Raw genomic sequence first — 56,702 nt, 5'->3', positions numbered from 1 at the left:
AACGGGGCGAACCCGCCGGTAACCGTATCACCTGCTTCTTCCCGCTGTACCGGAACTTCCGGCACAGCGGATTCACCGGGCGCAAACACCCTGTGCCGCTGCGCATACCGCGACCACAGTCCGCTGTCAAAGGGCTTCGGCGTGCTGAGCAACGCCCGCACCGCACCGGTGTTGGGCACCGAAAATTCATGGGCCGCAACAATGGAACGGTCATCCAGCCGCAGCACCCGCAGCGAGACAAAAACCTCTCCGCGTGCAACCACATAGTTGCCCAGCAGCACGGCCTGCGCGGCATACCGTGTTTCCAGCATTTTTGCAGTTTCACGGGTCATCATGAATTCTCCTTCATGCCGGCGCGAAACCAGTTCCGCCCCCAGCCGCACATCCATGACGCGGTATCCGTGCTGGCCCAGGCGTGATGCCACCTGCTGCGAAACCAGCCTGCCGAATGTCGATGTCTGCCCGAAGTCATTAAGCTCCACCAGCGAGGCCACCAGAACGGGACTGCGGGTACTGAGACGCCGCGCCAGCGCCGCGTGCAGTGCATCCGCTGCGGCAAAATCCGCTCTGGTCAGAAAAGATTCACTCTCTGCCTGTCCTGCGGCGCTGTCTCTGTATTCCGGCATTCTGGTGGCGGCACCGTTTACCGCCGCGCGTACCGGACTGTGCACCAGCGCGCACAGCAGCAGAGCGGTTGCCACCGCTGCCGTCAATACCTTCATGCCTTCCTGCCCGAAAACCATAGCGTGCTCACGCATTGTCTGTCGCTCCATGCGGACACCGCCGCGGTTACCGGTTCACCACACGTACCGGCAGCGCCTCGTACTCTTCCACAAAGGTGCCGCTTTCGCCGGGGGCCATATACAGCTCCCAGTCCGGGTCGTTGATGTAATAAACCGAAGAGGTGTGCACCACATACCGGTTGTTGTGCGACATGCTCACACTGATGACCACCTCGTTGTCGGAAGGACGAGCCACGGCCCCTGATGCCAGATCAGCCAGAATGCCCGCGCCTATGGCTGCGGGAATCCATTCCGATATGGATTCAAGGCCCCGCGCAGCGGAAACACCCGCCGCAATGGCTGTAAAGGTGCCCACAGGCGGACGCTGATACCGCGGCGAATGATGCACCACATACATGGCGTAATCCACGTTAACGTTATCTTTTTCCCTGTTCAGAGAAACCTGCAGGCCGCGTGAAACCAGTTCGGAAGTAAGCAGCCGGTAAAACCCCACGGCAAAAGGCCGGCTGCCGGGCGACCGCAGATACAGCGGCACCGTAAGCAGGTCGTCCCTGTCGCCCAGAGCCTTTTCAATTCTGTCGGCCACGTCTGACGCCAGCACCTGCCAGTGACCGGCAGACTGCATCTTGTACTGCGGCGTTGCCGGATACGTGGCTGCCACGGGCAGCTGAGACCGGTAGGCGGCGCAACCGGCAAGCATGAACGCGGCGAAAAATAATATAATGACATTACGCATGAAGGCACCCTGAAAGTAATCGGTGAAAACAGAGCGGAACAGAGAAAGACTCTCATACTCTGTTTCGGCACAATCAGTCCGTTACTTTAGAGACACCGGCTTCTTTACCTTGCCATCCGTCATGCATTTCCTGCGCAAAGGCTTCCAGCTCTGCCAGCAGCGCCAGACGCAATTCTTCGGTCTGCACCCTGCAGGAACCGGAAAGAATGGCACTTTCAAGTGCAAAGGCAGCCGCCCGCAGTGCCTGCGCTCCCAGATTGGCGGCTTCACCTTTCAGCCGGTGAGCCGCAGCCCGCAGCAAATCAGGCTGCACGGCCACAGTTTCCAGCGTTTCGCGCCATGCTTTCACATCCTGCAAAAACATGCCTGCCAGATAAAGCACGTCCTCACGCCGCAGCCCCAGATGCTGTGCGGCTTCGTCCGGTGCAAAAACCGGCAGTTCCATAGGTCTTGTGGCCATCAGCCCCTCCTCGGTTTCTGCGCCCCCGCCCTGCACGGCATCCGGTCGCTGCCGGAAGACGCCATGCAAGGCCATCCTTGCACAAAATGCACTGTTATCCCCCACAAATCAACAGGAAGCCCGCCTGAGGTTGCAACAAGCGGCAAAAGCGCATAATAGGCCGCTTCTGTCATGCCGCATACGGCAGCACACAAACCCACCGGAGCAGACCATGGCCGCAAAAACAGCAAACGACCGTAAACTGAAAAAACGCATCGCACAGATAAAAAGCCGCAAGGCACAGCAGATGACGCAGAAAGGTGATTTTTCCGATCTGCTGTATACATTCTGCAGACCGCTTCTGGCTGTGCAGGACGAACTGAACGGCCCGGAAAACGCCATCGGCATGGGGGTATTTGCCTGGAACGCCGCTTTTCTGGAAAAAGACCGCTGGCAGCGAAATCTTGCCAACTCGCTGGGACAGTACGGACTTTCCTCCGAAGTGCAGGATTCGCTGACCGGCATCGTTGAAGAAATGATCCGCCAGAAACACCTGATGTATCCCGGCGACCGGCGCGTCATTGTCGATTACGATGTGCGGGTGGAAAAAGGCACAGTGCATGTCACGGCAGATTACCGCGAAGCCAGCAAAACAATCATGCCTAAATTTCAGGATATTTCCGAAGACCCCTCCGCCACCTGCACCGGACGGAACGGGCAGACACAAGACAGCGGACAGGATGTTGCGCAAACCGGACAGGACGGCTGCTAAACAAAAACTCCGCCTGCACCGGAAAAAATCATCCGCGCCGCGTCACCACGCGGCGCGTTTTTTTACACCGCTACGCGCATCCCGCCTTTTCTGCAGGCACACCGGCATGCTAGGGGCAGGCAAGCCTCCGGAGCACAGCCATATTCATCATGTCTTCTTCCGGCCCTTTTCCCTTGGGGGTTTCAAGCACCTTGGGCACATGGTGCAGCCGCTCGTCACGCATCAGCAGGCGGAAAGCCGCTTCGCCCAGTTCTCCCTGCCCTATGTGGGTATGCCTGTCTCTGCGGCTGCCCAGTCCGGTCAGCGAGTCGTTGGCATGCACCAGCCGCAGCCTGTCCAGTCCCGCACAGACATCCAGTTCACGTATGGCAGCATCATATAATGCCGCGTCTCGCAGGTCATATCCGGCACCGAATGCATGCGCCGTATCAAGGCATATGCCATAGCGTTCCGGCATGCGCGAAGCTTCAATGACAGCCGCCAGTCCGGCAAATGATGCCCCCAGCATGGTGCCCTGCCCCGCCGTGTTTTCCAGCAGCACCATAACCGCGGGACTGCCGCAGCGTTCCAGCGCTTCATCCAGACGCGCCGCCGCCAGCGCGGCACCGGCTGCTTCTCCCTGTCCTTTATGCGCTCCGGGGTGCACCACAACCATTTCAATGCCCAGTCTGCCCGCACGCTGCAGTTCGTCAGCCATCAGCGCCACCGAGCGCTCAGCCCCTTCCGGCGTGTCCGCAGCGGGGTTTATCAGATACGATGCATGTGACGATACCGGATATCCGCCCCAGCGGCGCACAGCCGCCGTAAACAGCTCTGCGTCATGCTCTTCCAGCGGCGGGGCGTTCCACTGACGCTGGTTGCGTGTAAACACCTGCAGCGCTGTGGCTCCTGCTGCCTCTGCGCGCTCAACGGCCTTGTGCACGCCGCCCGCCGCGGACATATGCGCCCCGATCAACTGCTGTTGCGGCTTGTTCTGACGTGATATAGTTTCCATAATCCACCTGTGGGTATATGACTTTCCCTACCCTGTACTGAGGGAAACCCCTCATTTCCTCAAAGTATGGAACACAGTACAGTGCCAAAAATATAATTGACACGGGAGGAGGCATGAAAACCTCCGTCATTGTTTTTGTTCTGCTTCTGCTTTGCGGAGCAGGCGCATTTTTCAGCTATCTGTACCTGCCTGCATATTCGCTGCGCATACCGCAGGTGCGTATAAGCATACAGTTGCCCGACGCCGATGAAGCCCGGCCGTCCGCATACTTCACCGAAGAAGAAAGAAAAGACCTGCAGCGCATCCTTGCGCCCTACAGGGACAATATCAGCAATGTGAAGATCATGCTCGACCACTTTCACACGCCGTCGCCCGCCGACGGTATGTCCAGCTTTCAGCTGATCATCACCACGGCCGAAGGATGCATACTGCAGACCCGGCCGCAGGTCACCAGACGCATGTACCTCACATCCGACATCGACGCCAAGGTCAGACGTTCTTTTGAGCTGTTTGACAGTCTTTCACGCACCTCAACCTATCAGAAACGCAACCTTGCCCGCATTTCAGATATCTGACCAAGCCCCCCGAAGCCTCCGGCGGCATCACCTCTTGTGCTCCGTCCCCCGCGGATCGCAGGAACGCTGACGGCGTTCCGTGCTGCCGGAGGCACTTATACCGCACTATGCGGACATGCTGTACAAAAACGGCGCCTGATGGCGCCGTAATTTCATGTGGATGTTCTGCACCATCAGCTGATGTGCAGCATGGCCAGCCCGCAGGTAAGCAGGGCAATTCCGGCCCATGCACTGGGCGCCATTTTCTGCCCGAACAGCACCCAGCCGCCCAGCGAGGTACCCAGAATACCGAAACCGCCCCACATGGCGTAGGCAACGGCCAGATCCATACTGCGCACTGCAAAAGACAGGCAGACAAAAGCAAGCCCCACAGCTGCCAGCGCCATCACGCCGTACCGGCGCACGGTAAATCCCCGGGACTTTGCCAGCAGCAGGTTGGCAGCCACATCCAGTGCCGCCGCCAGCATTACCAGCAGCAGTCCTGCTGTCAGTATCGACGAAAATGTCATGACTGTTCCCCTCTGCGCGGCTGAACCGCACCGGCGGGTTCCGCCTGTTGCCGGTTGCCGGAAGAAGTGCCGTGGTGCACCAGCAGCACGCCGCCCAGCACAGCACACAGCGCAGCAAAACGCAGCAGACTCATCTGTTCGCCCAGAATGAACACACTGGCGAGCGTGATGAATGCAAGTCCGACCCCTTCCCAGAAAGCAAAAGCCACCCCCACGGGCAGCGCCGTGGTGGAAAGTGAAAGCAGATAGTACGAAACACCGATGAACAGCAGCATGATCACCACTCCGGCCTCGGCCCCGAAAGCCATGCTCCAGCTTTGTGAAGCCTTCATCAGTGTGGTACCGGCCACCTCGAAAAAGACCGCGCCGGTAAGACACAGCCAGTGATACGCACGTGGTGCGGACATGATAAAATACCCTCGTGACGCGGCGCGCAGCACCGCTTCTATGTATAATTACGAAAAAAGAAAAAGAAAAAAGGACCGGTTGCGCAACGGCAGCCGTTACAGCCCCGAACGCCAGCAGTGTTCGGAAGAGACGATGCCGGCTCCGCAGAGCGGCGTATGGCGGGTAGTGCCTGTCAGCATGGAATGCATGCTACTGCGTCGGAACAGGAAAAGCAACTCCGCCCGCGGGCAGACCTCGCCGGATATCATGCGGCCCACAAACCGGACTGAAAAGGTATGCTTTGCGGACAGGCAAAAAAAAGCTATACCGGCGGCACACCAGACGGGGAGAATATCAGATGTCCGCAACAATGCATTACACATACACACTCACCGGCACAGAGGCCACCACAGGGTATTTTTCATGCGAGCCGCCGCGCGGTCTCAGCTTTGCCGGAGGACTGGCATGGCTGGAGGAACACCCCGCCGATGACTTCATGCACCTGTGGCTGCTCCGCAGGCTTGCCACCTTTGAGCAGAAAAAAATCCGCACCATGATCACCAGAGAATGTGCCGGACGCCCTGTACTGGAAGCGCTGCTGTACGAGCTCTGCCTGCTTACGCCCCGTTTCGCCGCCCTGCGCGAACGCTTTGCCCCCGGAGCCCCCGCGCGGCTTTCAGCCTGTACCCCGCTACCCTACATCAAATGGTCACTGCAGCCAGACAGCGGCCTGCATGCCCGGTGGACAGAACTTTTCCGGGCCAACATGCACGATCACCGCATGCTGCCGCACCCCGACGATGAAGAGCTGCCCCCGCTGTTTGATCTCGGGTCGGTCTCTGCACTGTGGCTGCCCCGCAACACAGTGCCGGTGGCCGATCTGCGGCAGCAGGTTGCAGACCGGCCGCGCGATACGGGCTGGCGGCGTCCGCCTGCGCAGGAAACAGCCATGCTGGCGCTGGAACGCCTGGTCGAGCATGATGTGATCGGGGGCGTGGAAATGCGACACGTGGCTTCGCTAAGCCCCATCGCGCTGCTGCGCCAGTGGCGGCTGGACACCGGAATACAGGCGGGCCGCAACAATCACACACTATGCGGACTTGCCACCACATACGGAAGAGGGCTTTCACTGGCGGACGCCCGTGTTTCATACGCCATGGAAATGGTTGAACGGGCTTCCTCGTATGCTTCGGTGTCTGTTCAGGACGGTGTATTGCAGGTGACCGGCAGAGCCTGCCGTACACCTGTGACCGTGGCGCGCCTTTCCGAACTGCGGGCCCGCGGCATTGAAGCTGTCGACCCTGCCGATTTTCCGCTGGAAGCGCCCTATCAGGACGAGCCGCTGCACTGGATGGAAGGCCGCTCACCGCGGCCGGACGGCGAAGTGACTGTACTGGTGCCCGTACAGATGGTTTTTCTGTTCTGCAACCTTGATGAAGTGTCTTTATACACGGCTCCCGGTTCCACGGGGCTTGCCTCCGGCAATATACCGGAAGAAGCCAAAGTGGCGGCCCTGACGGAAATCATCGAACGTGATGCGGAAGCCACCATGCCGTACAGCTGGCAGCGGTGCTTCACGCTGACCACGGAAGACCCCGCCCTGAAAATGCTGCTGGACGATTACGCCGCCCGCGGTGTGCATCTGCAGTTTCAGGATATCACCACCGACTTCGGGGTGCCCTGCTACAAAGCATTCGTCACAGGCCGCGACGGCACTGTCACCCGCGCCACAGGCGCCGGACTGGACGGCCGGCGGGCCATTGTGTCATGCCTTACCGAAACGCCGTATCCGTATCCGGACAGCCCGCCTTCGGCCCCCGCACCTTCACATATTCCTGTGCGCAGGCTTGAAGAACTGCCCGATATGAGCATGGGTAACGTCCATGACAATCTGGCGCTGCTGGAAGCCATGTTCACCGCCAACGGCAGAACACCCGTTTATGTGGATATCACCCGCGATGATCTGGGCTTTCCCGTTGTCAGAGCGTTGGTGCCCGGCATGGAACTGACAGCGGACTTCACGCCGTTCACCCGTATCAATCCCCGGCTGTACCGGCGGTATCTCGACATGTTCCGCTGACCTGCAAAAACCGCGGCGCGCACTGCCGCGCACGGCACGGCAGCCCCTGTTTTCGGGCCGCCCGCCTGCCCCGCAGGCGGGCGGCCTGCATGTGTATATATTCCACCCTTAACCGGTTTCGGGCTTTTCATCCGCCGCAAAACCCAGTATTCAATCAATCATGCCTATTTTCGATCTCTTTTTCCTCGCACTGGGCGGCCTGCTGTTGTGGTTCGGCGCCGACAGACTGGTGGAAGGCGCCTCTGCGCTGGCCCGCCGCGTCGGCATCTCCGAACTGGTCATAGGCCTTACCATCGTGGCCCTCGGCACGTCTCTTCCGGAATTTCTCGTGTCTTTCACAGCCGCGGTCACCGGATATTCCTCCATCTCCGTGGCCAATGTGGTGGGGTCAAACATATTCAATCTCGGACTCATTCTGGGCGGCGTGGCCATGCTGCGTCCCGTCATGCCCGAGCGCGACATAATGCGGCGCGACGCCCCCATTCTGGTCTGCTGCACCACCTTCATACTGGTCTGCGCTTCCGTCACGGGGTCGCTGCCACGCTGGGCCGGTGCCGTGCTTACCCTGACGTTTGCGGGATACATCGCATGGCTCATCATCAAAAGCCGCATGGAATTCGCAGCAGTAAACGCTTCGCTGCAGACAGTGCTGAGCAGCCGGACAGGTTCTACTCTGAACAGTCCCGTGCTGCCCGGCGAACCGGACAGGACAGCAGCAGAACTGCCTCTCTGGCGGGCTCTTGGCGGAATAGCAGCCGGCCTCATTGCCCTTACACTGGGCAGCAGGCTGGTGGTCAACGGTGCAACCGCCATTGCCGCATGGCTGGGGGTAAGTGAATGGCTTATCGGGCTGACCATTGTGGCGGGCGGCACTTCGCTGCCCGAACTGGTCACCTGCGTCGTGGCATCGTTCAAGGGACGCAATGAAATGATGCTGGGCAACCTCATCGGCAGCGACCTGTTCAACTTTGCGGGAGTACTGGGTATAACGGCCCTGCTGCGACCGCTCAGCGTTGATGCATCGGCACTTCCCAACCTTGCGCTCAGCGTCTTTACAGTGCTGCTTATTCTGCTGCTGCTCAGACTGCGCGGCAGACTGGGCAAAGCGGAAGGCCTGCTGCTGCTCACATTCGGACTGGGACGCTGGGTGCTGGACGCATTCAGCACGCCACCGCTGTAATCGGCGGTCCGCCACCGGCAACCGGACCGGCATCCCTCTGCGGGTGCCGGTCTTTCAATACTCAGTCAGTACTGTTCCGGTCTGTCAGATGCCTTCCTCGTTTTCCCACACAATGCCCTCTTCTTCCTCTTGCGCCACCTGCAGACCGCAAAGCCCCAGCGCCTCAGCCACACATGCCGCCTGCTGCCCGGGGGTGCGTTCCGGCTGCAGCATAAAGTCCAGCGCTTCAAAACACAGCGGCTCCACAGCATGCACTCTGGTTATAAAATCCTCGCGGGCCGTTTCCGGCATATGCCGGACCAGCTCGGGAATATCAGGCATCACATAAAAGACTCTTCCCTGCTTTTTCAGCAACCGGCGCGCATCGGCATCCTGCAGGCACAGCTCGCTCACGGCCACCGCTGCTCCCTGCGCAGCAGTAATATCATTCATCAGCAGGCCGGGTTCCTGTACGGTCAAAAACTGCATCCCCAGCCTGTCTGCCACTGCAGCGGCCACCCGGTCCACTCCTGTACCGTCCAGCCCGATGCAGAAAACGCAGTCAGAGGCGGCATTGAAAACAGGGCGGAACATGCCGCGGGCAAAAGCCTTCTGCGCTCCGGCATTTTCCACGGCGACTTTGTCGCAGACAAAACCGGACGTATCAAATTTTTCTTTACTCATTACATTCTCTCAAGATTTAGGATATATTTCCGATAAACCGGATATACAGTGTTTCACAACCAGCTAATCAGGGCTTTGCCGTCCGACCGTAAAGGAGCCTGTGCATGTTTGATAAAGTGACACTCTCGACAAAATTCTACTCCGGCAGCATCGGGGTTCTGGTGCTGGCCATTACACTGCTGTGCAGTGTGACCATGTGGCTTGTGAGTGACGGCATGACGCAACTGGGCACAGCCACACTGCAGTCGACCACTGAAAATCTGGTTACCACCATAGAAATGCAGGACGCCATCACACAGGAAAAGGTAAGCTCCGACCTCAGTGTGCTTGAACGCGAAATGCAGGGCTACGGTTCGCTGATGCTGAGCGATCTGCATGCGCACCAGACCCGTATGGTCAATCAGGTCACCAAGGAAGCCGCCACCGCAACCATACCCGCACTGATGCTTACCTCAGACGAAGGTATGACCCCGTTGTATGAAAACTTTGAAATAGTGGACAGAGTGCAGAAGCTCATCGGCGGCACGGCCACCATTTTTCAGGTGCTGCCCGGCAAACTGCTGCGCATATCGACCAACGTGCTCAAACTGGACGGACAACGGGCCACCGGAACATACATACCGGAATCAAGTCCTGTATATAAAACAGTCATGCGCGGTGAAACCTACAGGGGCAAAGCCTTTGTCGTCAACGCATGGTATATCACTGCGTACAAGCCTCTGCGCGATCTGGGCGGCAATATAGTGGCTGTGGCCTATGTGGGCCGTAAAATAATGACTCCCGCCCTTACCGAAGCCCTCGCCAGCATCAGCGTGGGGGGCCTCGGTTTTGCCTTTGCCTACAACGACAAGGGCGAAATGATATACCACCCCGAGCATCAGGGCAAAACACTTTCAGACATCGGCGTGGAACAATACTTTGCCGGTGTGCAGAACGGACTGGTGACCTATATGCGCGACGGGGCGGAACAGATAGCCTATGTCAGAGATTTTGAACCATGGGGCTGGCACATCGGCGTGCAGATGAGCCGCAAAGAAGCACTGCGCGGCATGGACACCATGGTGCTTACCGGCTCGCTGGGGGTGGCAGCTCTGGCACTGGTGGCCGGCTGTATCTCCACATGGCTGCTGCTGCGCAGTATCACCGGTTCGCTGAACAAGCTGGAAAGCTTTACCGCGGCAGTGGCAACGGGCGACTACAACGCCTCGGTGGACTACAAGGCCGACGATGCCATAGGCAAAACCATTGCAGCCGTCCGGCGCATGGTGGAAGTCATCAAGGAGCGCCTCGGCTTTTCCAACGGTATCCTGCAAGGTATGGCCACACCCTGCATCGTTGTGGATACGCAGGAAAAAATATCCTACATCAACCAGCCGGCCCTCACGCTGCTGCATGCACAGGGTTCCGCAGACAGCTGGACCGGACAATCCATCGGCAAACTGTTCCACAACGACGCATCGCGCCGCACCATTCTGGGCGATACAGTGCGCGACAGGCAGTCGCAGACCAACAAAGAACTGGTGCTGCAACGCAACGGAGAAGACATTTTCCTGCGGGTGGATACCGCGCCTCTGCATGACCTTGACGGTGCCCTGCTGGGAGCTTTCGGCCTGTACACCGACATGACCGAAAACCACCGCCAGAACAAAGCCATGCAGGATAAAAACGACATCATAGCGCAGGCTGCCGAACAGGCCGACGGTGTCTCGCAGAACGTATCTGCCACGGCTGCCGAGCTGTTCGGACTCATCGAAGAGGCCAATCAGGGGGCCGAGGTACAGAAAGAGCGCACCGGCGAAGCCGCCACAGCCATGGAGGAAATGAACGCCACAGTCATGGAAGTTGCGCGCAGTGCCGCAGAGGCCGCATCGGGCGCGGATGAAGCGCGTGCCAGAGCCGAAGAAGGCGCGCGCATCGTCAGAGAAGTCATAAGCGCCAGCCGCAAAGTTTCGGATGAAGCGGAAAACCTGAGCAGCAACATGCAGCTGCTGGGCACACAGGTGGAAGGCATCAGTCAGATTATGAACATGATCAACGACATAGCCGACCAGACAAACCTGCTTGCCCTGAACGCCGCCATTGAAGCCGCACGGGCAGGCGATGCAGGACGCGGATTTGCCGTGGTAGCCGACGAAGTGCGTAAACTGGCAGAAAAAACCATGGACGCCACCAAACAGGTGACTGTGGCCATTACGGAAATTCAGGAAGGCGCCCGCCGCAACCTTGAAGCAACCCGCAAGGCCGTCAGCAGCATCGAGGAAAGTACCGACCTTGCCAACCAGTCGGGCGACGCACTGCAGCAGATTCTGAATCTTTCCGTGGAAACTGCCGATCAGGTACGCTCCATCGCCACCGCCGCAGAACAGCAGTCCGCGGCATCCGAAGAAATAAGCCATGCCACGGCAGAGGTGGACCGCATTTCAACGGAAACCCTGCAGGCAATGAACCGGTCGGCCGACGCAGTGAGCCAGCTGGCGGAAGAAGCACGCCGCCTTCAGCAGATTATTGAAATGATGACCAGCGAATAGACGGCGCGCGTAACACTGCGAGGTATCTGCAAAAGGCCGCTCCCCGCGGGGAGCGGCCTTTGATATTTACAGGCACGGCGCAAAGAACGGCTGCGCAAGCCTGCCACGCGGGGGTGCAGCGCAGGAATAGATACTTTTTCTGCACAATGCTCCCGCCAAAAGATACAGGCAGCGGGTGCCCGACTGCACCGGCTTAGGGCTGCACCGGCTTAGGACTGCGGCGGCTTAGGGCTGCGGCGGAGCGCGTTATGCACGGCGCAGAATAACGCGCGAAATTTCTGCCGGTGCGCCCAGCCGGAAAGGCGGCCCCCAGAAACCCGTGCCGCGGCTTACATAAAGCTGCATGGCACCATGGCGGTACAATCCGGCCAGATACGGCTGCACCATGCTGACAACCGCCATAAAGGGAAACACCTGCCCGCCGTGGGTATGTCCGCACAGCATGGCGTTCCATCCTGCTTTTTCCGCCGCAAAGACGCTGGCGGGCTGATGGGCCAGCAACAGTTTAAAATCCGTGTCCTCACCATGCAGCATGGCCTTGCGGCTGTCGCTGGCGTACTGCCGCCCGAAACGGTGGGCGGCATAATCGCTCACACCGCCCAGCAGCAGCGTAGCCTCACCGCGGCGGATGCGCACACTGCGGTTTTCAAGCATATTCAGCCCCAGCGACTCCAGCACAGGCAGCCAGCGGCTTATTCCCGAATAATATTCATGATTTCCGGAAACACCGAATACACCGTCAGGCGCCTGCAGGCGGCGCAGAGGCTCTACCTGTTCCCGCAGATGCCGGGGCGAACCGTCCACAATATCGCCGGTGACGGCAATCAGGTCTGCACCGGCGGCATTGGCGCGCTCCACCACACCTTCCAGCCAGTCCACTCCCAGAAAGGCACCCACATGCAGGTCAGAAAGCTGCACAACGGTGTACCCGTCCAGCGCGGGGTGCAGCCCGTGCACGGGCATCTGTATGTCCCGCACGGCGGGAACACGCATGGCGCCGTACATGGCCGTTCCGGAAAACACGCCCGCAAGCGCCATGACACCGGTACCCGAAGCCCCCTGAATAAACTGCCGCCGTGAAGCATCGTGCAGCGGACGCGGCCTGCGGCGGGGCAGCACACGCCGTGCATGCCACAGCAGAAGCAAAGAGTCGCGCGAAAGCAGCAGAACAAGCAACAGCGAAGCCACGCCGAACGCAACGGCCCCGCCGAAGGCGATTACGTCAATGGTCCGGCTTTCAACACCGGCATGACGCAGAAAACCTTCAGCGGGAATGCTGCCCCACGCATAGCACAGACAGCACCAGGCCACTATGCGGGCCCAGAACCCCAGCCGCGACGGCCTGATAAGGCGCAGACCGGTATACAGGGCAAAAAAAGCCGACAGGCCTATAAAGACGGTGTACAGCACAGGCAGCTCCTTGCGGCGCTGTTTTCCCTGCCGTGCGCCGCTGTCAGGAAATCCAGCGCACGGGCAGTTCTTTGCGCATGGGAACGCGGTGGTATCCGTAACGGGCATAGCCGAGCATCTGCGCACCGCAGATGCGCTGCCCGTCATTCAGCCCCAGCCTGACGCGCAGGGCTTCCGATTCGCGCACGGCATGAATGAAATACCCTGCCCAGCAGGCACCCACACCGTGGGCATGGGCCGCAAGCTCAAGATACGTCAAAGCGATGGAAGCATCCACATCGGACCAGCCTGTGGCGGTATCGGTGTAGGCAACAGCCAGATGCGGGGCACCGCGCAGAATGCAGTCCTGTCCCTTGCGCCATGCGGCAATAAGACCGGCCACGCCGTACTGTTTTGCCACATCGGGCTGTTCACGCCGCAATTCCGTCATCCAGTCGATGACCAGCGACGCCATGTGCTGGGTGGCGTTGGGGTCTTCCACCATCAGCCAGCGCACCGGCTGTCTGTGACTGGCAGAAGGCGCCCAGTCGGCAGTACGCACGATGCGTTCCAGCGTATCATGCGGCACGGGCCGCTGCCGGAAGCAACGTATGGATCTGCGGCTGCGCAGAAACTGCTCCGCCTGAACGCCGGATATACGCAGACCTCTGTCCAGCGGAACAAACTGCCCGTCAGGCATGGGGGCCAGTCGCACCGCCCCGAATTTGCACACGGAAACACAGTGACCGCACTGCAGACACACGTCTTCTCCGCCGGTACGCATTTTGGGCGCACCGGTTTCCTTGTCTGCAATAAGCACCAGCACGGGGCACTCTTCCATGCATCCCCCGCAACGCCTGCAGGCGTCGCCGTCAACTTCAAAAAAACTCATGGATCTGTTCCTTGGCAAAAAAACACAGCGCACCTGCGCTGTCCGGATAATAATATTATACTGTTACGTTTTCTGCCGTCCAGCCTGCAGCACCGCTCCGCTCAAGTCGGCGGCGATGCCGCCGGCCCCTCGTGGCCGGCAGAAGCGTACATGTCTGTTCGCACAATCGGCCCGCTTTGTCATCCGCTGTTTTGTACTGCCGCACTTTGTCAAGCGCGGCACTTTACGATATGAAGCGGGCACACCTTACGCAGGAGACAAAATGCCGCAGCAGCACGCCACCCCCGCGCCCGCCATTCCCGTTACACCGCCTGCCGGAAACCGCAGCAGTCGCGCCGTTTATTTACTTTTTCGCTTACTGGCCGTCTGCACTCTTCTGTATCTTGCCGGTACCTGCCTGCAGGGCTGCGCCCCCCGCACCCCGCAGGGGCAGGAGTCGGGCCTGCCGTCCAGCGACGTGCCCAGAGCAGACCCCGGCTATGTGCAGTGGCTTTCGCGCCAGTCCATGCTGAGTGAATCGCAGCGACTTGCGGATATTGTATCAGGCTCTGCACTGCAATGGCGCAAAGGAGGACTGCGCCCCGCCCCCGCCGCGCTACTGCGCGAAGCTGACACATGGCTCACCGTACGACCGGAATCAGTACTGGGCAAAAGCAGCGAGCCGGTTTTCGGCGTGCTGGCAGACAGGAGAGTGTGGCAGGCGCTGCAAAAGCTGGGCATCCGGGGCATGCTGCCCGCTCCGGTACATGTGACGGGCGGCCTGTGGGGATACGACCTTACAGCAGTCCGCGGAGACGACATCATACAGTACGGCTTTGCCGATGCCTGCGGCACACAGGAACATTTTCTGCACCTGCTCCGCATGGCCAATGCCCACGGAGCGGTGCTGGGCACCATGCTCACCCCCGCGGCCACCGGCATGGGGCCGGACTTTTTCCTCGCGGCACGGGGCAAGCCGGGCTACGCGGGAATCTACTGCATGATAGACCTGCCGCGTGACAGCTGGAAACTGCTGCCTGCCGTACAGTCGGAATGGCAGGGTACCTTTCCCGACGAAGCGGCGGTTACTGCCCTGCGCGGCAAAGGGCTGCTGCCGCCACCGCTTGCAGCCGCGCGCACAGGCAACCCGCTGCGCTGGGCGGTAACAGGCGAAGTGCGCGGCATAGACGGCGAATTACGCAGGTGGGCATATCTTGCTCATGAAGTGCCCACCCGTCCGGTGCTCAACTGGACCGATCCTTCCGCCGCGGCGCGGCGCATCATGTCCGGCTCGGTGATACGGCAGACAGGAGAACTGGGAACCGCTTTGGCGGGGCTGACCCTGCAGTCGTTCAGCGGGGCAGTCATAGACGAAAACGACCAGCGCGGCCCTGCCGCACCGCTGCTGGATGCCGCCCGCACCCTTGCCGCCGAAAACAGACGCTACGGCGGATGGTCGCTGCTGACAGATACCATGCAGCTGCCGCTGCTGACAGCGCTGCTGGACAGCGGCCCCGACATGGCCGTTGACATGTACACCCCGCCCATGGCCGCACACGCGCTGCTGACCGGCAATGCGCAGGCACTGCGTCTGTCGCTGGACATGCTGCGCACGGCCGGCATTGACCACCGCAGGCTCATGCATCCGGTCATGTGGGGACACGGCATTGACTACACGCTGGCGCATCTGGCTCCGCCCCCTTACGGGCCTGAACCTGTCGTGCAATGGCAGGGCAGCCGCATCAGAGCTTCGGCAGTGCAGCGGCACATCATGGACCAGCTGAGGGCCGCAGTGGACGAGCCGGTACTGCACCGCGCAACGGCCGGACGCGTTTACTGCACCACCCCCGCAGGCATCGCCGCGCAGGCGCTGGGACTCAAGGACCAGCGCACGGGACTGCGCGCCATAACACCGGAGATAATCCGCGGGACCCTGCTGCTGGCCTCATGGAACGCGCTGCTGCCGGGGGGCTTCATGCTCGACGGCCGCGATCTGGCCGGTGCCATGCCCCTGCCTGCCGCCAGTCTGCCGGAAGAAGATGTCGAACAGCATCCTGAACTGCTTGGCCGCGGAGCATATGCACTGGGGTCGGGCTATGATTCCGTCATGATTTCACGGCAGGGACTGCCCGCAGCCAGAACTCTGCACGACAGCCTGCCCGCCCAGATGCTGCACGACGGTTCATACGGCAGCGCCATGGCCGCGGTGCTGTCCGCCAGAAGGCGGCTGGGCGTTCCGCTGGCGGAACTTGTCGATACCCCCGCGGTTTCGGGCAGCGGCACCGCGGCCACAGTCCTTGCACTGCCGCCGGACAACGTCCGCGCCGCACCGCGCTGGCTGCTGGTGTGTGCCAACTTCAGCCGCAGGCCGCAGCACGAACGCTTTACCCTGCGCCTGCCGCCCGCCGTGATAGAAACAGCAAAAGACATACTGCCCGCAGACGGTGCGTTTGCGCCAGCAGCCGCCCCGACGCAGGAACTGCAGCGGACTCCCCCCGGCCTGCAGAACGGCCGGTTGAGCATCCGGCTGCAACCGTGGGAAATACGCGCCCTGTTGCTGGAAGCTGCGCCCGCCCCCGCGCGCTGAGCCGGAAATGCAGCGCGCAGACACGGGCACAGCTGCATCGCGCACAACAACACCGGCACGGCGTAACCGGCCATGCTCCGGCAGTCCCCGCCTGCCTTCTTTACGGTCAAAAAAACGACACCGGAGACAAAAACAGACCGCGGATACCTTGCCGGACACTGTCGGCAAGCTTTTTGCTACTACCGCGTCATGAACAGCGCACTTTTTTCCGCTCCCAACATGCAGGCTCTGGCCGCCACCTGCCGCCCAGCAGCGCAGTGGCTTTCGCACATGTCACCGGATATCTCTCCGCTGCTGGCAGCCATGGGCAAAAACAGCCATGGCATGACAGACCTGCAGTTGCCGGACGGGCGCTATCTTTTTGACGCCGCCCCTCCCGCTGTCTGCTACGGTAAATGGATTCCGGATTCCGCACACCGCAAAGACAGCGGTCCGGCAGCAGACCGGCATAATCTGGCACGCAGCGCCACTGTGGTGATAGGCTGCAACGTGGGCTACGGGCTGGTGCATCTTATCGACAACACACCGGATACACATAAGATACTGTTACTCGAACCGGATGCCGCCATGCTGGCTCTGTGCCTGTCGCAGTCCGACTTCAGCCCTTTTATCCGCTCCGGCAAGCTTACCGTGCTTCCGCCCGACCGCACCGTGGTACACGACATAATCCGCAGGCTGGATGTACAGTACCTCTTCGGCAGTATTCACCTGCGTGCCGACCTGCCCAGCCAGCAGATATCGCCGCTGTATGCCGAATGGGCGAACATAGTGCACGGCATGATGGACAGTTTCGGGCTGGAGATGCTGACACTGCGCAAGGTGCAGGACACCATGGTGTCCAACGAGCTTGCAAACTTCCGCACGGCACTGCGCAACGGCAGTCTCAATCCGCTTGAAAACATGCTCAGGGGACTGCCCGCGCTTATCGTCGGCGCCGGACCTTCGCTGGAAAGCAACGGACCGGTCATCGCCCCGCACACCGCCGACGCAGTCATCGCCACATCGCTGCAGGCGCTGCCCGCCTGCCGCAAAGCAGGTATAAAACCCCACTTCTGCCTTGCCATCGACTGGGGTGAAGTAATGACCGCAGTGTACAACCGGCTGGATAATGAATGGGCGGCCGATATCCCGCTCATCTATTCCACCAAAACGCGCCATGAAGTTGTCGCCCGCTACCCCGGCCCCGCACTGCCGCTCTGGACTGTGGGCGGTCTGGCCACCTTTATCGGAGGCAGCGGTGATCTGGTGCTGGAGGCAGGCAGTAACGTCAACGTGGCCATTGTGCGTCTGCTCTACTGGGCAGGAGTACGCAGATTCACGCTGCTGGGGCAGGATCTGGGGTGGAAAGGCGACCGCAGCCACGCCAGCGGACACCACGCCACCATGCTCAGATCGCATCAGGCAGCCAGAGACATCGACGGCAACCCCATACGCACCGACAACAAATTTCTGGCCGCAGCCCGCGAACTGGAGCAGGATTTCCGCATTCACACGGACATCGAAGCCTACAACATATATGGCGGCGGACTTCCCATACACGGAGCGGCCAACATAACGGCACAGGATGCGCTGGACAACAACCTGCTGCAGGCCCGCGGGGCAAGTCTTGACAAACTGCGTCTGGCATTGCAGCAGGCCATGATTCCCTGCAACCAGCCGGCATGGGAACCTCGCGAAGAACAATGGCGTTCAAGCCTGCGGCACGTCCAGCGCCGGCTGGAAAAACTGCTGCGCAAAGCCGCCCGCAACCACGATGACATCACAGCCACCCTGCGGCAGGTACACGCATTTCTGCGGCAGGACCCGCTTTATCTGCCGTATCTGTACAACGAAATCATGGACATAGCCGGAATGGGACTGGGCAGACTGCGGTACGGTCCCGCCGACCTTAAAGCCTTCAAGGATATCGTGCGCAGAGTGCTGCACAAAGTCCGGCATATGGACAGCGTGCTGTGCACTCCGGCCCATGACAGCTGCGTCCCGGTGTCCGCCGCCTCGTCCGCATCGGGCGGTTCTGTCCGTCCGCAAGCGCAGACACTCTGACCGCCAGCGACACAGCCAGGCCGCCGCTGCCGTAAACGCGACGGTACCGGACGGCCTGTGTCCGGCCGCGTCAAACAGCACCTGCCGCAAAAGCCCGCACCGGACCGCAGTCAGGGGGGATTGCCCGCAGGCCGTGACGCACACGCATTGCCATCTGCCGCGATCCGGCGCTATCATTCATTTTTCAATCAATCTTTGCGTGCCGTGCGCGCTCTGCCGCCGCACGGCGCCCGCACAGGAGCTGCATATGAGCGTAATGGCAGAACTGGCCATGTTTCCCATGAATCCGGCCACAGGCGGCAGCCTGAGCCCCTATGTGGCAAGGGTTCTCAATATTGTCCGCGCCAGCGGCCTCGGCCACAGTCTGGGCCCCATGGGCACAGTCATCGAAGGCGAATGGGATGAAGTGATGCAGTGCATCACAGCATGCTTCCGCGAGCTGGAAAAGGACTGCGACAGAGTCTACATGACTCTGAAGGTGGACTGGAAACGCGGAACACGCCCCCGCATGGAACAGAAAACACAATCCGTGCTGCAGAAACTGTAGCCGCGCATCAAAAAAGGCCTTCCCCGTGGAAGGCCTTTTTTACGGTATCAGCAGGGTCCGGCATCCGGACTGCGGCGAACTGTTTCAACCACTTTCATGGAACGCCATTTACCGCCCCTGTAGCGCAGCAGCGCCGAAAGACTGAGCGCCACGGCGTAACAGGTAAGCACCACCCACAATGCGATGAGACCGGCGTCGAACCACAGCCGCATGATGACAATGACCGCCACCATGCATGCACAGCCCACCACCATGGCCCACATGACAAAATAAGTGTCTCCCGCCCCTTTGACAGCGCCGAAAAACACCAGCGACAACGCGTCGAACAGACAGTAGAACGCCACAAAACGCATCAGCACCACACCGGCTTCGCGAATGGGAACATACTCCTGCACACTGACATCCTGCGGCCGGAACATATCAAGCAGCACACCCGGAAAAATGATGAACATCACACCGATGCACAGCATCCACGCCAGCGCCAGATGCAAAGTATTCATGGCGGCGGTACCTGCCGCATCGGGTTTGCCCGCGCCGATGGCCTGCCCCACCATGGTGCTGACTGCTATGTTCAGCCCCAGCATGGGCAGAAAGGCCAGCGAATCAATGGAAAACACGATATTGGTTGCCGCCAGTTCCACTCTGCCCAGACGTCCGATGACAAAAACAAAAAACGTAATGGCAAAAATCTCAAAAAAATAGTTCACACCGCTGGGCAGGCCGTAACGCATCATGCGCAAAAAAAGCGCCCGTTCAAAACGCCAGTTGCGCAGAACGCCGAACATGGCATCGTGACGGCGGGTAAACGTGGCAAGCGCCAGAAAGAAAAATGTCAGCGCCCAGCCGGCCACCGTGGCAATGCCTGCCCCGGCTATGCCCAGTTCGGGCAGCCCCCACGCACCGTAAATCAGCGCGTAATCAAGCGGGATGTTGATGATCATGGCCGCGATGTTGGCCACCATTACAGGACGGGTAAGCCCCCGACCGGAAAAAAAGCAGCTCAGCGCGCTGGAAAGCAGCATGAACACCGCTCCCACAGTCAGTACGCGAAAATAGATCACCTCCAGCCTGACCACCGGCGCAGGGTGTCCGGCAAAGGAAAACATAAACGGCGCGACAAACCACAGCAGAGCCAGCAGCACTCCGCCCATGAGACTGAAATGAATGGCCTGCCACAAGGCGGCACCCACACGGGCAGGCGCAGCCGAACCGCAGTACTGCGCTATGAAAACGTTGGCATATCCGGCAACGCCTGTAAAAAACAGCAGAAACAGCAGGTTGACAATGGCAGCAGGCAATGCGGCCGCAATGGCGTCCACGGAATAATGGCTCAGAAAAAGCCGGTCGGTGAACTGCATCACAGTGGACGAGGCCATGCTGATAACAAGGGGCAACCCCACGCCGAGCACATCGCGATAGCCGTTGGGCATGCCCCAACGTGCACGCAGGGAAGAAAAGAACATCAGGATACTCCGGAACAGAATTAGATGACTAGTGTACGGAAAGGAACTTGAATGTGTAATCACACTCACAGGGTAAGTCAATCACTCGCAACCGCAAAACCGCACCGGCTCAGGCTTCACTTATGGCGTGTTTCAGCCTATAAGGCGGCATGCGTACCAGCCATTCCGCACTTGTATACGCGCTCTGTCTGCTGCCCATGATGATCATGCTGGCAGCCGTGGCACTGTGCATCGGCACCGGCGAGACAGTGACGACGTTTTTCAGAGCTTACAGATACCAGCACCCCGATCTGACGTACTGGCTAACCATACTCACAGACTGGGGCAATCCCTTTTTATATCTGGTGTACGGCACCATCTATGCCCGTGCGGCCAAAGGCTCTGTTCTGGCCGCGCGCAATCCGCAGGAAGCCCGCAGCAGACGCAATTTCGTGCTGGCCTGGATAATAGCCCAGCTGCTGGTGGCGTTTCTGCTTGTGCGCATTTTCAAAATAACCATAGGCAGCCCCCGGCCCAATGCGGACGGCACATTTCAGCCGTTCTCCTTCAACTCCGGGCACAATTCGCTTCCCTCCGGACATACCACTGAAATCGTGGGGTCTGTACTGCCGCTGGCCTGCGCCGCAAAACGGCGCGCCGGAATATTGCTTTCCGCGCTGCTGGCAGTATACGCCGCACTGGTCGGCTTCAGCCGCATATATCTGGGACAGCACCATGCGAGCGATGTTTTTTTCGGCACGCTTACGGGTGCTTTTTCCGCTTTACTCATGCACACCGTCTGGACGCACCTGAACAGGAAAAACAATGACGCAAACTGAAAACACTCCCGATGCCGGTCAGCACGATCTGCACTCACAGACCGTCACGCCCGACGCTTCGACTGAAGCGGCACCGGCCGCACCGCAGCGTACAGTCTGCGAACGCATTCTGGATATTCTGGCTTTTCAGCCCCTTATTCCGCTCACCATTCTTCTGGCGCTGCAGACCGTGTTCATGCTTGACGCACGCGCGCTATGGTATTCCGACGAAGTCCGCTATGCCAACGTGTTCGAACACGTGGTCAATGCCGGTAAATGGATTGTGCTGCACCTGAACGGTGTGCCCTACCCCGACAAACCCCCTGTCTACTTCTGGCTGCTGGAAGGCATCAGGCAGGCTATGCAGGCTGCCGGTATCGCCGGTGACGCTCCGCAGGGCATCGGGCCGCGCCTGTTCTTCAGCGGTGCGGCTGTTTCTGCCCTTTTTTATATCTGGGCCACATATGCACTGGCCCGGCGTGTGGCAGCCGCAGACAAGCGCACGGCTCTGGGAGCCGGACTTGTACTGCTCAGCGTATTCTACTTCATCGGTGTGTCGCACTATTCGCGCATGGACCTGCTCTTCGCCGCACTGATCACGCTCAGCCACATATGTCTTTTCACCGGCTGGAAAAAAGAAAAATCCACATTCTGGATTGTCTGCGGTTTCGCCTTCGCCGCGCTGGCTACCCTGACCAAAGGCCCTCTGGGGCTTGCCTTTCCGCTTGTCACATCGGTGCTCTTTCTGCTGTGGCGCGGCAAACCGCGGCGGCTGGCAGGTGCAGATGTGGCGGCCGGTGCCGGTGTCATGCTCTTTATCCTGCTGGCCTGGGTCATGGGCGCGTATCTGACGGAACAGCCGGACTTTCTTTACAACATCTTCCATGACCAGATATACCGCAGAGCCACCCATACATGGCACCACTCGCAGCCGTGGTGGCACTATATGGCAACTCTGCCCGCCGCCTGGATGCCGTGGACCCTGCTGCTGCCCGTGCTGCCTTTCGGCTTTCTGCTGAGTAAAAAAGGGGCCCGTGCCGTGGCCGCTTCGCGCACTCCGGAAAAAGAAGGCATGGCCTATCTGTGGATAGCTTTTCTCAGCGGATTCGCCATTCTTTCGGCCGTCAGCATCAAAATCATCATCTACCTGCTGCCTCTTTTCGCTCCGCTGGCGGTGCTTACCGCAGGCGGTATACTGTCCCTTTCACGCGCACGCGCCAAATGGCTCATGCGGCTGATGGCACTGCTGCTGCTGGCGCTGGCCGCAGCGCTGGTCACCCTGCAGCTGGGGCAGATGTTCGGCTGGGAATGGCTGACCAAAGCCGTCCGCTGGCCGCTGGCTCTGGAAGGATTGTGGATTCTTGCCGCAGTCAGTGCAGCAGGAGCGGCAATCATGTGGGTTGCGGCGCCTGCCGCCGGCGGGGCCGGTGCGCTGCTGCTGGCAGTGCTGTTCACCACCGTATGGATTCAGCCGCTGGGACTTATCACTGCTCCCTCCATGGATAACGTGATGAGCCCGCGCATGCAGGGTGAGCTTATCGGCAGCTACATAGAAAAAGGCTACACCCCCGTGACGTATAAAGTCTATTCGGGCACTTATACGTTCTACGCCGGTGCCGACCTGCTGGAACTGGACGAATGGGCCGATGTGGATGCCGCCGTGTCAGCCCACCGGAAAACCGTGGTCGCCATGCGCACCAAACACTGGGACACATGGGAAAACAAACCCGCAGACATGCGGGAGGTAAGCCGGCAGTGGATTGTGGATCAGGAATATGTCGTTGCCGTGCGCGAGACATCCTCCCCCGACCAAACAGAGGTCTCTGCCCAAACAGAGGTCCCTGCGAAGTCCGGTCAAACCGGTGAGCCTGCTGACCTGCCCGCAGATTCAGCCACCGCGCCGGTTCAGCTTCCCGCTGCCAATGCCACCAACAGTACGGCAACACAGCAATCAGCCATAACGCCCTCTGCCGACATACCTGCGGACGACGCTCCCCAAGCGGACAGCGCCGCAGAAGAGGGGCATGAGACATCCCCTGCAGATGCTCCCGCGCAGGGCAATGCCACCACCATCTGACAGACGGTGTACAATCCATGAAAAAACACGGCGGCGGAACACAGGTTCCGCCGCCGTTCTGCTGTGCGCGACTGCCGCACAAAAAATTCCGGCATATAATGCAACATACTGCCGGTACAGATGAAAGATAAAACCACAGCCGCTACATATACACAGCCAGAGCGCAGCCCCAGGCGGCGCCTGTCAGCAGCACTGCGGCCAGTCCGCAGCATGTCTGCATCCACCTGCGGCTGACAACGGCGGCCCCCCCGGGATGCAGCAGGCCTCCGCTCAGCCTGCCCGCGGCAAAACCGCACACAAGTCCGGCCACATGTGCTGTAATGTCGGTACGTTCTCCCTCCATGCCCAGCATGGCAAGCAGCCCCAGTCCTGCAGCAATGACCGCAAAAGCCTTCACACGGCCCTGCCTGCCCTCCAGAGCCAGCGTTATGCCGCACAAAGCCCCCACAGCGCCGAAGACACCTGTGGAGGCCCCCATACTCAGATAGTCATAGCCGGAAAACAGAACACTGCAGACATTGCCGGCGGCACCGGCCAGCAGCACAAGCAGCCAGCCCGCACCGGCACCGGTGCGACGGCAGAGCAAAGGCATAAACACACCGCCGGAAACAACATTGCCCAGCAGATGGCCGCTGTCGGCGTGCAGAGTAAGCGCGGTCACAACGCGGAACCACTCGCGGTCCACCAGCACACGCATGCCGTCCATACGTCCGGCTTCGGCCCATTGTTCCGCAGCAAGCCCGCCAACAGCTGGTAAAAAATGATTGAGCCACGGCCACCAGTGCATACGCACGCCGTGCCAGACGGCCAGACAGAGCAGCACCCAGTAAGTGACTGCCGCAGTTGGAAAAACCGGTGCGGGAAGCGGCACCGCTGCGGCGGGGGTATTTTCATGTTCGGCGCGGAGTATTTCCGCGGCAGCCAGACGCTCATAAAGCAGCGGCACATACAACGCCGCCCCCCATGAACGGTGCTGCAGCCGGTAGGGAATACCCCGCGATGCCAGCACCAGCGGCCATGCCGGAGCTACTCCGGCCCGCACACGCAGTCCGGAAGCCGCCAGCAGAGGCACCACATCGCACCACCAGCGCGAAGCTCCGCGCCGGACCATGCGGTGTCTGCCTGTCCCGGTCGTCCCGCCCCGCAGAATGGTACCTGAACGTCCGGCAGAAATGGCCACAGGCTATTTCCGCCGCGGACCATCCGCATCGCAATCGATGACGCGGGGGTCATCCTGCGAACCGTCTTCCGCGGCTTCACAGTCTATGACAACAGTCCTGCGCGGCTCTTCCTGTGCTTCGGGACCGAACCCGCCGGAATAGTAGGTACGGGAATAAAATGTTCCGCCGCTGCCGAACCCGCCGGAAAACTGCGAGGAGCGGGCTGCCCCGTGCACCTGCACCGAGCTGGCGAAACTCCGCCGCAACCGGCGTGCCAGCGGCGCTCTGGTAAGCGGGAAAAGCAATACAAGTCCCAGCGCATCGGTCATGAGACCCGGTGTTATCAGCAGAATACCGGCCACAAGAATCATCAGGCCCTCAACCATCTCATCAGCAGGCATGACACCTTTATCCAGCGACTGACGCACCTTGAACATGGTGCTCAGCCCTTCCGTGCGGGCCAGCCATGCACCGGCTATGCCCGTAAGTATGACCAGCAGTATGGTTGAACCGGCACCGATGGCGCTGCCGACCTGAATGAGCAGATACAGCTCGATGAAAGGGATTATGGTAAACAGCAGTAAAAGGCGTAGCAGCATGGTGACCCCTGTTATGGCCTGTTATGGATTGATTGCCGGTTTTCCGGCCATGCACTGGTACTAAGCATTCCGCGACAGTTGTAAAGCGCAGTCATGCTGCGACCGGCAACAGCACGGCAGACCGCACATTGAGTCAAAGTACCGCCCATGGCAAGCGGCCGGTGCGGCACGGCACGGCAGGAACATACAGGGACAAACGGGCACAAAACGAATCACACAGGCCGGACATCACCCCGCAAGGGCTATCATCGCAGCACCGGCCCCCATGACACAGGCACCGGCAGTTCGCCACAGCGTTACCCGCTCGCCGAAAACCAGACGGCCGAAGACAACGGAAATGATCCCGTTGAGCCGCTTGACCGCTATCATATACGCGGCCGCCACCAGCGTGATAGCAAGATAGTGAAAGACAATCTGGCCGAACATGCATACCCCCAGCGCGGCACCGGCAAGAGGCCGTTCACGCAGACAACGCGGACTGACGCGGGTAAAACCGAAGATAAGCAGAAGCATCAAGGTGTTATGAATGGCGAAAAACATGGCCGCGGTGTACATGGGGGTTCCCAGCAGGGCCAGTTTTTTAGATAAGACAGCGGTCAGGCTCCAGATGAAAGCCGCCAGCAGCATAAGCATGCTGCCTTTTTCGCGGTATACCGCGCGGAACGGTTCCAGCAGGGCCGCACCGGCGCCGCAGGTTCTGCCTGAAGCGGCAGGAGCGCGGTTAAGCAGCCAGCTGCCGGCCACAATGCATGCAATACCCGCCACGCCCTGCGCCGGTATCGCTTCACCCAGAATAACGTAGCCGGTGCCCAGCATGAACGCCGGTGTAAATGAAAGAAAAGGAACGGTGAGCGAGATGGGGGACAGCCTGATGGCCCATGTCTGTATAAGAAACGCCGCCATATTGAGGGGCAGCATGACAGCCATGACGCTCCAGAACCCCTGCTGCACCTCGGGTGCATCGGACAGCAGCAGATATCCTGCAAACAGGGGCAGGCTCCAGGCCATGGGCCAGACAATCATCTCGTACGGCGGCCTGTCGCCGAAAAAGCGCTTGAAGAGCACAGCTTCACCCGCAGAAAAAAAGGCAGTGGCCAGAGCCAGAACAAACCACAGCATGACAGGCACCCCCGTTGACTCGGTTCAGTTACACCTTACTTCTTTACGGGCTGACCCGTCCTAAAATGAGTTGACGTTTTTTAGATTGTTCAAGTTTGGGCTGTGAGGGCAACCTCACAGCCCATTTTATGTACATACTCCGGCGTCTTCATATTCAGGCTAAGATGAGGACGCTCCGTATTATAGATTCCGATCGACTCGTCCACAACTGCCTTCAACTCATCGTAACTTTTGCATGGCACAAATAGAAACTCTTGCTTCAGGATGCCATTCACCCGTTCAGCCAAAGCGTTCTGATAGCAATCGTATCCATCAGTCATGGAACAAAGCATCCCTGCCTTACTCAACTTGTCTTGGTAGATGGTCGATGCGTACTGAAGCCCCCTGTCAGAGTGGTGGATTGCCTCTTTGGTAGTCAAACGGTTCCTGGCAGCTTTTTCCAGTGCCTTGGACACCCCTTCAGCTCCAAGATCCCGATTGAGGCTATGTCCCATGATCTTTCTACTATAAGCATCCGTCACCAAGGTGAGGTAGTAGGTCTGCTCTCTTGTCGAAAGATATGTGATGTCACTAACAAAAACCTGCTCCGGACTTGATGGTCGGATATCTTTAAACAAGTTCGGGTGCTTCTTGAGCCAATGCTTTGAATTTGTTGTTTTTGTGTAGTTTCGTTTGCGCCTTATGAGCATGTGCTCCTTTCGTAACAACGCGAACAAAGCATCGCGACCAAGCTTGATTCCCTTTGCGCTGATAGCATCGCACAGCAGCGAATACAGCTTTCTGGTTCCAAGCCGAGGCATTCTGGCTCTGACGGCAAGCACCAGCTCTTTCACAACTTGAAGCTGGATAGCTCGGAATTCAAAACGCTTTTCGGCCTGATAAACAGATTGGCGGCTCACCCCGAGCTGCCTGCAACAAGCCGCCAAGCTTACTTTGGCTTTTTGTTGAAGATTTCGTGCAGCTCGGGGGTAAACTTTTTTCTTATGGCAGTCCCGTATTCGCGGTCTGAAATGTCAATCATTTCGTTGAGAAGCATGTTCTTCAGCCTCTCGTCCCTCAGCTCCCGTTCCAATCTTCTGATTTGCTGCGCGGGAGTCTCTTTAGCTTTTGGCGATTTACTCGAATGTACCACAGGCTTGCTCCAATCAAGAGTTCCGTGCTTTCTAAGCCAGATAAGCACAGTGCTGCGCCCTTGAATACCATACATCTTCTGAGCCTGCTTGTATGTCATTTCGCCTTGTTCCACTTGAGTCACGACGGATATTTTAAAGGCCATCGTGTAGTCTCGTTGGGTGCGCTTTACATGCTGATTCTTTTCACTTTCCATGAAATAGGCTCCTTACTTGTCAACCTATTTCAGGACGGGACAGGCAACGAAAAAAGGCCCGGACAGTATTCTGCCGGGCCTTTTGCGGTCGTATGCGAAACCAACCTTATGCGGTCTTCTTTACCACAGGCTTTACCACAGCACCGGAGCGCAGGCAGCGGGTGCACACGCTGACGGTCTTAATCTGACCGGTAGGCAGCTGATGGCGGGCGCTCTGCAGGTTGGGCATGAAGCGGCGCTTGGTCTTGATGTTGGAGTGGCTCACATTATTGCCGGTCTGGGGCTTTTTGCCGCAGAATTCACATTGCTTTCCCATGACGACTATCCTCCATATATGAAAAACAGAATACGTTTCGCGAGTTTTGGACCCCTCCCGGCGATCCGCTGCTTGCACGCGAGGACGGAACGGCCAAGGAAGGAGGGTTTCTTATAACGACACTTAAAAAAAGGCAACCCTTTTCTTGACAAACAAAGAGATACACATGTAGAAATCGCCTTCCGCGAGGACAATTATGCCTGAATTTTGGATCCTGATAAAAGACATTCCCGCCGGGGGCAAGGAATTTTCCTTCGACGAACCGGCCATCTGGGAAAATCCCATAGCGGAATTTTCCCTGCCCTATGCAATCCGGCGTCCCCTGACTGCGCAGGTCTTTCTGCTTGCCCAGCAGGACGGTGTTCTTGTAAGAGGACGCATCACCGGCCAGATAGCGGTACCCTGTGACCGCTGTGCCGAAGATGCCGTCATCGACATCGACCACCAGTTTGATTCTTTTGAACTGCTGCCCGGCGATGACACAGAAGACACCGGCGACGACGAAACCATTATCGGACCCGCTCCTGACGGAGCCGGTGCCGGCATGGAAATGGGGCGTTTGCTGTGGGAAGAATTCATTGTATCGCTGCCTGCCAAGCCGCTTTGCGCCTCCGGCTGCAAAGGGCTGTGCCCGGTATGCGGAAAGAATCTCAATGACGGGAAATGCGGCTGCGACACAGAGCAGTACGACCCCCGTCTGGCCGCTTTGCGCGGCCTGAAAGTAACAAAGCACTAAACGCCTTTACGGCTCACTTCCGCGCCGTCCGCGCGGACGACAAAGAAAGAGAGGATAGTCATGGCTGTTCAACAGAACAAAAAATCCAAGTCCAGAAAGGGTATGCGTCGTTCTCACCACCGTGTGGCCGTTCCTTCGGTTGTGTACTGCGCCTGCGGCGAACCCGCACTGCCCCACCGTGTGTGCAACAGCTGCGGCTCCTACAACGGCCGTCAGGTGCTCAGGCAGGACGATGAGCAATAGCGTTCCGGTGATCGCCGTGGACGCCATGGGCGGGGATCACGGTCCCTCCATAGTTGTTCCCGGCGCCGTTCGGGCCGCCCGCGAAAACAGTCTGAAGCTTATCCTGGTAGGCGACAAGGACGCAATCAGCGCGGAACTCAATAGGCTGCCCCTTGACGGGGTGGCCTATGATATTGTGCACGCCAGTCAGGTGGCGGGCATGGAGGAAAAACCCTCCGACATCCTGCGCCGCAAAAAGGATGCCTCCGTACAGGTGGCATGCAGGCTGGTGCGTTCCGGTGATGCAGACGGCATCGTCAGCGCCGGCAACTCCGGTGCCACAGTGGCATGCGGCATGTTCATCATGGGGCGCATTCCCGGTGTGGAGCGTCCGGCACTGGCATCTGTGATGCCCACGGAAAAAAAGCCCTGCGTTCTTCTGGACGTGGGCGCCAACGTGGACTGCAAACCCTATCACCTTTTCCAGTTCGGCCTGATGGCCGAAGCCTTTGCCCGCGACCTGCTGGAAATCGAAACACCCCGCGTGGGTCTTTTGAGTATCGGCGAAGAGGAAGGCAAGGGTAACTCTCAGGTGAAGGAAGCGTACGAATTGCTGCGCGAAGCCAAAAATATCAATTTTGTCGGAAACATAGAAGGGCGCGACCTGTTTACCGGCAATGTTGATGTCGCCGTGTGCGACGGCTTTGTAGGCAACGTTGCGCTGAAGCTGAGCGAAGGGCTTGCCAGCTCGCTTGCCCGTCTGCTCAAGCGCGAACTGCTTACCGGCATCAAAGCCAAGATAGGCACTTTTCTGGCGCGTGACGCGTTCCGGCGCTTTGCCCGCTTTGTGGATTACGCCGAATACGGCGGCGCGCCCCTGCTCGGCTTGCAGGGTATCGCCATCGTGTGCCATGGTGCTTCCAATGAAAAGGCCATCGCTTCTGCCGTAGGCATGGCGGGCACCTTCGTTTCCAAGGGCTCCTACCACCACCTTGTGGAGACCATCAGTGCCAACGAAGAGCTGACCAGCTACGGCAAGGCCGTCAAGCAATAACTACCGACCCGTGACGGCGGCGCGTTACCTGCGTCGCCGCTTCATGTTTCACGGACCCTGCCAATGACCACAAAAAGCTACATTCTCGGATTCGGCTCCCACGCGCCGGAGCGGATTCTCACCAACACCGACATGGAAGCGTTCGTGGACACCACGGACGAGTGGATCACCACGCGGACCGGCATAAAGCAGCGCCACATAGCCGCCGAAGGCGAAACGACATCCGACCTTGGCGCAAAAGCCGCGCTGCAGGCTCTGGCAAATGCCGGACTGCATGCCGACGCACTGACCCACATTCTTGTGGCCACCTGTACCCCCGACGCCATGTGCCCCAGCACAGCCTGCCTCATCGAGCACAAGCTCGGTGTTTCCGGCCTGATGGCGCTCGATCTAAACGCCGCCTGTTCCGGCTTTCTGTACGCTCTCAACATGGCACAGGGCATCGTGGCTCTGACCCCCGACGCCAAGGTGCTTGTTGTGGCTGCAGAAGTGCTGAGCAGGCGCATCAACTGGAACGACCGCTCGACATGCGTTCTGTTCGGCGATGGCGCCGGCGCCGTCATCGTGGGCAGTCACCCCAACGAGGGACGTGCCGTGGAAGTGGCAGACAGCCTGCTTTCTTCAGACGGTGCGTTGGGTGATCTTCTGCTCATCAGCGGTGGCGGAACCAGCGTTCCCTACAAACACGGCCAGCCCGTGGGTGACGAATTTTTCGTCCGCATGGAAGGCCGTGAAATATTCAAACACGCCGTGCGCAGCATGGCACGCGTGTGCGAAGAACTGCTTGAGCGCAACGGCATAGCCCGCGAAGACGTGGATATGCTGCTGCCCCATCAGGCAAACCTGCGCATTATCGAAGCGGTGGGAAAAAAACTGGGTATCCCTGCCGATAAAGTATTTGTGAATCTTCAGGAATACGGCAACACTTCCGCCGCATCGGTGCCTCTGGCACTGGCCGATGCGGACAGTAAAAACCTGCTGCCCCCCGGGCGCACGGTACTGCTGACCACATTCGGAGGCGGATTCACATGGGGTGCAGTGCTGCTGCGCACCTGAAAAAGCGTGTATAACCGGTAACCTTCCGGAATATAAGATACTCGCTGCCGAAATTCACAATTGAAGTTACACTGTCTTTACGGTATAAAGCGGTGCCTTCCGGTAAAGAAGAGAAAAAGCGAACCAAAATGAGCGAACTTATCTCCACCGCACTGGTCACGGGCGGCTCACGCGGCATCGGCAAATGCATTGCCGAAACACTGGCCGCGCAAGGTTTTCAGGTACTGCTTACCTATGTGAGCAAACCTGAAGAAGCCGAAACCGTGGCCGAGTCCATCCGCACTGCGGGCGGACAGGCAAGGGCCCTTCGTCTGAATGTGGGCGACCCCGAAGAGGTGGCCGCATTCTTTAAAAACGAAGTGAAGGACAAAGTCCGGCTGGATGTGCTGGTGAACAACGCCGGCATAACCAAAGACGGGCTGCTCATACGCATGAAAGATGAGGACTTTGCACGGGTTGTCAGTGTAAACCTGCAGGGCGCCTTTTCATGCAGCCGCGAAGCGGCCAAAATAATGAGCAGACAACGCTGCGGCCGCATCATCAACATCACCTCGGTGGTGGGCCAGATGGGCAACGCCGGACAAGCCAACTACTGCTCCGCCAAGGCCGGTCTTATAGGACTTACCAAGTCCGCCGCCAAGGAGCTTGCAGCGCGCAACATCACCGTAAACGCCGTGGCACCCGGTTTCATAGAGACCGACATGACCAGAGCGCTTGCCGACAATGTGCGCGAACAGTACCTTTCCGCCATTCCGCTGCGCCGTCTCGGCAGTGCACAGGATGTGGCGGATGCCGTGGCCTTTCTTGCTTCTGACAAGGCTGGCTACATTACCGGGCAGGTCATCGCCGTCAACGGCGGTCTGTACACCTAGCCCGCCTGCGGACAGGCCGCTGCCTGCCTGCGCTTCAGCTACAAATAACACCGATTGGAGGGAATATGTCCGTCGAAGAAAAAGTCAAAAAGATCATCATGGACCAGCTCGGCGTTTCCGCCGAAGAAGTAAAGCCCGAAGCTTCCTTTGTGGAAGATCTGGGTGCTGACTCCCTGGACCTGACCGAACTGATCATGGCCATGGAAGAAGAATTCGGTACCGAGATTGATGACGACGACGCTCAGAAAATTCTGAAAGTCAAAGACGCCATCGACTACATCGCTGGCAAGCAATAGTCTTCACTCATCATTCCAAATACATGCAAGCAGGCGTCTTATGACGGAGTCATAAGGCGCTTTGCCCTTTTCTTCCGGCTGCTGCGAAAAAGGCTTTTTTCCGCCCCCTGCCACCGGCCAGACCGGACACCGGACGGACGGCTTTTACGCCGCGTTATGCCCACGAGGAACATAGAATGACTGGAAAACGAGTAGTAGTAACCGGACTTGCCGCAATAACCCCGCTTGGCAACAATGTTGAAACCAGCTGGGAAAATCTCATTGCCGGAAAGTCCGGAATCGGGCCCATCACCCGTTTTGATGCCAGCGAATATACATCCCGCGTGGCGGGCGAGGTAAAAGGCCTCGACCTGGGCGAGTATATTCCCCCCAAACAGGCACGCCGCATGGACCGCTTTACGCAGTACGCGGTGGCCTGCGCCAAGCAGCTCATGAAGCACGCAGAATACACCGTGCCCGAAGAAACGGCCCATCGCGTGGCCTGTCTTCTGGGTGTGGGGCTGGGCGGACTGGAAACCCTCGAGCAGTTTCATACCAAACTGGTCGAAGCCGGTCCCAACCGCATCTCCCCCTTCATGATTCCCCAGCTTATCTCCAACATGGCCCCCGGCCAGATTGCCATGGAAATAGGCGCCAAAGGCGGCAACGTTGTGATGACCAGTGCATGCGCATCGGGCACCCACGCCATCGGCTATGCTTTTACCGAGGTAAAAGTGGGCCGCTACGACGCTGTGGTCACCGGCGGTGCCGAATCCACCATCACCCCCATGGGCGTGTCCGGGTTCACAGCACTGCGTGCGCTTTCCACCGCAAGCAACGATGCCCCCGAAAAGGCTTCGCGTCCCTTTGATGCCAACCGTGACGGCTTTGTCATCGGCGAAGGCGCAGGGCTGCTGCTGGTCGAATCGCTTGAGTCCGCCCGGGCCCGCGGGGCAACCATATACGCGGAAATCGTGGGCTTCGGCTCTTCGGACGACGCGTTTCATATGACCGCCCCCCGCGACGACGCCGAAGGCATGGCACGCGCCATGCTGATGGCCATTGAAGAAGCCGGCATCAGCCCCGCTGATGTGGACTGCATCAATGCCCACGGCACCTCGACACAGCTGAACGACAAGAGCGAAACACTGGCACTGAAAAAAGTGTTCGGCGACCACGCGTCCAAGCTGCGCATCAGCGCCAACAAATCGCAGACGGGCCACCTGCTGGGGGCCGCCGGCGGCGTGGAAGGCGTTTTCAGCTGTCTTACCCTTGCAACCGGCACCGTGCCCGGCACCGCAAACTATGAAACCCCCGACGAAGACTGCGACCTCAACTATATGGGTGGCGGTTCCGAGTCGTATCAGGCACAATACGTGCTGAGCAACTCCTTCGGCTTCGGCGGCACCAACGCGTGCATGCTGTTCAAGCGCTGGGAAGGCTAATACCGAATCCCTCCGCCGCGCATCCCCCTGCGGGGTGCGCGGCATAACCACAACGCGGAGAGTGGAAACCATGGACGAACTGCTTATTCAGGATCCGGAAGTCGGTCGCGCCATTGTTCAGGAAGTGGAACGTCAGACCGGCAAGCTGGAACTCATCGCCTCTGAAAACTTTGTGTCCCCCGCAGTCCGCGCCGCACAGGGCAGCGTGCTGACCCATAAATACGCCGAAGGATACCCCGGCAAGCGGTATTACGGCGGTTGCGAATTTGTCGACGTGGCGGAAAACCTCGCCATCGACCGCGCCTGCGAAATATTCGGCGCCCAGTACGCCAACGTCCAGCCCCACTCCGGCAGCCAGGCCAATATGGCCGTATACTTTTCCGCGCTGACTCCCGGCGACACCATTCTGGCCATGGATCTGTCGCACGGCGGACACCTGACCCACGGCAGCCCCGTCAACTTTTCGGGCCGGTTCTACAATGTGGTGTTCTACGGTGTCTCGCGCGAAACCGGCTGCATAGATTATGACAGCGTGGCAGAACTGGCACGCGAGCACCGCCCCGCCATGATTGTGGCCGGTGCCAGCGCCTACTCCCGCATCATCGATTTTGCACGGTTCCGCGCCATAGCCGACGAAGTGGGTTCCCTGCTTATGGTCGACATGGCCCACATAGCCGGTCTGGTGGCCGCCGGTCTGCATCCTTCCCCTGTGGGCACGGCGCACTTCACCACCACAACCACGCACAAAACCCTGCGCGGTCCGCGTGGCGGCATGATTCTGTCGGACGAAGAAGCCGCCAAAAAACTGAACAGCCAGATTTTCCCCGGCATTCAGGGCGGCCCGCTCATGCATGTCATCGCCGCCAAGGCTGTGGCCTTCGGCGAAGCGCTGCGTCCCGAATTCGGCGCCTACCAGAAGCAGGTGGTCGCCAACGCCGCCAAACTGGCCGCCACCCTGACCGATGCCGGTTTTGAACTGGTTTCCGGCGGCACCGACAACCACCTGATGCTGGTGGACCTGACAAACAAGGATATCACCGGTAAAGATGCCCAGCATGCGCTTGACCTTGCGGGCATCACCGCCAACAAAAACACGGTGCCTTTTGAAACCCGCTCGCCTTTCGTGACTTCGGGCATCCGGCTGGGTACCCCTGCCCTGACCACCCGCGGCATGAAAGAAGCTGAAATGGTCAAAGTGGCCGGCTGGATAATCGACGCGCTGGGCAATATCGGCAACGAAACCCGTCTGGCGGAAATAAGCCGCGACGTGGAAAAGTTCGCCCGTCAGTTCCCGCTGTTCCACTGGTAACAGCAGACAAAGCAACATTGCAGCGGGGCGGTTTGACAAAACCGCCCCGCTATATTCACTGCTAAAGCCGCACACAGCGCGGCACACGGATATCACGCATGCACAGCAGACTTCCCTGGCCTCATTATTTTATGGACATCACCTATCTTGTGGCCGAGCGTTCCACCTGCACGCGGCGCAAAGTGGGCGCCATCGCGGTCAAGGACAAACGCATTCTGGCCACCGGTTACAACGGTGCGCCCTCCAATGTGGCGCACTGCCTTGATGTGGGCTGCCTGCGCGAAGAGCTGGGAGTGCCTTCCGGCCAGCGGCACGAAATATGCCGTGGCCTGCACGCCGAACAGAACGTGATTATTCAGGCAGCCATCCACGGGGTATCACTGGCCGGTGCGGAAATATACTGCACCACGCAGCCCTGCCTTATCTGCACAAAAATGCTGATAAACTGCGGAGTGACAGCAGTGTATTTCATGGAACCCTATCCGGACCCGCTCTCAGAGGCCATGATGCGCGAAGCCGGAGTGAAATTTGAAGTGCTTGATTATCCTCAGGCCGGACGGAAATAGCCGTGTCACACGATCATCCTTTTTCTTCCTTCATGCTTGAGGCGGTGGCGCTGGCCGAAAAAGGCCGCTGGGCCACATCGCCCAATCCCTGCGTGGGTGCCGTGCTGGTAAAAGACGGGCAGACCGTGGCGCGCGGCTGGCACACGGCCTATGGTAAACCGCATGCCGAAATAGAATGCCTGCGCGATGCCGCCCGACGCGGAGTGAACCCCGCCGAATGCACTCTGGTGGTAACGCTGGAACCATGCAACCACACCGGAAAAACGCCCCCGTGCTCCATAGCCGTGCTGCAGGCCGGTATCCGGCACGTGGTGGTGGGTATGATGGACCCCAACCCCGTGGCACAGGGCGGAGCAAATTTTCTGCGCGAAAACGGAGTCACCGTTGAAACAGGGGTCTGCCGTCAGGAATGCGAAGATGTGGTGGACGACTTCATCACATGGAAAAAAACACCCCTGCCCTACACCATCATCAAGCTTGCCTCCACTCTGGACGGCCGCATAGCCACCCGTACAGGGCACTCACGCTGGATAAGCGGCGAAGAATCGCGCCGCCGTGTGCATGAACTGCGCAGACACGCCGATGCCGTCATCGTCGGGGGAGGAACCTTCCGCGCTGACAATCCGCAACTTACCTGCCGGCTGGAAGGAATCCGCCGGCAACCGCTGGCCGTGGTGGTCACCTCGCAGCTGCCCGATGCCGGAACCCCCATGCACCTGCTGCAGCAACGCCCGCATGAAACAATTTTCTGGACACCCCGCGCAGTGGCGGCTTCCGCACAGGCCGATGCCCTGCGCGCTCTGGGTGTGCGCGTGACCGGACTGGACCGCAACTGCAAGGGCAGACTGGATCTGCATACCGCCCTTGCGGGCCTGCGCAGCGAATACGACTGCTACCACACCCTGTGCGAAGGCGGCGGCATGCTGGCTCTTTCCATGCTGGAAATGAATGTGGCGCAGGAACTGGAACTGCATATGGCCCCCAAACTGCTGGCCGACGCACAGGCCAGACCGCTGTTTGACGGCCGCACACCGTCCACCATGGAACAGGCGCTGGGCCTGCGCATCTGTAATGTCGCCCGCAGCGGCGAAGACGTTATCCTGACCTTGCGCCCGAGGAAATAACACCTATGTTTACCGGAATAATCAACGGACAGGGCGAAATCCTGTCGGCAGACAACAGGGGCAGTGAAACCCGTTTCCGCATCCGGCCCCGCTTTGCGCTGACGGACTATGTCACCGGCGAATCCATCGCCGTGAACGGCGTATGTCTTACCGTGGAAACCTATGCGGACAGCTGGTTCAGCGCATACGCATCTGCGGAAACCCTGTCCTGCTCCAACCTGGGTGCCCTGCACACCGGCGCTGCCGTTAATCTGGAGCGCGCGCTTGCAGTGGGCGACAGGCTGGGCGGGCACATTGTCAGCGGACATGTGGACTGTCTGGCCACGGTGCAGTCGGTGCAGCCTGCGGGGCTTTCGCGCGTATACCGGCTCGGCTTTCCGCAGGAATTCGGGATTCAGGTGGTGGATAAAGGCTCCGTAACTCTTGACGGTATCAGCCTTACGGTTAATCATTGCGGGCCGGATTTTCTGGAAGTGAACATCATTCCCGAAACGCAAAAGGTGACAACCATCGCGCACTGGAAGCCCGGAACCCGCGTAAACATGGAAACCGACATCATCGGCAAATATGTTCAGCGCATGCTCACCCCGTGGAGCTCCGCAGACAAAGGCGGCGCAACCGCAGGCGACAGCCGGGCCGGCACTCTGACAATGGACTTTCTGCGCGAACACGGCTTTTAACCGTAAAACGCCGCAAACCGCCGGCGGCACGACCGCCGGAGGATACCGCAACTTACCGAGAGGTTCCCAGATATGCCTATGTGCACGGCCGAAGAGGCCATTGAGGAAATCCGCAGCGGACGGATGCTCATTCTTGTAGACGACGAAGACCGCGAAAATGAAGGCGACCTGACCATTGCAGCCGAGCATGTTACTCCGGAGATCATCAATTTCATGGCCATGCACGGCCGCGGTCTCATATGCCTTGCCATGGCGCCCGAATGGGTGGACAAGCTGCAGCTGCCGCTGATGGCCCGCCGCAACGAATCCAAATTCGGCACCAACTTCACGGTATCCATCGAAGCCCGTCAGGGCGTCACCACCGGTATTTCCGCCAAAGACCGCGCAACGACCATTCTTACGGCAGTGAAAGACGACGTGAAGCCCGAAGACATAGTCACCCCCGGCCACATCTTTCCCCTGCGCGCCCAGAAGGGCGGTGTCATGGTGCGTGCCGGACAGACCGAAGGCAGTGTGGATCTGGCCCGTCTTGCCGGTCTCAAGCCCGCCGCCGTCATTTGCGAGATAATCCGCGACGACGGCGAAATGGCCCGCATGCCTGATCTTGTGGAATTTGCCGAAAAGCACGGCCTGAAGATTGCCACCATACGCGATCTTATCAGGTACCGTATGCAGCCCGGACAACTTTCCGTACAGCGGGTGGCAGAAGCTAAAATGCCTACCAAATACGGTGACTTCACTGTTATCGCCTACGAAAACGACCACGGTGACGAAACCCACCTTGCCATGGTCAAAGGCGACATAAAAAATCAGGACGCCGTGCTTGTGCGCGTGCACTCCGAATGCCTCACCGGCGATGTGCTGGGATCGCTGCGCTGCGACTGCGGCGATCAGCTGGCAGCCGCCATGTGCACCGTGGCAGCCGAAGGCGCAGGCGTTGTGCTGTATATGCGTCAGGAAGGCCGCGGCATCGGACTGGCCAACAAGATCAAGGCTTATGCGCTGCAGGATCAGGGCTACGATACCGTGGAAGCCAACCACAAGCTGGGTTTCAAGGCCGACCTGCGCGACTACGGCATCGGCGCACAGATTCTTGTGGATCTGGGCGTGCGCAAAATGCGCATGATGACCAACAACCCGAAAAAAATCGTGGGCATAGAAGGCTACGGCATTCAGGTGGTCGAACGTGTTCCCATCGAAATGCATGCCTGCGAATTTAACGAAAATTACCTGCGCACCAAAAAGGAAAAGATGGGGCATATGCTGCATCTTTCCGACGAAGGGCAGGAACAGTAACAGCCGGGGCGCCGGCCGCCCCCTCAATTTGTTGATGATGCGCACCCCGTGTTCCGGCACGGGGTGCGACCTGCATATTCCACTTTGCCACGCGGCCCCCGCGCCGCCATCAGGAGACTTTTTGCCATGATGCACCTGAAAACCATCGAAGGCCAGTTCGACGCCAAGGGGCTGAAGTTCGCCATTATCGCCACCCGCTTCAATGACTTTGTCGTTGACCGTCTGGTTGGCGGCGCCGTCGACTACCTGACCCGCTGCGGCGGCAGCCGCGAAGACATGACCCTCATCCGTCTGCCCGGCGCATTCGAAATGCCCGTGGCCGCCAAAAAGCTGGCCGCCTCCGGCAAATACGACGGCGTGATCGCTCTGGGTGCCGTCATCCGCGGTGCCACTCCGCACTTTGATTTTGTGGCCAACGAAGCCACCAAAGGCCTTGCACAGGTTGCGCTGGAATCCGGCGTACCCGTGGGATTCGGCCTGCTGACCACCGACACGCTGGAACAGGCCATCGAGCGCGCCGGTTCCAAGGGCGGAAACAAAGGCGTGGAAGCTGCTTCCGCCGTTCTTGAAACGATCCGAGTACTGGAGCAGCTGTAACACATGGCCGCAAAAGGTAACAATTCATCGCGGCGCTCTTCGCGGGCGCTTGCTTTTCAGGTTCTTTACGGGCTTAACTTTTCGCCCGCCAAGGATCTGGCCCAGCTGCAGGAAGCCTACTGTGCATCGCCCGACGTGAGCGACCGCGGAGGCGAAGCGCACCCCGTGGGGTTTGCCTGGGAACTTATCGAAGGCACATGGACCAATCAGAAAGCGCTGGACGAGATCATCACCCGTTTTGCCCAGAACTGGCGCGTGGAGCGCATCGGCAAAATAGAACTGACCATCCTGCGCCTTGCCGTATATGAAATGCTCTACCGCGCCGACGTACCGCCCAAAGTGGCCATCAACGAAGGCATAGAGCTTTCAAAGCAGTTCGGCGACGACAAGTCGCGCAACTTCATCAACGGCATACTGGATGCGGCAGCCAAGGCGCTGGAAGCAGGCACCATCACGTGCAAGTACTGATTCTGAACTCTTACCGCTCAACGACTATACATAAGGAATAGCACGGCTATGAAGTACAATCCTCAGGCCATTGAAGAGAAGTGGCAGCATATTTGGGAAGAAAAGGAGATGTTCCGCAGCGAGCACGGCTCCGACAAGCCCAAATACTACGTGCTTGAGATGTTTCCCTATCCTTCGGGCAACATCCACATGGGGCACGTCCGCAACTACTCCATAGGCGACGTGGTCGCCCGCTTCAAGCGCATGCAGGGCTTCAACGTGCTACACCCCATGGGCTGGGACGCTTTCGGACTGCCTGCCGAAAACGCCGCCATCAAGCACGACACGCACCCCGCCAAATGGACATACTCCAATATCGACAATATGCGCAGCCAGCTTAAAAGGCTGGGCTATTCGTACGACTGGCGCCGCGAACTGGCCACCTGTGATGCGGAATACTACCGCTGGGAACAGCTGTTTTTCCTCAAATTCATGGAAAAAGGCCTGATATACCGCAAAAAGGCACCGCAGAACTGGTGCCCAAAATGCAACACGGTACTGGCCAACGAGCAGGTCATAGACGGGCTGTGCTGGCGTTGTGATTCAGTGGTCGAACAACGTGATCTGGCGCAGTGGTTCCTCAGAATCACCTCCTACGCCGAAGAACTGCTGGCCGACCTTGAAAAACTGACCGGCGGATGGCCCGACCGCGTACTGACCATGCAGCACAACTGGATAGGCAAATCCGTAGGTGCCGAAATCGAATTTGCCGTGGATGGCAGCGATGAAACCGTCAAGGTCTTCACCACCCGCCCCGATACGGTGTTCGGTTCCACATTCATGAGCATTGCTCCTGAACATCCGCTGGTGGAAAAACTCATCACCGGCACCGGGCAGGAAGAGACTGTCAGGGCTTTTGTCACGCGTATACGCAACATGGACCGCATTGAACGCACCGCAGACACGCTGGAAAAAGAAGGCGTGTTCACGGGCGCATACTGCATCAATCCGCTCAGCGGACGCAGAATGCCCATCTATGTGGCCAACTTTGTACTGGCCGAATACGGCACGGGCGCCGTCATGGCCGTGCCCGCGCATGACGAGCGCGACTTTGAATTCGCCCGTAAATACGACCTGCCGATGGAAGTTGTCATCCAGCCCGAAGGCGCGGAACTGACACCTGCAACCATGGAAACCGCCTATACCGGTCAGGGAACCATGGTCGGGTCGGGCCAGTTCAGCGGGCTGCCCAACGAAGAAGGCAAAACCCAAATAGCCGAATGGCTTGAAGCCAACGGCAAAGGCAAACGCACCGTCAACTACCGCCTGCGTGACTGGAATATCTCGCGCCAGCGTTACTGGGGTGCGCCCATTCCCGTGGTCTACTGCGAAAAATGCGGCATTGTGCCTGAAAAAGCAGAAAACCTGCCCGTCCGTCTGCCGCTGGACATAAAAACCCGTTCCGACGGCCGCTCGCCGCTGGGCGAAACTCCGGAATTCTACGAATGCCGGTGCCCTGCATGCGGAGAAAAAGCACGGCGCGAAACCGACACCATGGACACCTTCGTGGAGTCCTCATGGTATTTTGCGCGCTACACGTCGGCCGGTGACAATGAAGCCCCCTTTGATGCGCAGGCACTCAAGTACTGGCTGCCCGTGGACCAGTACATAGGCGGCGTGGAACACGCCATTCTGCACCTGCTGTATGCGCGTTTCTTTATCAAGGCACTGCGCGACTGCGGCTACATGGACCTTGACGAACCTTTCGCCAACCTGCTGACGCAGGGCATGGTGCTGATGGACGGCGCCAAGATGTCAAAGTCAAAGGGCAATGTGGTTGACCCCACTGAAATGATCAGCCGCTACGGTGCCGACACCGTCCGCCTGTTCTGCCTTTTCGCGGCACCGCCCGAACGTGACTTCGACTGGTCCGACTCCGGCATCGAAGGCGCAAGCCGGTTTGTAAACCGTGTGTGGCGGCTGGTGGAAGACCTGCCTGCGGGCATGGCGCCCATGGCCCCCTGCTCCAGCAGCAGCGATGACTGCACCGGCGCGGCCGCAAAGGATATCCGGCAGAAGGAACACGCCACCGTCAAAAAAGCCGGTGCCGACATTCAGAACAGATTCCAGTTCAACACCGCTATTTCTGCCGTGATGGAACTGGTCAACGCGCTGTATCTTACCCGCGACGAACTGGGTGCCGACGAAAAAGGCCGCAGAGTGCTGGGCTCGGCAGTGTCGTCAGTGCTGGCCATGCTGGCGCCCATCACCCCGCATCTGTGCGAAGAACTGTGGGAACAGCTGGGCCACAAGGACATGCTTACCGCAAGACCGTGGCCCCGATACGACGAAGACGCCCTGCTCAGGGACGAGGTGGTCATTCCGGTTTCAGTCAACGGCAAGCTGCGTTCCAAAATGACCGTACCCGCAGGCACCGGCAAGGAAGAGCTTGAAAAGCTTGCTCTTGCAGAAGCCAACGTGGTACGCCATACCGAAGGACTCACCGTCCGCAAGGTAATTGTCATTCCGGGGAAAATGGTCAATGTCGTCGCAAGCTGACAACATACGCGCCCGTACGCGCGGCGCGTCCGCCATACGCACAGCGGTACTGTGCGCCGTGCTGGCCTGTGTGCTTTTTGCGCTGCAGGGCTGCGGCGGCTACCGGCTGGCTGCGGACGAACCTTCCGTGTTCGGCGGACCGCAGGCCACCATCCGCATACGCGAAGTGGTCAACCCCTCGCTGTTTCCGTGGGTCGGTGCCGTCATCCGCGCTGAAATGCGCGACGAGATAACCAACAGGCACATGGCCACATGGAAAGACAACGGCAGAACGGACTACTCCATAGCTGTCATTGTGGATAAAATCACAGTGACCGGACGCGCCACAGATACGGATGATTCCGACCGTCTGTTCAGCGCATCGGTTTCGCTCAAGGCTGCCGTGTATGACGACAACACCAACACCGTTGTCTGGGATTCCGGCTTCACCTCCGTCAGCGAAACCTACCGGACGTTTTCCGGCACAGACCAGCAGGCCGCCTACTCCGCGGTGCGCAAAGCCACGCAGTATGTGGTGGACAGAATGCGACACAGCTTCTAGACCCTTCATACAGCCATCGTATATAACGCCCGGAGACCGATAGGCTCTCCGGGCGTTTTTCAACCACCAACCAGCAAACAGGCACTACCCGCAACCATGGCAAAAGACGGATTCAGTTTCATCGTATGTCCCGACGGGCAGCTTCTGCGCGACCGTATCGAAGGACAGCTTGCGGCACACTCCTCTTCGCACGGTGCATGGGAACGTCACGTCTACTGGGGCGACGAGGGACTGGCCGCTTCGTTCTGGGAACACCTGACCCTGCAGGGGCTATTTGCCACTCCCAAGGCACTGGTTGTCCGCAATGCCCAGAACCTTGCCGCCGCGGACTGGAAGAAGCTCAGCGAGTCATTGCGGCAGGCATCGCCCACGTCATGGGCGTTCATCTGTCTGGAGGTTGCTTTTGAGCGCGGCAAGGCAAAAGTGCCGGCTGCCGTACAAAAAACAGCCTGCTGGAAGTTCGCCGCCGGACAGGGCTGGATTTGGGAATCGCCCGGTCTGGACGAACGCAGCCTGCAGGGATTTGCTTCGGCCTGGGCGCAGAAACGCGGGGTACGCTTTGCTCCCGGCGCTCTGCCGGCCATATGCGCCGCCCTGCCCGCCGATGCCACCGCAGCCCGGAACGAACTGGAAAAACTGGCTCTGGCGGCAGGAGCCGACGGTGTCATAAGCGCCGATACATCGGCACTGGGCGACCATGCGGCCGATCTGGATATTTTCGGATTCATACGGGCTGTTCAGTCCGGCACCCAGCACGACAAAGTATGGCGCAAAGTCATGGGCAGCAGTTCCGCCAACGACGGTCTCGTCTTTCAGTTCCTGGGCATGCTGCAGCGCGAAGCCCGCATGATGTGGCAACTGCTCTCCGGCGAATCCGTCCGCCTGCCCGCGGCGGTGCTCCAGTCCAAAACCCGCACGGCGCAGCAGCTGCGGTACCGCGGAATCATGCGTATGTGGGATCTGGCACTGGAGGCGGAAAAAGGCATAAAGTCGGGTGAGCGCTCTCCCGATCAGGCCATGGAAGCCCTTATCGGTGGCCTGCTGGCGCTTTTTGCACCCCGCAGGCCATAGCATGGCCGTCATGACGGTATTTTTCCGCCATGTTTCCTTCCTGTCGCAGGATTTTTCTCTTTTTCAGACGCAAATCACCCTTTTTTACACTGTAAAGCGGCTTTACAGCCTTGCCACCGGCGGGTAACTGCTTATTATGGTCAACGAACCACATTATCATGGTCATCGGCAGCGCCTACGCGAGAAGCTGAAAAAAGACTCCACCCAGCTGGCCGACTATGAAATTCTGGAACTGATTCTGGGTATGGTACTGCGCAGGCAGGACACCAAGCCGCTTGCCAAGCGGCTGCTCGGGCGGTTCGGTTCGCTGCGGGGCGTGCTGGATGCCCGGCCGCAGGAGCTTATGGCGGAAAAAGGGGTAGGTCCGGCCATGGAAAGTTTCTGGCTGCTGCTGCGCGAGTTCATAGCGCGCTATGCCGAAGCCCCCATGAGAGAACGGACACTGCTGGTTTCTTCGCGCGCCGTGGCGGACATGGCCAGAACGCGTCTGGCAGGCTGCCCCCATGAGGAAGTGTGGGTGGCCTACATGGACAGGCAGAACAGACTGCTTGCATGGGAACGCGCCACAAGAGGCACGGTAAACGCATCTGCCATTTACCCGCGCGACCTGATGGAAGCGGCACTGCGCTACAAGGCAAGCGGGCTGATACTGGTGCACAACCACCCCGGCGGCAGTGCACGGCCCTCCGCACCGGATGTGGAAGTGACCAAACTGGTGGCGCGCAGCGCCGCATCGCTGGGCATGACGCTGGTAGACCATGTCATTGTGACCGAGGAAGGGCATTACAGTCTCAAGGAAGACGGGCTTTTCTAAATCCGGCAGCACAGCCGCCGGCACGGACAAAGGACAAGCCATGAACCGCATAGCATGTACGGTGCACGGCAGAGTGCAGGGAGTGGGCTTCCGCTACTGGACAAAACGCAAGGCCGCTGCACTGGGCTTGCGCGGCTGGGTGAAAAATGCGCCGGACGGTACGGTGATGCTGGAAGCGGCGGGCGAAGCCGGCGCTCTGGATGTCTTTGCCCGGGCGCTGCACCGCGGGCCTGCCTTCAGCGCCGTAACCCGGGTGGACTGCACCACGGTACAGCTGCCCGCGCAAACGGAACACGATTTTCTGATAACATACTAGGGAACACGCTATGCATCTGCCGCGCCGCGGCAGACCGGCGCAGACGCAACGGGCATTGCCAGCCGCCGGTACAACCGGGAAACGCCGACCCACGGCCCCCGATTAATGGAAGGAGAAGGCATGAGCGACAGAAACGACGCAGAAAGCCTCGACATACACGAAAGCGGAGCTTCCATTGAGGAAGCCGCAGAGCATATGAACGAACTGCTGAATGATTTTCCCGCGGAACTGCCGGTGCTTGCCGTCCGCGATATTGTTGTATTCAACTACATGATTCTGCCGCTTTTTGTGGGCAGAGAAAAATCGGTGCAGGCCGTGGATGCGGCGCTTAACGGCAGCCGCTATATGATGATCTGCACCCAGCACGACGAAGCCGTGGACGATCCCACAGGGGATGATCTGCACAAAACAGGCACCGTAGTCATGATCATGCGCATGCTCAAGATGCCTGACGGCCGCCTGAAGGTTCTGGTGCAGGGCATCAGCCGTGCCAAAGTGAAAAACTTTGTTTCTGAAGACCCCTACCTGCTGGCCGAAGTGGAAGCCATAGAAGAGCCGGAAGCAGGTCCCCTTACCGTGGAACAGGAAGCAATGATCCGCTCCGCCCGCGAGCAGAGTGAAAAAATTCTTTCTCTGCGCGGTGTGCCCACTGCAGACATCATGGCCGTACTCAACGGCGTTGATGAACCCGGACGCCTTGCCGACCTTATAGCGGCCAACCTGCGCATGAAGGTGGCCGATGCGCAGACCATTCTTGAATGCACCGACCCTGACGAACGGCTCACGCTGGTTAATGAGCAGCTGGTCAAAGAGGTGGAAGTGGCTGCCATGCAGGCAAAAATCCAGAGCATGGCCAAGGAAGGCATGGACAAGGCACAGAAAGACTATTTTCTGCGCGAACAGATGAAAGCCATACGCCGTGAACTGGGTGAAGGTCCGGACGGCGACGAAGACATGGACGAGCTCATCGAGTCGCTTGCCAAGGCCGGTCTGCCCAAAGATGTGCGCAAAGAAGCCGACAAGCAGCTGCGCCGTCTTTCGGTCATGCATCCGGAATCTTCAGAAGCCACCGTTGTGCGCACCTATCTGGAGTGGCTTGCGGAACTGCCATGGAAAAAACTCTCGCGCGACCGCATAGATATTCCTAGAGCACAGGCCATTCTGGACGAAGACCATTACGGGCTTGAAAAAGTCAAAGACCGTATTCTGGAATATCTTTCCGTGCGCAAGCTCAATCCCAAGTCCAAAGGCCCCATTCTGTGCTTTTCCGGCCCTCCCGGCGTGGGCAAAACTTCGCTCGGACGGTCCATCGCGCGCGCTCTGGGCCGCAAGTTCCAGCGTATATCACTGGGCGGCATGCGTGACGAAGCTGAAATACGCGGACACCGGCGCACCTATATCGGCGCCATGCCCGGCCGTATCATACAGACCATAAAACAGCTGGGCACGCGCAACCCGGTCATCATGCTGGACGAAATAGACAAGCTCGGCTCCGACTTCCGCGGAGACCCTTCCTCCGCCCTGCTGGAAGTGCTTGATCCTGAACAGAACTTCAGCTTCAGCGACCATTACCTGAACGTGCCCTTCGATCTTTCCAAGGTCATGTTCATATGCACGGCGAACCAGCTGGAAACCATTCCCGCACCGCTGCGCGACCGCATGGAGATCATCCGCATTCCCGGTTACACCATGCAGGAAAAAGCAAAAATAGCCCGCCGCTACCTGCTGCCCAGACAGGCCGGAGAAAACGGTCTGAACGAAGACGACGTTCAGATAGCGGACAACGTGATAACCAAAATCATCGACGAATACACCCGAGAAGCCGGTCTGCGTAATCTTGAACGCGAACTGGGCACCGTGTGCCGCAAACTGGCACGGCGTAAAGCCGAAGGTGAAGACGGCCCGTTCCGCGTTACGGTAAAAGTGCTGGAAAAACTGCTCGGCGCACCGCGGTTCATAGATGAACAGAAAGAACACGAGCTGCTGCCCGGCGTGGCGCTGGGGCTGGCATGGACTCCATACGGCGGCGAAGTGCTGAACGTGGAAGTAAGCACCATGAAAGGCAAGGGTAAACTTACGCTTACCGGCCAGCTGGGCGACGTGATGAAAGAAAGCGCACAGGCGGCCGTAAGCTATGTCCGCAGCCATGCGGCAGAACTTGACGTGGACCCCGAGTTTTCTTCCAACCTCGACATCCACATTCACGTTCCTGCCGGTGCCACGCCCAAAGACGGCCCTTCTGCCGGTGTCACACTGCTCACGGCGCTCATTTCGGCGCTTACCGGACGTTCGGTCAACAGCGACCTGTGCATGACGGGCGAAATAACCCTGCGCGGAAGGGTGCTGCCCGTGGGCGGCATCAAGGAAAAAATTCTGGCCGCGGTGGCACGGGGACTCAGCCATGCCTTTATTCCGCACCAGAACAAAAAAGACCTTGAAGACATTCCCGCCGACCTGCTGCGCAAAATCAACGTGCATCCGGCCGAACACATCAACGATATCCTGCCGCTGGCTCTGGGGCTGGATAAAAAATAACATCAGACGGGCACGGCACTGCCGTGCCCGTTTTTTCGGCACTGCCATGGATATGAAACAGCTCTCCGACATGCACCCGCTGTACAGCAGGCTGACGGGACAGGTCATCTGGCTTTTGTTTGAAGAAAACGATGCGCGGCAGGAAGATATAGACGCCTTCATGGATCTGGTTCTGCAGCGCAAAGAGCGTGAGCTGGATACCATGCGCGCACTGCTGGAAAATCCAGCCCTGTATCTGAGGGTGGAACTTCAGGATGTCCCTTGCCTTTCCGGCACCATACAAAGCCGCGATGAGTTATCCGGTGATATGCTGCCGCCCGGCAGCCCCTGTGGCATACAGACGGCTCTGCCTCCGGCCTGCTCCTGCTGCGCCGCGCTGCATGGGCACGTGCTGCCCGCCGCGCATCCGCAGCTGCTGCGCTATATGCCGCCCTACGGTCTGGGCTGCCGATGCACCCCCCGCGCCATCACGGCGCAGGAAGCAACAGGCGCCCCGCTGTTGACGGCAAAACCGCTTCCTCCGCAAAAACTGCACTGCGATTCCGGCTGGCTGTTCCACATGTGCTGGGCGCAGCACACCGCACGCACAGGCAGCGGCATGCCGTGACCTGCAGCTGCGACGGGCGCCGGCACTGCGGCACTCCTGCGGCGGAACCTCCCGTTTTGCTCTTTGCGCCTGCCGCCGGCAGTGGTACAGTGCGCACGCCATGACGCAACAGACCCATACCACAACAGCTTCATCCATGCTCGACACAGCCCGGGAAATCCTCATCTCCACATACGGATTCCGCGACTTTCAGGGGCTGCAAAAAGATATCATAGAACACACCGCATCCGGCGGCGACGCGCTGGTGCTCATGCCCACAGGCGGCGGCAAGTCACTGTGCTACCAGATTCCCTCCATCATGCGGCAGGGCACCGGTATTGTCATATCGCCGCTTATCGCGCTTATGCAGGATCAGGTGGACAGCCTCACGCAGATGGGAGTAAGCGCGGCTTTTCTTAACTCCAGCCTGTCTCCCGAAAAACAGCGCGAGGTGGAAGCACGCCTGCTGAGCGGCATGCTCGATCTCGTCTATGTAGCGCCCGAACGGCTGGTGCAGCCTGCTTTTCTGGGGCTGCTTGAAAGAATAACACCCGCGCTGTTCGCCATTGACGAGGCGCATTGCGTTTCGCAGTGGGGGCATGATTTCAGGCCGGAATACACACGGCTGACCATTCTGCATGAGCAGTTTCCGCATGTGCCCCGGATAGCTCTTACCGCCACGGCGGACGGGCCCACCAGACGCGACATCATCAGGCATCTGGATCTACAGGACTCCACTGTTTTTTCTACGGGATTCGACCGCCCCAATATTTCGTACACCATACAGCCCAAAGACAAGCCGCTGGAGCAGCTGCTGCATTTCATCCGCACACGCCACAAAGGACAGTCGGGCATAGTGTACCGGCTGAGCAGAAAAAAAGTTGAAGAAACAGCAGCCTGGCTGTGTGCAAAAGGCATAGAAGCCCTGCCCTATCACGCAGGACTCAACGCCATTCAGCGTCATCACAATCAGGAACGGTTCATGCGCGAAGACGGGCTTGTCATGGTGGCTACCGTGGCCTTCGGCATGGGGGTGGACAAGCCGGATGTACGCTTTGTGGCACACCTTGAGCCGCCAAAAAGTCTGGAAGCCTATCATCAGGAAACCGGACGTGCGGGACGTGACGGCCTGCCCGCCGATGCATGGATGACATACGGTCTGGCCGATGTGGTGCAATTGCGGCGCATGCTGGGCCAAGGCGAAGAAGACAGCCCGCGGCGCATGGTCGAACTGCGCAAGCTGGATGCCATGCTCGCCTTTTGCGAAACAACCGAGTGCCGCCGTAAAGTGCTGCTGGGCTATTTCGGCGAACACGACAGAGAACCCTGCGGAAACTGCGACACCTGTCAGTTTCCTGTAGAGACATGGGACGGCACGGTGGCCGCCCAGAAAGCACTGAGCGCCGTATACCGCACCGGTCAGCGCTTCGGCGCCGCCCACCTGACAGACATACTTACCGGCAAGCTGACCGACCGCATACGCAGCCACGGGCATAACGACCTGAAAACATTCGGCTGTGGCAAAGAACTGGGTGCATCGCAATGGAAAGGCGTGTTCAGACAGCTGGCATGTCTGGGGCTTCTTGCCACCGATGCGGACGGGCACGGCGGCCTGCGTCTGACACCGGAAAGCTGGCAGGTACTGCGCGGAGAACGCATGCTGAGCTTCCGGCGTGACATTCTGGGCCGCTCCGCCACACGTGCACTGGCAAAAACACAGGCCGACGCGGCTCTGCAGAATGCCCTGAACACGGAAGAATCCAGACAGCTGTGGGATACCCTGCGCTCGTTACGGGGCAGGCTGGCACAGGAACGCGACGTGCCGCCCTACGCCGTTTTTGCGGACAGGGCCCTGCTGGAGATGGTCTGCTTCCGGCCGCGCACGCCGGATGACCTGCAGTGCATTCACGGCGTCGGCAAAGCCAAGCTGTCCATGTTCGGGCAGGAATTTCTTGATGCGCTGCTCTCGCACGAAGCCGCCTGCGGCAGGCCGGACGATCTGCCCGCACTGCCCGAACGCAGACCGGCTGCTGCCGCAAAAAAGGAAAACGGCCTTACCGACACCATACGCGAAACGCTGCAGCTTTTTAACAAGCTGCAGGACATGCAGGCCGTGGCCGAGGCCCGCGCCCTGAAACCGGCCACCATATGCAATCATCTGGTACGGTGCATACGTCATGGCGAGCTGACCACGGAACAGGTGGTGCCCCTGCCCGCGCACGAGCTGGCAGAAATACGGGGAGTGCTGGGTGAAACAGCTTCGCTGGGCGGAGTTACCGCCGCGCACGGCAGACTGAAAGGCCGCTATGATTTTGAAACCCTGCGGCTGGTTCAGGCCGAACTGTTCATCAGGCGGGGTGACGAGGAAGACTGGTAAGCCTGCCGCGGGTGCGCACAGCCGCCCGTACCGGCGCATCAGCCTGCCATGACGGGAAACACCGCACCGGCCGCATGCATGCGCAGCAGCCGCGACAGCCGCATGGGAGCGGCAAAGTACATGCCCTGCGCCGATGAATACCCCAGTTCGCGCAGCAGTTCGGCATGCTCCGGCAGTTCCACGCCTTCGGCAACGGCTTTCATGCTGAATCCGCCGGCAAGGGTTCTGGCCGACCGCACAATACCGCGCGCCGCCATGTCTGCATCTGAAGCCCTGACAAACGACCCGTCGACCTTGAGCAGAGAGAGCGGATACCTGCGCAGCATGGCCAGCGAGGAATATCCCGAGCCGAAACCGTCCAGAGCCAGACGTATGCCCGCGTCCCTGAGCCGCCACAGCCCTTCGGCCACGGCGGGTGCCGCGTTGACCAGCAGATTTTCCACCAGTTCAAAGATAAATCTGTCCGGCGCCGCCCCTTCTTCCTGCAGTACCCCCAACAGCACTCCGGGCATCTCCGGCCTGCGCAGGGTTTCGCTGAGCATGTTCACATGCACCGACAGCACAGCCGCCCCCCGTGCTTCCTGCTCCTGCATGGCCAGTTGTGCCCGTGCGGCAAGCCGCAGCACATGAGCATCCAGCGCAGCCTGCAGACCAGCGTGTTCCGCCAGCGGCAAAAAAGCCCCGGGAGCCAGCAGCCCCCGCTCGGGATGATGCCAGCGTACCAGCGCCTCCACGGCGTCCATCCTGCCGGTCTGCAACGAAACAACAGGCTGAAAAAACAACTCCAGCTGTCCGCTGCCCAGCGCTGTCACCAGTTCCTGTTCGCCTTTGCGCATGACGCGCGCGGCCGCGGCGTCGGAAGAACCGGCAATGACATACCTGTTGGACCCCCGCCGCTTGGCTTTGTACATGGCGGAATCCGCCTGCCGCAGCAGATCGCCGCAACCGGAACATTCCTGCCCGCGAAGCACTGCACCTATGCTCACGCCGCAGCGTATCTCGCGCCCGCGCAGCATAAACGGGGATGAAACGGCCTCGGTGATACGCTCGATAACGTGCGTCACCTGCAGAATCTCCGGCACATCATCCAGCAGCACGGCAAATTCGTCACCGCCCAGCCGTGCAAGCGTGTCCACATTGCGCAGGCAGTTGCCAACCCGTTCCGCAAACATGCCCAGCAGTGCGTCGCCGGCATCATGCCCCATGGAATCGTTCACATCCTTGAAACCGTCCATGTCCATGTAGAGCACGGCAAAGCTGTACGACGCGTTACGCTGCGCACGGTTGAACGCACTCTGCAGGCGGTCGAGAAAAAGCGCCCTGTTGGGCAGCCCCGTCAGCACATCATGATAGGCCATGTGCGTCAGACGCTCGTCTTCGCGCTTGTGGTCCGTCACATCCTCTATCTGCACTATGATAAAACGCAGACTGCCGCCTTCGTCCAGTACCCGGCTCACCGTCAGTTTGCACCATATGGGCGGAGCATGCCTGCGCCTGATGGCCGAGGTCATGGTCAGCACCTCGTCCGCACCGCCCTGCAACGCATGAAAAAAGCGGTCCGCCACGGTCACATCGTCGGCGCAGAGGAAATCGGAATAATGCAGGCCCAGCATTTCTGCCGCGGGAATACTGGCAAGGTCGGCAGCGCCTTTGTTCACGCTCTTCACCGTTCCCTGCGGGGTCAGCAGAACAATGCCCAGTCCGGCATGGTCAAACACGGCGCGAAAACGGGTCTCGCTTTCACGCAAGGCTGTTTCGCTCTGGTGGATGCGCTCAACCGTGGCCATGATATTGGCGGCGTTACGCAGAAAACGCGCATCATTCATGCCGAAACGCACAGCGGAGTTGCGCCTGCATGCGGTAAGCACCCCCATTGTTCTGCCGTCCGGCGAACACAGCGGTGCAGCAATGGCGGCATCGGGCAGCGGCACATCGGCAGGCAGTATGCCAGACTCGGCAAGACGCATCGCGCCGGCTTTGTCCAGCACGACAATATCGCCCTGAGCAAGCACATGGCGTGCAAACGAAGCACCGAAAAGACGGGATGAATAGCGTGCACCGGCACCGTCCGGCGCATGCAGCAGCACGGCCGGCTCGTCACCCTGCGGTGCCAGCCACAACGTGGCACAGCTGCAGTCCAGCCGGTGCATAAGTACGGAAAAAACAGCTTCGAGCCTGTCATGCAGTGCATGAGGCGCAGCATACAACTGTACGGGCAGTTGCCACGACGGACAGACATCGCAACCGGCAGCAGGCGCGTTTTCCTGCTGCATACCTGAAAGTTCGGCCACCACCAGCCCGTGCAACAGCGCATGGCCGGACAAGGCGAAAAGCCGCGCCCGGAAAAGCTGCCTGCCGGAAGCAAGCTGAACAGGCAGGCTGCCGCTCCAGCGCTGCCGGCTGCCGTCTGCCACCGATGCAAAAAGAGCCCCGCAGCCGGGAGCAAGGCGGAAAAAATCTGCGGGCAGAGCGCCCGAACCGAGGAGGCCGGACCAGACGCCATTGGCATACACCAATGCGCCGTCGTGCGAAAAGACACCTGTACCGGCCGGGCTGTGTCCGTAAACGGCAGCCAGAATAGAAAACGTGTCCGCAGAAATCTGCTGCGGGCCGGTTGCATTATTGTTCTGAGTCATGGAATCCCCGGCGTGCCGGGGGGGATGGCACGCCTACCGTCTGTGACGGCACAGTGGAGATAACGCAGAACCCCCCGGCAGGCAAGCCGGCCGGCCACGTTTTATTTCGATTCCAGCGCCCGCTGCTGACGTCTGGCTTCACCGCGCGAAACGGACCGGCTGGACAGCACTTCGCTGAATTCTTCGCCGTAAAGCCGCAGCATGACCATGGTGAATCCCAGAATGAGCGGCCCGTAAAGAACACCGGCCATGCCGAACACCTTTATGCCCCCCATTATGGACATAAAGATAAAAAACGTGGACATGCCTGCACTGCCCCGCATGAAGTACGGACGCAGAAAACTGTCTATGCTGGCCACACCCACGGCGGACCAGACAAACAGAAACAGGCTGGACTGCCATTGCCCCATAAGCAGCAGATACAGACAGGCCGGCATCCAGACCAGACCGGTGCCCACCACGGGAACCAGCGAGGCAAACCCCATGACGGTGCCCCAGAACAGCGCGGGAATACCCACAAGAGCCAGTCCGATGCCCCCGGCAAGCCCCTGCAAAGCCGCCACAAGCAGACCGCCGACCAGCACAGATTTGCTCACGCTGCGCAGGTTAAGCAGAATGGCGTCTTCCTGATCTTCATGCAGCGGGCACATGTACTTGACCACCTGCAGCATCTTTTTACCGTCTTTCAACATAAAAAAGACAATCAGCAGCATAAGCAGAAACTGAAAAAACAACGTGAGGGCGTTGCCCAGCAGATAGGTGCCGCCTTCCAGCAGCGTCTGCCCCATCCTGCGTGAAAAGCTGATGAATTCAGCCCGCAGGTCTATCTTGGAAGCATCGATGAACGGCAGATGCTGGTGCACCCATGCCAGATACTGTTCAAGCCTGCCCGCCCCGAAAAGCTGGTCAAAATCGGTATGATTTATCCAGTTGTTGACTGCGGTCACGCTTTGCACCGCCTGCGGAATAAGCCCCGTCACAAAGATGAACAGAGGCAGTGCGATGCAGATGCATAAAAAGAGCAGCACCGCCAGCGAAGCAAGCGTCCGGCTGCGGTGCCCGGTACGCTGCAGCACCTTGTTGTACAGCGGATAACATATGGCCGAAAGCACTATGGCCATGATGAACGTGTGCAGAAAAGGCTCCAGCAGACGATAGCTGAGCGAAAGAGAAAAAAGCAGCAGCAACACCAGCGAAATGGCGTATACCCTGCTGGCGGGCAACAGCGCCGCGCCGGGTGCGGAGTCCGGCTTTCTGCCGCCGGATGCAGCGCCGGTTACGGCGCCGGATGCGGCGGCAGGCGCTGCGGTGCGTTCTGCCCCCTCACCGGAAACGGGTTCTGCAGTCATCAAATATACCTCGTCATAATGTTAATCAGTAGCACCGGCTGTCGTGCCGCGCAGCAGCGTACGGCACACATGCGCCAGCACGTGTCATATGCAAAAAACAACCTGTCACAGCGCTCCCATGGGCTTGCCTGCCAGACCGCAGTAGCCCTGAGCGTCTTCTCCGCGGCTGTCCTTCTGGCGATACCGCCACATCATACAGCCGTCTCCCATGCAGCACTGCACCTGACCTTCCGGCCCCCGCAGCAGGGGGCACACTTTTTCACGGGCTTCCTTCTGGGGTAACAACATGGAGATCTCCTCAGGTTGCAGGGTTGCTGGTGGCGCATACTACACTGCCGCGCCGCACCGGACAACAACTACAACCCCGCAGCATAAAGAATCCCGCCGGATCTGCCGATAAAAAGAGTAACACACCCTCAAAAGAGGGTGGAGAGGTGAACCATGGACGGAAACACTCTCCATCTTTCCGGTGTGCAGGTGGCCCGGGACATGACAGCAGTCTCTCTGGCAGATGCCGCAAAGGACATCAGGCGACGTCATCTGCGCCGTTCGATACTGGAAGACCCCTCTCTGGCGCGGGCACTCGTGGCCATAGAAGCGTCACCGGTATACAACGAGCGGGGGCGTCTGATTCAGGCTGTCACCAGTTCCACGTCCGGAGTGGCATAAAACTACGCGTGCCGCTGTGTATCACGGGCGGCTCTGCCGCCGCGCAGGCGCCGTCCCGCATTTCGCGGGACGGCATTTTTTTTCACTGCGGGCCTAAAGATACCGCCGGACAAGCCGATAAGAAAAGCGTAAACCTGTTGTACACCTTAATGCCGGGCATTCCGGACGGAGGAGCTTATGCGTATCGGTGAAGCGAAAGGCGGTGCCGAGGGAATTGTGAATGTTCTTGAGGCGCAGCGTCAGATGCAGGAACAGCAGCAGCTCAACCCCGACGAACAGAACAACCTGAGCCGGGTGCAGCCCCAGTCGCAAAACGGCGCACAGACCCTTACCGGCGCAGCCGTGCAGGGACTGGGAGAGCACATTGACACCATGGTATGACCGCAAATCGTAACCCCCGCTGCCGTCCGTGACCGCAGCGGGGGTTCTGCACACTGTTACTGCTCATGAAAGAAGACGCATGAGCTCCCGCACCTCTGCCGCGGGATCGAATTCGTCGGCAGACATACCGTTCCCGAAGCTTCCCAGATCGTGCTCCGCAATGCCTGCTCCCGCAGGCAGCTTACGGAACACAGCAACGCTTATGCGTTCAAGCATCTGTACTCCGCGCTGCAGCGCGTCTTCATCTTCGGCTGGTGGCCGTATACCCTGCATCATCAGCGTTTCCATGTTGTAACGCCGCAGGCGCAGAGCAAACTCGCGCGCCTCGCGCAGAGAACGGGCAAGCCGCGTATGCCGCGCGGACAAGGCGGCAAAAAGCGCTTCCTTTCCGGACTCCGCATCCTGCAGCCAGTCACCTGCAGATTCGAGCAATTGCGCCCAGACATCCAGTCCCTCATAAAACAGAGGGTCAGACTGCGGCATGCATTCCACATACTGCCGCAGCATTGCACAGCGAAACGGGGTCAAACCGAGACGCAGACGCCGCAGATAAAGGCGCAGCTTTACATTGCCGTTTTCCCCGCGGCTGCCGCAGTCTGCAGCAACAGGGGCGGTAATCCGCTCCAGCCGCAGGCGCCCCACAATCTTTTCTGTCATTTCCGCAGACAGCACGGCGCATACACTCCACCCCGTGTCTCCGTGCGCTGCCGGGCGACTGATGGTAATGCGCGGTTCACCCAGCCTTGCGCATACCGCCGCAGCAAGGCCGTAAACAGAAAAGCACCCCGCAGCAGCACCGCAACGCTGCAGCGCCGCTTCCACCGCCTGCTCCAGCGGCCCGTCGGGAAAACACAGATACTCCAGCAGCGCCTCAGGTACCGGCACACAACCGGCAGCGTCAGGCCCATGACCGGTCAGCCACGTCTGCGCTTCGTGCAATTCCAGCGAATCGCGCATAAAGGCCAGAGCAGCGCTGTCCAGCATGCGCTCCTCAAGCCACAGTTTCACGCACTGCGCCACCGCCTGTGCGCATGTCTCCATGCCGTCAGCCTCCGGTCCGGGCCTGCATTGCTGCCGGGCACACCCCTGCCCGCAGAACCCGCATTGCAGCCACAGGCCGTTGCGGACAGGACCGGGCAGACGCGACGGCACGTCAAAGGCGCCCCCGCCGGAAGCGGAAGCGCCTGAATATGTCCGGATGCAAGGAGCGGTTCCATGGCCGCGCCCCTGCGCCCCGAAAGACGCCCTGCGCGGTGAACACGCCGCACGCCGCCGGTCACCGGCAGGT

General features: G+C 59.4%; 54 protein-coding genes (2 of these 54 running past the window's edge). 34 read left to right on the top strand and 20 right to left on the bottom strand.

The features are described 5' to 3' along the window. From ACZ5D1_RS06350 to ACZ5D1_RS06340, 3 genes are all read right to left on the bottom strand, one after another. A protein-coding gene (locus tag ACZ5D1_RS06350; protein WP_148204146.1) for a FlgO family outer membrane protein crosses the window boundary here: on the bottom strand, positions 1-773 show its 5' portion. It extends 7 nt beyond the left edge of the window; the window shows 773 of its 780 coding nt (coding positions 1-773); its start codon is at positions 771-773; its stop codon lies off the left edge, out of view. Positions 774-789: 16 nt separating this feature from the next. Next, complete coding sequence (locus ACZ5D1_RS06345; protein ID WP_011368268.1) at positions 790-1,479, bottom strand: YajG family lipoprotein; 690 nt, start codon at positions 1,477-1,479, stop codon at positions 790-792. Positions 1,480-1,552: 73 nt separating this feature from the next. Continuing rightward, positions 1,553-1,939 carry an Hpt domain-containing protein gene (locus ACZ5D1_RS06340; RefSeq protein WP_011368269.1) on the bottom strand — a complete coding sequence of 129 codons (387 nt, stop codon included), beginning with the start codon at positions 1,937-1,939 and terminating at the stop codon, positions 1,553-1,555. A gap of 211 nt (positions 1,940-2,150) precedes the next feature. Here ACZ5D1_RS06340 and ACZ5D1_RS06335 point away from each other — a divergent pair, with 211 nt between their 5' ends. After that, positions 2,151-2,690 (top strand): hypothetical protein, encoded by a 540-nt coding sequence (locus ACZ5D1_RS06335; protein WP_027181237.1) that lies wholly within the window; start codon positions 2,151-2,153, stop codon positions 2,688-2,690. Between the two features lie 109 nt (positions 2,691-2,799). Here ACZ5D1_RS06335 and ACZ5D1_RS06330 read toward each other — a convergent pair whose 3' ends face one another. Next, positions 2,800-3,684 (bottom strand): deoxyribonuclease IV, encoded by an 885-nt coding sequence (locus tag ACZ5D1_RS06330; RefSeq protein WP_011368271.1) that lies wholly within the window; start codon positions 3,682-3,684, stop codon positions 2,800-2,802. 113 nt (positions 3,685-3,797) lie between these two features. Between ACZ5D1_RS06330 and ACZ5D1_RS06325 the strand changes: the two genes are divergently transcribed. Then, positions 3,798-4,259: a hypothetical protein gene (locus ACZ5D1_RS06325; RefSeq protein ID WP_011368272.1), complete on the top strand. Its 462-nt coding sequence runs from the start codon at positions 3,798-3,800 to the stop codon at positions 4,257-4,259. Between the two features lie 173 nt (positions 4,260-4,432). Here ACZ5D1_RS06325 and ACZ5D1_RS06320 read toward each other — a convergent pair whose 3' ends face one another. Beyond that, positions 4,433-4,768 (bottom strand): SMR family transporter, encoded by a 336-nt coding sequence (locus tag ACZ5D1_RS06320; protein ID WP_011368273.1) that lies wholly within the window; start codon positions 4,766-4,768, stop codon positions 4,433-4,435. After that, positions 4,765-5,175, bottom strand: coding sequence for a DMT family transporter (locus ACZ5D1_RS06315; RefSeq protein WP_464556273.1), 411 nt, complete (start codon positions 5,173-5,175; stop codon positions 4,765-4,767). Before ACZ5D1_RS06315 ends, ACZ5D1_RS06320 begins: the two co-directional genes overlap by 4 nt. 338 nt (positions 5,176-5,513) lie before the next feature. On the opposite strand from ACZ5D1_RS06315, the gene ACZ5D1_RS06310 reads away from it, so the two are divergent. Continuing rightward, complete coding sequence (locus ACZ5D1_RS06310) at positions 5,514-7,235, top strand: YcaO-like family protein (protein ID WP_464556272.1); 1,722 nt, start codon at positions 5,514-5,516, stop codon at positions 7,233-7,235. A 160-nt stretch (positions 7,236-7,395) separates the two neighbouring features. After that, a complete protein-coding gene (locus ACZ5D1_RS06305; RefSeq protein ID WP_273192811.1) occupies positions 7,396-8,415 on the top strand; it encodes a calcium/sodium antiporter in 1,020 nt (339 codons plus the stop codon). Positions 8,416-8,499: 84 nt separating this feature from the next. On the opposite strand, the gene ACZ5D1_RS06300 is transcribed toward ACZ5D1_RS06305, so the two are convergent. Further along, on the bottom strand, positions 8,500-9,078 hold the full coding sequence (locus ACZ5D1_RS06300) for a hypothetical protein (protein WP_455696209.1): 579 nt from the start codon (positions 9,076-9,078) through the stop codon (positions 8,500-8,502). A gap of 104 nt (positions 9,079-9,182) precedes the next feature. Here ACZ5D1_RS06300 and ACZ5D1_RS06295 point away from each other — a divergent pair, with 104 nt between their 5' ends. Then, positions 9,183-11,606 carry a methyl-accepting chemotaxis protein gene (locus tag ACZ5D1_RS06295; RefSeq protein WP_464556270.1) on the top strand — a complete coding sequence of 808 codons (2,424 nt, stop codon included), beginning with the start codon at positions 9,183-9,185 and terminating at the stop codon, positions 11,604-11,606. Positions 11,607-11,852: 246 nt separating this feature from the next. On the opposite strand, the gene ACZ5D1_RS06290 is transcribed toward ACZ5D1_RS06295, so the two are convergent. Together ACZ5D1_RS06290 and ACZ5D1_RS06285 are read right to left on the bottom strand one after the other, a co-directional pair. Beyond that, entirely contained in the window at positions 11,853-13,016 is a 1,164-nt protein-coding gene (locus ACZ5D1_RS06290; RefSeq protein ID WP_464556269.1) for a metallophosphoesterase, read from the bottom strand. Between the two features lie 43 nt (positions 13,017-13,059). Further along, positions 13,060-13,887, bottom strand: coding sequence for a nitroreductase family protein (locus ACZ5D1_RS06285; protein ID WP_027181245.1), 828 nt, complete (start codon positions 13,885-13,887; stop codon positions 13,060-13,062). A gap of 262 nt (positions 13,888-14,149) precedes the next feature. Between ACZ5D1_RS06285 and ACZ5D1_RS06280 the strand changes: the two genes are divergently transcribed. The 3 genes from ACZ5D1_RS06280 (at position 14,150) to ACZ5D1_RS06270 (ending at position 19,043) form a co-directional block, all read left to right on the top strand. Next, positions 14,150-16,453: a hypothetical protein gene (locus ACZ5D1_RS06280; RefSeq protein ID WP_464556267.1), complete on the top strand. Its 2,304-nt coding sequence runs from the start codon at positions 14,150-14,152 to the stop codon at positions 16,451-16,453. Between the two features lie 189 nt (positions 16,454-16,642). Next, the gene (locus tag ACZ5D1_RS06275) at positions 16,643-18,496 is read left to right on the top strand and encodes a motility associated factor glycosyltransferase family protein (RefSeq protein WP_162147937.1); all 1,854 of its coding nucleotides are present in this window, start codon (positions 16,643-16,645) and stop codon (positions 18,494-18,496) included. A gap of 247 nt (positions 18,497-18,743) precedes the next feature. Beyond that, the gene (locus tag ACZ5D1_RS06270) at positions 18,744-19,043 is read left to right on the top strand and encodes an MTH1187 family thiamine-binding protein (protein ID WP_011368283.1); all 300 of its coding nucleotides are present in this window, start codon (positions 18,744-18,746) and stop codon (positions 19,041-19,043) included. A 47-nt stretch (positions 19,044-19,090) separates the two neighbouring features. Here ACZ5D1_RS06270 and ACZ5D1_RS06265 read toward each other — a convergent pair whose 3' ends face one another. Next, a complete protein-coding gene (locus ACZ5D1_RS06265; protein ID WP_011368284.1) occupies positions 19,091-20,506 on the bottom strand; it encodes an MATE family efflux transporter in 1,416 nt (471 codons plus the stop codon). Positions 20,507-20,655: 149 nt separating this feature from the next. On the opposite strand from ACZ5D1_RS06265, the gene ACZ5D1_RS06260 reads away from it, so the two are divergent. Both ACZ5D1_RS06260 and ACZ5D1_RS06255 read left to right on the top strand, forming a co-directional pair. Next, on the top strand, positions 20,656-21,324 hold the full coding sequence (locus tag ACZ5D1_RS06260) for a phosphatase PAP2 family protein (protein ID WP_011368285.1): 669 nt from the start codon (positions 20,656-20,658) through the stop codon (positions 21,322-21,324). After that, positions 21,311-23,380 carry an ArnT family glycosyltransferase gene (locus ACZ5D1_RS06255; RefSeq protein WP_464556265.1) on the top strand — a complete coding sequence of 690 codons (2,070 nt, stop codon included), beginning with the start codon at positions 21,311-21,313 and terminating at the stop codon, positions 23,378-23,380. Before ACZ5D1_RS06260 ends, ACZ5D1_RS06255 begins: the two co-directional genes overlap by 14 nt. Positions 23,381-23,522: 142 nt before the next feature. On the opposite strand, the gene ACZ5D1_RS06250 is transcribed toward ACZ5D1_RS06255, so the two are convergent. From ACZ5D1_RS06250 to rpmB, 5 genes are all read right to left on the bottom strand, one after another. Continuing rightward, complete coding sequence (locus tag ACZ5D1_RS06250) at positions 23,523-24,560, bottom strand: rhomboid family intramembrane serine protease (RefSeq protein WP_464556263.1); 1,038 nt, start codon at positions 24,558-24,560, stop codon at positions 23,523-23,525. A 3-nt stretch (positions 24,561-24,563) separates the two neighbouring features. Continuing rightward, positions 24,564-25,139, bottom strand: coding sequence for an FxsA family protein (locus ACZ5D1_RS06245; RefSeq protein WP_027181246.1), 576 nt, complete (start codon positions 25,137-25,139; stop codon positions 24,564-24,566). Between the two features lie 228 nt (positions 25,140-25,367). Further along, positions 25,368-26,258, bottom strand: a complete 891-nt coding sequence (locus ACZ5D1_RS06240) for a DMT family transporter (RefSeq protein WP_011368289.1) — start codon at positions 26,256-26,258, stop codon at positions 25,368-25,370. A gap of 89 nt (positions 26,259-26,347) precedes the next feature. Beyond that, positions 26,348-27,585 (bottom strand): IS3-like element ISDde2 family transposase gene (locus ACZ5D1_RS06235; RefSeq protein ID WP_455697283.1). Its coding sequence is split into 2 segments (ribosomal slippage): positions 26,348-27,231 and positions 27,231-27,585, totalling 1,239 coding nucleotides; the frame shifts between segments, so codons are not numbered across the junction. 106 nt (positions 27,586-27,691) lie between these two features. Then, positions 27,692-27,901 (bottom strand): 50S ribosomal protein L28, encoded by a 210-nt coding sequence (rpmB, locus tag ACZ5D1_RS06230; protein WP_011368290.1) that lies wholly within the window; start codon positions 27,899-27,901, stop codon positions 27,692-27,694. 196 nt (positions 27,902-28,097) lie between these two features. Between rpmB and ACZ5D1_RS06225 the strand changes: the two genes are divergently transcribed. From ACZ5D1_RS06225 to recQ, 22 genes are all read left to right on the top strand, one after another. Further along, complete coding sequence (locus ACZ5D1_RS06225; RefSeq protein WP_011368291.1) at positions 28,098-28,637, top strand: YceD family protein; 540 nt, start codon at positions 28,098-28,100, stop codon at positions 28,635-28,637. A 60-nt stretch (positions 28,638-28,697) separates the two neighbouring features. Beyond that, the gene (gene rpmF, locus ACZ5D1_RS06220) at positions 28,698-28,880 is read left to right on the top strand and encodes a 50S ribosomal protein L32 (RefSeq protein ID WP_011368292.1); all 183 of its coding nucleotides are present in this window, start codon (positions 28,698-28,700) and stop codon (positions 28,878-28,880) included. After that, complete coding sequence (gene plsX / locus ACZ5D1_RS06215) at positions 28,870-29,913, top strand: phosphate acyltransferase PlsX (RefSeq protein ID WP_455696198.1); 1,044 nt, start codon at positions 28,870-28,872, stop codon at positions 29,911-29,913. The genes rpmF and plsX overlap by 11 nt, the downstream gene beginning before the upstream one ends. A gap of 63 nt (positions 29,914-29,976) precedes the next feature. After that, a complete protein-coding gene (locus ACZ5D1_RS06210) occupies positions 29,977-30,969 on the top strand; it encodes a beta-ketoacyl-ACP synthase III (RefSeq protein ID WP_011368294.1) in 993 nt (330 codons plus the stop codon). A gap of 128 nt (positions 30,970-31,097) precedes the next feature. Beyond that, entirely contained in the window at positions 31,098-31,841 is a 744-nt protein-coding gene (gene fabG / locus ACZ5D1_RS06205; protein ID WP_011368295.1) for a 3-oxoacyl-[acyl-carrier-protein] reductase, read from the top strand. A 65-nt stretch (positions 31,842-31,906) separates the two neighbouring features. Continuing rightward, positions 31,907-32,137, top strand: a complete 231-nt coding sequence (acpP, locus tag ACZ5D1_RS06200) for an acyl carrier protein (protein ID WP_011368296.1) — start codon at positions 31,907-31,909, stop codon at positions 32,135-32,137. A 176-nt stretch (positions 32,138-32,313) separates the two neighbouring features. Continuing rightward, the gene (gene fabF / locus ACZ5D1_RS06195) at positions 32,314-33,561 is read left to right on the top strand and encodes a beta-ketoacyl-ACP synthase II (protein ID WP_273192845.1); all 1,248 of its coding nucleotides are present in this window, start codon (positions 32,314-32,316) and stop codon (positions 33,559-33,561) included. Between the two features lie 70 nt (positions 33,562-33,631). Beyond that, the gene (glyA, locus tag ACZ5D1_RS06190; protein WP_011368298.1) at positions 33,632-34,870 is read left to right on the top strand and encodes a serine hydroxymethyltransferase; all 1,239 of its coding nucleotides are present in this window, start codon (positions 33,632-33,634) and stop codon (positions 34,868-34,870) included. Between the two features lie 98 nt (positions 34,871-34,968). Further along, positions 34,969-35,436 (top strand): deoxycytidylate deaminase, encoded by a 468-nt coding sequence (locus tag ACZ5D1_RS06185; RefSeq protein ID WP_011368299.1) that lies wholly within the window; start codon positions 34,969-34,971, stop codon positions 35,434-35,436. A 2-nt stretch (positions 35,437-35,438) separates the two neighbouring features. Then, positions 35,439-36,560: a bifunctional diaminohydroxyphosphoribosylaminopyrimidine deaminase/5-amino-6-(5-phosphoribosylamino)uracil reductase RibD gene (gene ribD, locus ACZ5D1_RS06180; protein WP_464556257.1), complete on the top strand. Its 1,122-nt coding sequence runs from the start codon at positions 35,439-35,441 to the stop codon at positions 36,558-36,560. Positions 36,561-36,565: 5 nt separating this feature from the next. Then, complete coding sequence (locus ACZ5D1_RS06175) at positions 36,566-37,240, top strand: riboflavin synthase (RefSeq protein WP_011368301.1); 675 nt, start codon at positions 36,566-36,568, stop codon at positions 37,238-37,240. Between the two features lie 72 nt (positions 37,241-37,312). Then, positions 37,313-38,536 carry a bifunctional 3,4-dihydroxy-2-butanone-4-phosphate synthase/GTP cyclohydrolase II gene (locus ACZ5D1_RS06170; protein ID WP_011368302.1) on the top strand — a complete coding sequence of 408 codons (1,224 nt, stop codon included), beginning with the start codon at positions 37,313-37,315 and terminating at the stop codon, positions 38,534-38,536. A 126-nt stretch (positions 38,537-38,662) separates the two neighbouring features. Then, entirely contained in the window at positions 38,663-39,133 is a 471-nt protein-coding gene (gene ribH / locus ACZ5D1_RS06165; protein ID WP_011368303.1) for a 6,7-dimethyl-8-ribityllumazine synthase, read from the top strand. A 3-nt stretch (positions 39,134-39,136) separates the two neighbouring features. Continuing rightward, on the top strand, positions 39,137-39,601 hold the full coding sequence (nusB, locus tag ACZ5D1_RS06160) for a transcription antitermination factor NusB (RefSeq protein WP_011368304.1): 465 nt from the start codon (positions 39,137-39,139) through the stop codon (positions 39,599-39,601). A 48-nt stretch (positions 39,602-39,649) separates the two neighbouring features. Next, the gene (leuS, locus tag ACZ5D1_RS06155; protein WP_027181251.1) at positions 39,650-42,139 is read left to right on the top strand and encodes a leucine--tRNA ligase; all 2,490 of its coding nucleotides are present in this window, start codon (positions 39,650-39,652) and stop codon (positions 42,137-42,139) included. Beyond that, positions 42,123-42,680, top strand: a complete 558-nt coding sequence (lptE, locus tag ACZ5D1_RS06150; RefSeq protein WP_011368306.1) for an LPS assembly lipoprotein LptE — start codon at positions 42,123-42,125, stop codon at positions 42,678-42,680. Before leuS ends, lptE begins: the two co-directional genes overlap by 17 nt. Positions 42,681-42,776: 96 nt before the next feature. Continuing rightward, a complete protein-coding gene (locus tag ACZ5D1_RS06145; RefSeq protein WP_273192857.1) occupies positions 42,777-43,751 on the top strand; it encodes a DNA polymerase III subunit delta in 975 nt (324 codons plus the stop codon). Positions 43,752-43,887: 136 nt separating this feature from the next. Then, the gene (gene radC, locus ACZ5D1_RS06140; protein ID WP_011368309.1) at positions 43,888-44,565 is read left to right on the top strand and encodes a RadC family protein; all 678 of its coding nucleotides are present in this window, start codon (positions 43,888-43,890) and stop codon (positions 44,563-44,565) included. 40 nt (positions 44,566-44,605) lie between these two features. Beyond that, positions 44,606-44,881: an acylphosphatase gene (locus tag ACZ5D1_RS06135; RefSeq protein ID WP_027181253.1), complete on the top strand. Its 276-nt coding sequence runs from the start codon at positions 44,606-44,608 to the stop codon at positions 44,879-44,881. A gap of 120 nt (positions 44,882-45,001) precedes the next feature. Next, entirely contained in the window at positions 45,002-47,416 is a 2,415-nt protein-coding gene (lon, locus tag ACZ5D1_RS06130) for an endopeptidase La (RefSeq protein ID WP_464556252.1), read from the top strand. 46 nt (positions 47,417-47,462) lie between these two features. Further along, positions 47,463-48,023, top strand: coding sequence for a hypothetical protein (locus ACZ5D1_RS06125; protein ID WP_464556250.1), 561 nt, complete (start codon positions 47,463-47,465; stop codon positions 48,021-48,023). A 100-nt stretch (positions 48,024-48,123) separates the two neighbouring features. Continuing rightward, positions 48,124-50,379 (top strand): DNA helicase RecQ, encoded by a 2,256-nt coding sequence (gene recQ / locus ACZ5D1_RS06120; protein WP_464556248.1) that lies wholly within the window; start codon positions 48,124-48,126, stop codon positions 50,377-50,379. A gap of 38 nt (positions 50,380-50,417) precedes the next feature. Here the strand turns inward: recQ and ACZ5D1_RS06115 are convergent, their stop codons facing one another. The 3 genes from ACZ5D1_RS06115 to ACZ5D1_RS06105 all read right to left on the bottom strand — a co-directional run bounded on the left by ACZ5D1_RS06115 (position 50,418) and on the right by ACZ5D1_RS06105 (position 54,652). After that, positions 50,418-53,015, bottom strand: a complete 2,598-nt coding sequence (locus ACZ5D1_RS06115; RefSeq protein ID WP_464556246.1) for a putative bifunctional diguanylate cyclase/phosphodiesterase — start codon at positions 53,013-53,015, stop codon at positions 50,418-50,420. A gap of 101 nt (positions 53,016-53,116) precedes the next feature. Next, positions 53,117-54,364, bottom strand: a complete 1,248-nt coding sequence (locus ACZ5D1_RS06110; RefSeq protein WP_464556244.1) for an AI-2E family transporter — start codon at positions 54,362-54,364, stop codon at positions 53,117-53,119. Between the two features lie 105 nt (positions 54,365-54,469). Next, positions 54,470-54,652: a hypothetical protein gene (locus ACZ5D1_RS06105; RefSeq protein WP_011368316.1), complete on the bottom strand. Its 183-nt coding sequence runs from the start codon at positions 54,650-54,652 to the stop codon at positions 54,470-54,472. Between the two features lie 153 nt (positions 54,653-54,805). Between ACZ5D1_RS06105 and ACZ5D1_RS06100 the strand changes: the two genes are divergently transcribed. Both ACZ5D1_RS06100 and ACZ5D1_RS06095 read left to right on the top strand, forming a co-directional pair. Then, positions 54,806-55,033: a hypothetical protein gene (locus tag ACZ5D1_RS06100; protein ID WP_011368317.1), complete on the top strand. Its 228-nt coding sequence runs from the start codon at positions 54,806-54,808 to the stop codon at positions 55,031-55,033. Between the two features lie 177 nt (positions 55,034-55,210). Continuing rightward, complete coding sequence (locus ACZ5D1_RS06095; RefSeq protein WP_011368318.1) at positions 55,211-55,414, top strand: hypothetical protein; 204 nt, start codon at positions 55,211-55,213, stop codon at positions 55,412-55,414. Between the two features lie 63 nt (positions 55,415-55,477). Here the strand turns inward: ACZ5D1_RS06095 and ACZ5D1_RS06090 are convergent, their stop codons facing one another. Next, positions 55,478-56,455, bottom strand: a complete 978-nt coding sequence (locus tag ACZ5D1_RS06090; RefSeq protein WP_464556241.1) for a hypothetical protein — start codon at positions 56,453-56,455, stop codon at positions 55,478-55,480. A gap of 235 nt (positions 56,456-56,690) precedes the next feature. Continuing rightward, a protein-coding gene (gene mazG, locus ACZ5D1_RS06085; protein WP_464556239.1) for a nucleoside triphosphate pyrophosphohydrolase crosses the window boundary here: on the bottom strand, positions 56,691-56,702 show its 3' end. The gene runs 795 nt beyond the window's last position; only the last 12 of its 807 coding nucleotides appear in the window; its start codon lies beyond the right edge, outside the window — the gene reads right to left on this strand; it ends in the stop codon at positions 56,691-56,693.

This window comes from Oleidesulfovibrio vietnamensis, from assembly GCF_055388115.1.
This window is presented reverse-complemented; position numbering and strand designations above follow the sequence as displayed.

Bases quoted from the DNA above. Each gene is read 5' to 3' on its own strand.
- ACZ5D1_RS06255 (WP_464556265.1), top strand. From the start codon at position 21,311: ATGACGCAAACTGAAAACACTCCCGATGCCGGTCAGCACGATCTGCAC.
- radC (WP_011368309.1), top strand. From the start codon at position 43,888: ATGGTCAACGAACCACATTATCATGGTCATCGGCAGCGCCTACGCGAG.
- fabF (WP_273192845.1), top strand. From the start codon at position 32,314: ATGACTGGAAAACGAGTAGTAGTAACCGGACTTGCCGCAATAACCCCG.
- ACZ5D1_RS06340 (WP_011368269.1), bottom strand. From the start codon at position 1,939: ATGGCCACAAGACCTATGGAACTGCCGGTTTTTGCACCGGACGAAGCC.
- ACZ5D1_RS06325 (WP_011368272.1), top strand. From the start codon at position 3,798: ATGAAAACCTCCGTCATTGTTTTTGTTCTGCTTCTGCTTTGCGGAGCA.
- ACZ5D1_RS06320 (WP_011368273.1), bottom strand. From the start codon at position 4,768: ATGACATTTTCGTCGATACTGACAGCAGGACTGCTGCTGGTAATGCTG.
- acpP (WP_011368296.1), top strand. From the start codon at position 31,907: ATGTCCGTCGAAGAAAAAGTCAAAAAGATCATCATGGACCAGCTCGGC.
- ACZ5D1_RS06095 (WP_011368318.1), top strand. From the start codon at position 55,211: ATGCGTATCGGTGAAGCGAAAGGCGGTGCCGAGGGAATTGTGAATGTT.
- nusB (WP_011368304.1), top strand. From the start codon at position 39,137: ATGGCCGCAAAAGGTAACAATTCATCGCGGCGCTCTTCGCGGGCGCTT.
- ACZ5D1_RS06315 (WP_464556273.1), bottom strand. From the start codon at position 5,175: ATGTCCGCACCACGTGCGTATCACTGGCTGTGTCTTACCGGCGCGGTC.
- ACZ5D1_RS06330 (WP_011368271.1), bottom strand. From the start codon at position 3,684: ATGGAAACTATATCACGTCAGAACAAGCCGCAACAGCAGTTGATCGGG.
- ACZ5D1_RS06260 (WP_011368285.1), top strand. From the start codon at position 20,656: ATGCGTACCAGCCATTCCGCACTTGTATACGCGCTCTGTCTGCTGCCC.
- ACZ5D1_RS06300 (WP_455696209.1), bottom strand. From the start codon at position 9,078: ATGAGTAAAGAAAAATTTGATACGTCCGGTTTTGTCTGCGACAAAGTC.
- ACZ5D1_RS06280 (WP_464556267.1), top strand. From the start codon at position 14,150: ATGCCGCAGCAGCACGCCACCCCCGCGCCCGCCATTCCCGTTACACCG.
- lon (WP_464556252.1), top strand. From the start codon at position 45,002: ATGAGCGACAGAAACGACGCAGAAAGCCTCGACATACACGAAAGCGGA.
- ACZ5D1_RS06185 (WP_011368299.1), top strand. From the start codon at position 34,969: ATGCACAGCAGACTTCCCTGGCCTCATTATTTTATGGACATCACCTAT.
- recQ (WP_464556248.1), top strand. From the start codon at position 48,124: ATGACGCAACAGACCCATACCACAACAGCTTCATCCATGCTCGACACA.
- ACZ5D1_RS06225 (WP_011368291.1), top strand. From the start codon at position 28,098: ATGCCTGAATTTTGGATCCTGATAAAAGACATTCCCGCCGGGGGCAAG.
- ACZ5D1_RS06210 (WP_011368294.1), top strand. From the start codon at position 29,977: ATGACCACAAAAAGCTACATTCTCGGATTCGGCTCCCACGCGCCGGAG.
- ACZ5D1_RS06100 (WP_011368317.1), top strand. From the start codon at position 54,806: ATGGACGGAAACACTCTCCATCTTTCCGGTGTGCAGGTGGCCCGGGAC.
- rpmB (WP_011368290.1), bottom strand. From the start codon at position 27,901: ATGGGAAAGCAATGTGAATTCTGCGGCAAAAAGCCCCAGACCGGCAAT.
- ACZ5D1_RS06115 (WP_464556246.1), bottom strand. From the start codon at position 53,015: ATGACTCAGAACAATAATGCAACCGGCCCGCAGCAGATTTCTGCGGAC.
- ACZ5D1_RS06345 (WP_011368268.1), bottom strand. From the start codon at position 1,479: ATGCGTAATGTCATTATATTATTTTTCGCCGCGTTCATGCTTGCCGGT.
- ACZ5D1_RS06175 (WP_011368301.1), top strand. From the start codon at position 36,566: ATGTTTACCGGAATAATCAACGGACAGGGCGAAATCCTGTCGGCAGAC.
- plsX (WP_455696198.1), top strand. From the start codon at position 28,870: ATGAGCAATAGCGTTCCGGTGATCGCCGTGGACGCCATGGGCGGGGAT.
- ACZ5D1_RS06105 (WP_011368316.1), bottom strand. From the start codon at position 54,652: ATGTTGTTACCCCAGAAGGAAGCCCGTGAAAAAGTGTGCCCCCTGCTG.
- ACZ5D1_RS06110 (WP_464556244.1), bottom strand. From the start codon at position 54,364: ATGACTGCAGAACCCGTTTCCGGTGAGGGGGCAGAACGCACCGCAGCG.
- ACZ5D1_RS06295 (WP_464556270.1), top strand. From the start codon at position 9,183: ATGTTTGATAAAGTGACACTCTCGACAAAATTCTACTCCGGCAGCATC.
- fabG (WP_011368295.1), top strand. From the start codon at position 31,098: ATGAGCGAACTTATCTCCACCGCACTGGTCACGGGCGGCTCACGCGGC.
- glyA (WP_011368298.1), top strand. From the start codon at position 33,632: ATGGACGAACTGCTTATTCAGGATCCGGAAGTCGGTCGCGCCATTGTT.
- ACZ5D1_RS06310 (WP_464556272.1), top strand. From the start codon at position 5,514: ATGTCCGCAACAATGCATTACACATACACACTCACCGGCACAGAGGCC.
- ACZ5D1_RS06245 (WP_027181246.1), bottom strand. From the start codon at position 25,139: ATGCTGCTACGCCTTTTACTGCTGTTTACCATAATCCCTTTCATCGAG.
- ACZ5D1_RS06125 (WP_464556250.1), top strand. From the start codon at position 47,463: ATGGATATGAAACAGCTCTCCGACATGCACCCGCTGTACAGCAGGCTG.
- ACZ5D1_RS06265 (WP_011368284.1), bottom strand. From the start codon at position 20,506: ATGTTCTTTTCTTCCCTGCGTGCACGTTGGGGCATGCCCAACGGCTAT.
- ACZ5D1_RS06270 (WP_011368283.1), top strand. From the start codon at position 18,744: ATGAGCGTAATGGCAGAACTGGCCATGTTTCCCATGAATCCGGCCACA.
- ACZ5D1_RS06335 (WP_027181237.1), top strand. From the start codon at position 2,151: ATGGCCGCAAAAACAGCAAACGACCGTAAACTGAAAAAACGCATCGCA.
- ACZ5D1_RS06275 (WP_162147937.1), top strand. From the start codon at position 16,643: ATGAACAGCGCACTTTTTTCCGCTCCCAACATGCAGGCTCTGGCCGCC.
- ACZ5D1_RS06240 (WP_011368289.1), bottom strand. From the start codon at position 26,258: ATGCTGTGGTTTGTTCTGGCTCTGGCCACTGCCTTTTTTTCTGCGGGT.
- ACZ5D1_RS06145 (WP_273192857.1), top strand. From the start codon at position 42,777: ATGGCAAAAGACGGATTCAGTTTCATCGTATGTCCCGACGGGCAGCTT.
- ACZ5D1_RS06285 (WP_027181245.1), bottom strand. From the start codon at position 13,887: ATGAGTTTTTTTGAAGTTGACGGCGACGCCTGCAGGCGTTGCGGGGGA.
- ACZ5D1_RS06135 (WP_027181253.1), top strand. From the start codon at position 44,606: ATGAACCGCATAGCATGTACGGTGCACGGCAGAGTGCAGGGAGTGGGC.
- ACZ5D1_RS06305 (WP_273192811.1), top strand. From the start codon at position 7,396: ATGCCTATTTTCGATCTCTTTTTCCTCGCACTGGGCGGCCTGCTGTTG.
- ribH (WP_011368303.1), top strand. From the start codon at position 38,663: ATGATGCACCTGAAAACCATCGAAGGCCAGTTCGACGCCAAGGGGCTG.
- rpmF (WP_011368292.1), top strand. From the start codon at position 28,698: ATGGCTGTTCAACAGAACAAAAAATCCAAGTCCAGAAAGGGTATGCGT.
- leuS (WP_027181251.1), top strand. From the start codon at position 39,650: ATGAAGTACAATCCTCAGGCCATTGAAGAGAAGTGGCAGCATATTTGG.
- ACZ5D1_RS06090 (WP_464556241.1), bottom strand. From the start codon at position 56,455: ATGGAGACATGCGCACAGGCGGTGGCGCAGTGCGTGAAACTGTGGCTT.
- ACZ5D1_RS06170 (WP_011368302.1), top strand. From the start codon at position 37,313: ATGCCTATGTGCACGGCCGAAGAGGCCATTGAGGAAATCCGCAGCGGA.
- lptE (WP_011368306.1), top strand. From the start codon at position 42,123: ATGTCGTCGCAAGCTGACAACATACGCGCCCGTACGCGCGGCGCGTCC.